This is a genomic window from Hyphomicrobium nitrativorans NL23, assembly GCF_000503895.1.
GTDB lineage: Bacteria > Pseudomonadota > Alphaproteobacteria > Rhizobiales > Hyphomicrobiaceae > Hyphomicrobium_C > Hyphomicrobium_C nitrativorans.
In genome coordinates this window covers 870,795-928,465 of the sequence record NC_022997.1, presented here as the reverse complement: position 1 = coordinate 928,465, position 57,671 = coordinate 870,795, and the positions used below count along the sequence as shown (strand labels likewise).

Sequence of the window (57,671 nt, the reverse complement as noted above, 5' to 3'; positions counted from 1 at the left end):
CGGAGAAACCGGAGAGGAGAAACGTATCTCGGTATTTCCGTAGCGCAGGGTGGCGAGCACCGGCGTTCTCGGGCTCACTGAGCATTGGCCCGCCGCTCACGATCGACCGACGCCAACACCACCGCGCCAGGACGCGTCACGTCGATGACGTTCATCCCTGCCGCGGTGGCTGAGTGAACTCCTGCCTCGGTATCCTCGAACACGAGGCAGCGCGCGGCAGGCACATGTAAAGCCGTGGCCGCTTGCAGATAGGGATCGGGCGCCGGCTTTCCCTGTTCCGTGTCATCGCCGCTCACGACAACATCAAAAAGCTCGGTCCATTCCATTCTGCGAAGGATCGCATCGACACCTTCGCGATTTCCCGAGGACACAACTGCCATGCGCTTTCCGCGCCCCTGATCGCCAAGCAATTTCGACGCCGTCAGAGCTTCCGGTTTCTGCTCGGCAAGGATCCGACTGAAGAACCTCTTCTTCTCCCTATGGATCGTACGGATCATAGCCTCGTCGACTTGCCCCATCCCCGCCGCCGACGCAAAGGCCGCAATGGCGATCCTGGCAGGCGGACCGACGTGAGCGAGAAAATCCTCCTCCCGCAAGTGGTAGCCGAGCGTCTCAAAAGCCATGCTGTACGCGCGCCCGTGAAGAGGCATCGTGTTCACTAATGTCCCGTCGAGATCGAAAAGAAGCGCGTCGAACGGCTTGAGATCGATACCCAAAGGCCAAGGGCAATCTTCACGGTTTGACAGGTTTCTATGCATACGCTTTTTATCGATATCGCGGAACGAAGCTAGCTGACCGATTTATTTTAACCACCGAGCGCCGGTAAAAAAACGCTACGATAAGCCGAAGCGCGCCTCGGTTTTTGATCGTGCGCAGCACTTTACCGTAACGATACCGGAATAAGCCCTCTCGATCGTAAATTTGGTCAACGTGATGAGCGCGACGTACAACGAATCCCAATCGGGCTCGCCCCATGATCCCGTCCGCGTTGCCCTGGATTTCGAGGAAAGAGGGGAAACAGCGGAAGCTTTGGCTGTTCTAGAGCCCAGTCTCCTCGGTCCGCGACAACAGGACGATGCCTTTCAGGCAGCGTCCCGGGCCGCTTTCGCGGCGTGCTTGAACCCGTCCCTTTTGGCCGAATGGCCGGAACCGCGACGCATCGCGCTCTATAGGAACCTCGTTCTTCAGCATGCCACACCCGATGCCGCGCCGGCACTGCATGCGCGTATCGCCAGCAGCCACTCCGCCAAAACCGAAGGTGCACTTGCAAAGTCGGCTGCGGCATTGCAATCGACCCTCTCTTCCCTTTGGGAAGAAGGAGATCGCTCGCCCAGCTTTCTTCTTATGGTTCTTCTCTTGCGCCAGCATCTGAAAGGGTGGCCTTATCGAGACCAGATCTCTCTATGGCACGCGCAACTCCTACCCCATCTCACACGTCCACATTTTTCGCTACCCTACAATTGGGCATTCGATGGCGAAAACTTTCAAGACAACATCGACGATATCGACCAACTCTTGAAGTCAAGCTCAGCTCAGGAAATCGCGCGCCGATACGCGCCCTGGCAGATCATCCTGTTCCATTGGATCACGAAAGGCAGCTCGCTCGATCCCCTTCTCCCCGCAGTCATCGACGCTCTGGACGCGCGCGGCAGCGGTGAAGGCAGATCCGACGATGATATCGCTGCTATTCGCTCGCTCTCGCTGCGCGCCATCGCGCTTGGGTTTGAGACCCGCACACCGATGTTACAGGACAATGCCAAAGCGCGAGGAAGACAATGGGCGGCCTTACACACACATGAGAGCAACGGCGCGGAAGCAGAACGCGCCGCGCGCCGTCTGGCTTCGAAACATTGGCAAGCGATCAATGTTGTCCGCGCACTTAGCGGGCAAAAAATGCCCTTTCTGAAACTTGGCCATCGCCGGCCTCGCATAGCAGTGTGCGTATCCGGACAGTTGCGTGGCTACAGGCGTGCCTTTCCTTCGTGGAGTCGAACGATCCTGCAGGGAGCCGATTGCCACTTCTTCGTACACACATGGAAAATCGTCGGCCGCTCCGGCGCGGAGCCCCATCGCGCCTTTCTGCCGTTTTCCGGGCAAGAGTTCTGCGCCGCGTATCGCGAGCAGGTTCAGCGCATAGGGCTGAGCGAGGCTATGTCGCGCTACCCAAATCTATTCTTTCGACTTGGGCAAAGTGGCGAAGTCTCCAAATCCGACCTTTGTGCCTTCTACGGTACGGACGACGTCGTGATCGAGGACGATACCGCCGACTGCTTCGCCAATTGGCCCAACAGCAGAAAACTGCACTACAAGATTGCGGCGGCCCATGAGTTAGTCGGCAAACGGCAAGCCGAATTTGATCTGGTGCTCCGCATTCGTCCGGACAAGGAGCTTGGTCTCGCCGCATTCGCATGGACGGACCTCATCAGGGCGGCAACCGCCCCCGTGATCTATGCCGACATCGGATTTGGACATCAGTACACCCATCCCATAATCGGCGATCAGCTCGCTATCGGCACGCCTGAGGTGATGCGCACCTATGCGGAAACCTATCGGCTTGTGCCTGAGCTTGCCGCACTTGGCATGTTCGATTGCACGCCCGATTACCACGGACATGCCAGCCTGGCTCGAACGTGCTGGCATGCCGGTATCGATGTGAGGCGTCTTCCGGTGCGCATGGGCCGCCTGCTCGAAGCCGAGGCCATGCCAGCCGGAGAAATCGCCGGCTGCCTTGCTGAGGATGCGCGTGGGCGAATGAACACGATGGACCAGATCTTGATTGCAGCGAACCGCCGTGACCTTCAGCTCTGACGCTCCGGATGAGCCTGCCGAAGTAACTCGATATTTTGCGCCTGGCCGATCGAGCGGCAACAACTCAGATCGTGTTTCGCTGGAGAAATGACGAATGAAGATCGGTTACTTGATGAACTCCTACCCCATGACCAGCACGACCTTCATTCGCGATGAAATCCAGGCGTTAGAGGCACAGGGCGTCGAGATCGAGCGTTACGCAATTCGCCAATGGCATCAACCTCTTGTCGACGAAAATGACAAGAGCGAGCAGGGTCGCACACGCTACATTCTTACGGGACGAACGTCGGCGCTCATCTTCGACTTCATCGCCGAAGCGCTATTTAACCCGATAGGCTTGATGCGCGCGCTTGGGACTTGGCAGCGTCTGGTCCGCAACGCCGGGGGCGGCTTCGTCCGCCACTGTGCGTATCTGTTGGAGGCGGCATCTCTAAAGAGACAGACCACGCAGGACAACATCCAGCACCTCCACACGCATTTTGCCGCCAACTCCGCAGCCGTCGCATTGTTATCCGAAAGGTTCGGCGGCCCCAGCTTCAGCTTCACCGTCCACGGCCCGGACGACTTTGAGAACACCGTAAGCTTATCGCTTCGCGAAAAAATCGTTCGGGCACGCTTTGTCGCTGCCATCTCCAACTATTGCCGGGCGCAGCTGGCGAGCGCTGCCGGCATCGATGTCTGGAGCAAGCTAAAGATCGTGCGTTGCGGCGTCGACGCGGACACGTTCACACCGAGCGAGACACCGTTCGATGACAATTCCACTTTCGTGTGCGTCGGCCGCTTTTCTCGACATAAGGCTCAGGTCCTGATTGTCGAGGCGACGGCCCGGGTCGCCAGGAGGTATCCGCAGGTTCGCGTTCTTCTGATTGGCGATGGTGAAAACCGTGAAGCGATCGAAGAGGCGATCCATCGCCTCGGCATGGACAATCACGTCGTCCTTATGGGCTGGCGCAGCAACGGCGAAGTCCGCCAGACGCTCGGCCAAGCCCGTGCATTTCTATTGCCGAGCTTCGCCGAGGGGCTGCCCGTGGCGATCATGGAAGCATTTGCCATGGCCCGTCCCGTCATCTCGACGTACATCGCCGGCATACCCGAGCTGGTGGACCACACTTGTGGTTGGCTCGTTCCCGCGGGCTCAATCGAAGACATCGAACGCGCCATGATCGCCGCGCTTGAGACGCCCTCCGCCAAACTGGTCGAAATGGGACAGGAAGGGCGCCGGCGCGTCCTCGAAACGCATGACGTGCATCGCAATGCGGCCGGCTTGCGCAAGCTGTTTGCTGACGTTGCTCGCGCTTGAGAACGATGCCGCGGTCGTGACCTGAGGCCAAAAAGAAAGGCACTCGATCGTACCGACGGTTCGTCTGACGGCGATTGATCGCTATCCGAACCCCGGCTTAGTAGGCGCCTCTGCCGACGACGAGCACCGTGCGCGCGATGATCTCCAGATCCAGCCAAATCGACCAGTTCTGGATGTAGTAGAGGTCATACTCCATCCGCTGACGCACGGACTCCGTCGTTGGCGTTTCGCCCCGGAACCCGTTCACCTGCGACCAACCTGTGATCCCCGGGCGAACGCGGCGGCGCCGCGAGAAGAGATCGAGTTCGCGCTCGAAAGCGTCGTCGTGCGCAATCGCGTGCGGGCGAGGGCCAACGATCGACATGTCTCCCAACAGCACGTTTAAAAGTTGCGGCAGTTCGTCGATGCTCGTACGGCGAAGAAACCGGCCAACCCGCGTAACCCTCGGGTCGTTACGCTGAGCTTGGCGTATTGCCGGCCCGTCATCGGCGACGTGCATCGTACGGAACTTGAATATCCCGAAGATCTTGTTGTTCTGTCCGTAGCGACGTTGAACGAAAAGCACCGGACCTGGACTGTCGAGCTTGATCGCGATCGCAACCACCGCCAATAAAGGCAGGAGGACGACGATGCCCACAGTGGCTAGAACGCGGTCGAGCAACACTTTCACGAGATGAGAGCGCTCCGACGGCGGCACGACATTCACCACATCCATGCGAACGCTGCCGATCGCCCGCGATCCAGTCACCGCAACCGGGTACTCGCTCATATCCGTGCAAAGAAGCAATTCTGCGGAGAAAGAAGCCAAACTCCGAGTGGTCGCGCACAAAAGAGCATGCTCGCTGGATGGCACACAGATGATGACGCGATCGTAGGCTCCGCCCATCATCTCACGGTGCAGAGCATCTAGATTTCCGTCGAACGCCGAATAATCGTTGGCCGTTCCGACGAGGTACTTACCGCCAACCTCGCTCAGCGGGCACGAGGACGCGAGATGCGCCTCTATTTTCAGCAAGTGCTCGGCCGTGCCGACCAATGCCACGCGGTAACGGATTTGCCCGCTCCACGCTTTGCTCCTGAGCCACGCCAAACACCGAGACCGCGCATAAACGACGGTTGCGGCCGAAACCGCGAACCACGCGAAAATCCAAACGCGCGAAAAGTCTTCTGCGACTTTAAGCGTGTAGAGCAGACCGAGCGTCACGAGGAAGGAGAGCGCGAGTCCGCCCCAGACTTTTCCGAAACCGATCAGCGGTGAAACGATGACTTCGTCTCGGTAGAGATCCATCTGCTCATAGAACGGAACAAGGATCGCAGCGAGCGCGAGCCCTACCACAACGTACGGCAGCAACGGCTGGCCCGTCCCAAGGATCAGGTCGAGATAGAGAAGCTTGGTGACGAGCGCGGAGAACAGCACAGAGCATGCGTCTGAGACGACCAACGTAGCCCTGACCCGTCCCAAGGACGTGGTCACGCGTGGACGCGCAGCGACAGGCTTGGCGTTGAAGGATCCCGCAAGAACGGGGTTCAAGCCAGCCTTGGAAGTTCTTATACGCGTTACGGAAAGCATGGGGACGCACAAAACTGGAACGTTAAGAGTCGTTTAGGGGACTATGGGACAGTTTTCAACGTTTAATTTACTAATTTGAGCATTAGCCATAACTATTCGGCTTCCCGCCCCGCCCGGAACGCGCGCCCGAGGGCGCCTTCCCCAGAGAGCGGCGCCACGCATCTGCGGACCCCGGTCTCATTGACCTCACCCGCGATGAGCTGCGGAAAACGCGCCTGAAACCGGATCTTGGCGGTCATCCCGTTCGGCTGATCGGATGGTTTTACGCTCATCTGACGGCGCCAGGCGTCTGGGAATGCTGCGAGGTGCCGACATCCTGCGAACGAAAGACTTTCACGACGTCGCCGGGCTGAAGTGCCGTCGTTTCCTTGGCGTTGAACTCTGAGACAGCTCCGCCCTGACGGCGGACGATGACGAAAGTCGGCGTCGGCTCGATCTCGCCGGACTCCTGCTGCGTTGCCAGCGAAATGCCGGACCCCGCAATCAGCCGCGTCGCAGTTTCGACCCGCTCGTCAAGCTCCTCCCGTTCCACTTTGAGAACCTGCAGCTCCGACACAGCCGTGCTGCGACGCTCTTCCGTCAAAGTGTCTCGTTGTATCTTGGTCGCATTGATCTGCTGGCGGGCACGCATGATCGCCGTATGGATTTCTTTCTGCTCTCGCTCGATTTGAGCGAGCGTCCGTTCGATCGGCAAGATGCGCGGCAACGGCGCAAGTTTCCGCGCGACGAGGTCTCGCGTGTCGGTGAGTTCCTTGGCGATAGATTCGCGTTGCTTGCCCGCAGCCACCAACTGCCCCTCAAGGCTATCGATCTCACCCTCGATCAAGATGACCGTTTCACCGAGCGCATCGTATTGCTTGCGGTATTGTTGGAGACGAGCGTCGAAGAGAAGGCGCTCCTCATCGACGAACCTCATCGCTGCACGCGACAAACTTTCGGGCACCGCTGGAAACATCTCCAGGCCCTCAGCCTCTGCCTTGAGCCGCAACTCTTTTGCGCTCAGTTCATCGCGCTTGACGGCCGCAAGCCGCAAGTCGCCCCGCCCCGTAATGGCGTCCCTTTCAAATCCCCAATCGGAAGTTCGCACCGGGCGATAGATACCGCCGGCAATCGCAACCGCATTCACGATCATCATTCCCGGCCTGTAGGCATACTCCCCGGGCCGCTCGACACCGCCCAGGATGTAAAATGGGCGATATTGAGAGATATCGACGGTCGTATCCGGCGCGGCGCTAAGCTCGGCCTTGGCCTGCAGTCGATTTCCGATCTCGGCGGCCAACTCAGAAGGTAAGAGCCCTTCGGCCGGGATGTTGCCGAGCATCGGAAGGACGAGCGCGCCGTTTGCGCCGACGGGAAACTCACCCGTTAAAACCGGCCACTCGTGGACATGGATACGCACCCGGTCCAGCACGCCGAGACGATAGCTTGCGCCATCCTGCGCCCCCACGACCGGAGCGGTCCATAGGATGAGGGTCAAAACCGCGAGATGGACGCCACGCTTCATTTGCACTCGCTCCGAGCGGGGTCGTCTATGCGACTCCCCGATGCAAATGCCGGGGATGCAAATGCCAGACCAAACAGAGTCGCACGCCTAAAGAGCAAGCTAAACCGCGATCACAACAAGATAATTTTCGTGCGCGGGCCCGATTGAAAAGAAACGCGTCGTGCAGCCGAAGCGTCCCAATTCACGACATGCCGTAAGAACCGCGCGAGCGGGGCGTTGTGGACGCAGCCCATGACTCGGCGCGCCGCGCCACACGCCGGCCCGTACGCATGGCCTAACTTTTGCTGATCTATGCGGAGGTGCCGTCGCGCCGAAACGTTGCGTCCCAAATCGGGACATAGCCCGTGCAGGATCGTCCGTCTCTTGCTCCGGCACTCGACGAGCCCGGTCAATGGCTGCGGGCGGGATATGTGACCCGAAGTGCCGTCCGTACGCGGCATGCCCATGCTTGAAACGGTTCGGCCGAAGACGGGATCGGAGCGTTAAAGTGGATCGGGCTGCTAGACCATGATCGCTTCGGACCCTATCAGTCCGAAGCGTGAATCATCGGTCTAACTCAAGGGACCATGATCGCTTCAGGCCCTATCAGCCTGAAGCGTCCATCATCGGTCTCGTCAAAGATAGAGAGCGTCCGATCCGATTCCATCGGATCGGAAAACGCACTAGGAGACATCGCCGCGATGCAGGACGAGCAGGGGTGAACACTTGACTGCAACCCGCAAAGTCGCCCGTGGCGTCGCATGGACCGTAGGTACCTACACGGTTTCCATCGTTACCCGTTTCGGATCCAACATCATTTTGTCCCGGCTCTTGACGCCCGAGACATTCGGCATGGTCATGATCGTGAACACGGTCAGGCAGGGCATCGACCTGAGCGCTGACGTCGGACTCGCCCAAAATGTTATCCAGAACAAGGCCGGCGACCGACCGGAATTTTTCAATACAGCCTGGATCATGCAGATCGTGCGCGGCGCATTTCTTTGCGTTGTGCTGCTCATCTGCGCCGCACCGATCGGACGATTGTACTCCGTCCCCGAAAGCGCATTCGTCTTGAGCGGAGCGATCCTCCTCGTCGCAGGATTAGCCTCGACCTCGCTGCTTCTCCTGCATCGCCGGCTGCAACTCGCCAAACTCACCATGTTCGACCTCGCTCAGGATGTCGTGAGTGCAGCGATCATCATTATGGCCGCCCTTGTGAGCCCCACAATCAACTCCCTGATGATCGCGGTGTTGATCGCTGCGCTCATTCGGACGGGGACGAGCTATTTCCTCACAAACGACCGTAACAGGTTCGCCTTCAATAAGGCCCACGCGTGGGAGATCCTGACCTTTGGGCGTTGGATATTCCTCTCGTCCATCTTGATGTTCCTCTGCATGAGCTTCGACCGCCTCTACATCGGTCACGTTGCCCCCCTGGCCGTTGTCGGTGTGTACGCCATCGCGCGGACATTGGCCGACATGCCAATCCTTCTAGCCTCACGGATCGGATACTCCGTGGTGTTCCCGGTGGTTTCCGAAGCGCAGGGCCATGCCCGCGCAGATACCCGTGCCCGCCTTTCGGCTATCCGCTTCAAGCTGCTTGTAGTGGCGGCTGTCGGCATTGCCTTTGGCATCTCTGTCGCCGATCTCGCCGTTCATCTCGTCTACGACGCGCGCTATCACGAGGCGGGCTGGATGCTACCCATACTCCTTTTTGGCGTGTGGCTCGCCATCCTATGCTCCATCAATGAGTACGCAATATTGGGCTTCGGCAAACCGTCATATGCCGTGATCGCCAACGCAATCAAACTTGTCTACTATTTGATAGCTCTTCCCCTCGCCTATCTATATCTGGGCATACTGGGAGCCACCATGGTCGTCGCTCTGAGCGATCTAGGACGCTACGCCATCCTCGGAGTCGCCCAGAAGCGCGAGCAATTCTCCTTTCTGACTCAGGACGCAGGCGCGACCCTCCTTTTCCTATCGATCATTCTCGTCATGTCGGGAATTCGGTCGCTGGCGGGCTTTGGCAGCGCGTTCGACACCATACCTCTGAACGAGATCGCGGGTCTCTTTGGGAGGCTCGATGGCGGAAATTGACATCCTACTGCCCGTGCGAAACGGTGCAGAGTACCTTTCGCAGGCCATCACGAGCATCCGCAACCAAACTCATCGGGATTGGCGCTTGTGGGTTCTCGACCATTGCTCCGACGATGCAAGCGCCGAAATCGCTTTAAGTCATGGCGAGCAAGACCCGCGCGTGCAGATCCGATCCCTTGAAGCCGATGGGCTTTCGGATTTGCTGAACAAGGGACTGGATTTGTGCGACTCTCGCTTTGTCGCGCGCCAGGATGCCGACGACATTTCGCTTCCGCACCGTCTCGAATCTCTCGTTTCCGCGATGAATACCGATCCGGCCCTCGATCTCGTGGGATCGAACGCCACCACACTCGATGCCAGCGGCAAATTTCTCGGTCACATCGAATACCCGACGAGTGCGCACGGCGTCACCGCAAACGCATTGTTCTTCACGCCTCTGCTCCATCCGACAGTTCTCTACCGGCACGACACCCTGCGACAGCTTGAAGTACGCTACGGCATCGATTTCATGCGCTGGCTTCCGAGCGAACGGCGAACCACGATTCCGGCCCTCGCTGAGGACTATTTCCTTTTCGCCCAGCTTGCATTTCTCGGACGGTGCGCAAACCTCCCCGAGCGTCTCCTTCTTTACCGCCTGCACGGCAATAATGTCGGCTATACGAAGTTTGTCGCCCAGTCTCAGGTTGCACTCGACATCTCTCGCTACATGGTCGCATCGCTGTCTCAACGGGAGGGTCTGGAACCTTTCGATCCCGCACCGTTCTGCAACCACGCAATGCAACTCATCGACATTCCAGGGCGCACCGATTTTTCGGACGAGCACCGCCAACTGACCGCACTGATGACGCGTGTGATGCAGCCGTCTCACGATCTATCGCGCGTATTGTCGTTCAGTTCCTGTTTACGGAACCGTCGCAAACCGATCATGATGCAACGCTATCTGAAGCACCGCAGCAGGTTCGGACACAACGACAGGGAGTACCTGACGGTAAGATCGTGGCTGATACCGCGCGCGCTCCGCAAGTTGAGAAAGCGCCCGCACCTGACGCTCAGCCCCTCGGGGCTCACATCGACACCGTAACGAGAGAAGCCTGCCCACTCGGCGCCAAGATACATCCGATGACAATGACATTCGATAGGTTTGCGAACATGGCGGAGGTCACCTCTGCGCTTGCGGCCTATCTGGCCACGACACATGACGACGCGGCCGATGCGTCAGCATCGGTCGGCTTACGGAGCTAGGTGTCATGGAAAAGACCGGCTGTGCCGCACCGTCACAAAGCCCTTTGAGCGTTGCCGTGTGTATCTGTACATACCGACGGCCTCAAATGATCGCTGCACTCCTGGACCGGATCCGGGAAGAGGCTGAGCGCGTCTCCGGCTATGCGCGCGTCGGCGTGGTCTTAGTGGACGACGATCCTGAGAAATCCGCCGAGGCCGCCGCGAAGCGGGATGCCTCTGGTTTCGATCTGGGCGTACGATACATTCCGGCAGGATCGCGCAACATCGCCATCGCCCGGAACCTGGCCATAAGCGGCGGCATCGAGATGGCAAGGCTGATCGCTCTCATCGACGACGACTGCCTTCCGGGCGAAGGCTGGCTTTCCGAACTCTTGAAGGTGCATGAGATCGGAGACGCGGAAATGGTGACCGGCGTATGCATCGACCGATTCCCGGAAGAAGCTCCGTCGTGGGTGCACCAAGGCCCCTACTTCGATCCGCCGCTGGAAGGAGAGGACGGAGAATTCGTAACCGAAGGTTACATGAAAAATATGCTGCTCGTCGCCGACGCCATTCGCAGCACCGGCATTCAATTCGACCCTGATTTTGGACGGACGGGCGGAGAGGACGCGATGTTCATGATCCAGGCTCGAAAGCTGGGTTTCAGAAACCGTCGGGCGTCGCGAGCCGTGGTCTATGAGCAGGTGCCCGCCCAGCGCCTCACACTCAAGTATCAACTCCGGCGCCGGTTCTGGTACGGCAACACGGAATCGCTAACGACGGTGGCATCCGGTGGCGCCACACGGCTGCGCGCGCTGCTCCGCGGAGGGCGGATGATCGCGGCGGCGTCAACGCTGGTTCCGATGCGGCTAGCCCGTGGACAGCCTCCGGAGGCCCACTCGGCCGCGGCTGTCTTTCTCCAGGGCCTCGGACGGATGCTCGGCGCTTTAGGCATCTCCGTTAACCATCGATAGCGGCCCACGGTGGAAGAACCTCACGCGACGTACTTTATCTCGATGATCGGACATCGCGGGCCCGCAAGGCTGAACTGGGTCTGCGAATGAGCAACATGCACCCCGCCACGGACCGTGGCACGCGCCTTGCAGATTTTTTCACGGCGTTCGATCATACGCGCGATGCGAGAAGCGATTTCCAATGTTGTACAAGAATAGCGATAGGCCGAAGTCGGTCGCATATGATGCTGATGATCCAGTATCCACAAGCGACGCGTTCGACCTACGATGGTTAATTGTTGCGGTCCTGCAGCGCCGTTGGCTCATCATCGTCTGTCCGCTCATTCTGATAACGCTTGCTGCTCTGTTCGTCGTTTTCCGTTCGCCGATCTACACCGCCTCCACACAGCTGCAACTGACCAATCTCCGGCTGACGTTCAGTCGAGAGGATACATTTTTCGCCGAAACGCATCCCGATCCCGCCTTCCTCGAAACGCAGCTTCAGATCATCCGGTCCGATCGGGTCGCGCTCAGCGTATTGAATACGCTTGAACTGCTCGACGCCGACGCTTCGGTTGAACGCAAGGCAGCGGCCCTGGAGAAGCTGCGTCGCGGCTTCGTGGTCGACCGTGCAGGCCTAAGCAACGTTGTCCAGATATCCTACACATCGCAGCAGCCGGATGTGGCAGCTCGTGTCGCCAATGAATTTGCGAAATCCTACATTGCCGAGCTGAATGCGGCCCGGCTCGATGCCGCCCAGTCGGGCAGCAGTTGGCTGCGGGATCGCCTCCGGGAGGTTGGGCCCAAAGCACGCGTCATTGCGGAAGCTTTGCCTCCCCCGCACAAGGGTAACCTCCGCGGCATCTTCATAATCGCAGCAGCCGCGATTATCGGCGGCGGCTTGGCCGTCGCAGCCGCAATTGCCTGGAAGCTCATCGACCGCCGTGTCGTAACGCCGGAAGAGGCGGCGGCGGCGACCGGGACAGCGTGCCTCGGCACCGTTCCCCTGCTACCCGATCTAATGCTGCCCGTCACCGAGATCGTCGAAGACGCTCCCAGCGAGACGTATGAGACGGATGCCGATGCAGGTCCGCATCCCGACGCGAATGCGGCTGCGGCTACGGACAACGCGGAGAGAACCTTCAGCGTCCACCCCTGGCTTCTGGAGAACGTGCTCCGCGATCCCCCGTCACCCACATGGCACACGCTTCGAAACGTGGAAGCCGCATGCCAAGATTGCTTCAGCGGCCGGGGGCTTCGTTGCCTAGGCGTCAGCTCTACGTTTGCGGGAGAGGGACGATCCACGATCGCGACCGCTCTTGCGCTTTCGATCGCAGCCACGAACAAGCGCGTTCTTCTCGTTGATGGCGACGTCTACGATCCCGAACTGTCACGCACCCTCGCGGGAGAAGGCAGCCCGGGCCTCATCGACTATTTACGTGATGAGGAAAGTTACCTGGACGCTTACGTCCTGGTCGAACCTCACACCAAGTTGAATTTTATGCCCATCGGCAGGTCGGAAAGCACCGCCACCAACATCTGGACGGACGCCTTCCGGCGTTTCCTCGAAGAGGCCAGCTTAACGTACGACCTCATTATATTCGATATGCCGACACTCGGCATGGGCGGCGACATCCGGGCATCAGCCCACTTTGTCGACGGATTCCTTCTGGTCGTGGGATGGAAGCAGGCATCGAAGAACAATATCGAGGTGGGCATCAACGCCGCATCCTCCTTCCAGGATCGGCTCGTTGGATCGGTGCTGAACAAAGTAAATACGAAGCAGATGCGTTGGACCCTGTCGCCGCAAAACACCTTCTGGTCGCGCCAGAACAACTCCGTCCACGGCACTCGCCTGTCCTATCGAACCCGTTTTAGCGATCGTGTGAGAGGAGGTATTCAACTCATCGGCGCCCGTGGGGAGACGGAATGAGATGGCGCACCGTGAGGGAAACGCCAATCACGGACGCCTGAAGGTTCGCACCCGGAAACGAACGATCTGTCAGATAGCGATCACGGGCATTGGCGCTGCGTTGTTGCTCGGAATCGCCAGCGTTTCGTCGGCAAAATCCGGAGATCGCCGTATGCCAGCGCCGCAAAGCATATTCGTATCGGGCCACAGCCTCACGAATGAGCCGATCCCTAGCAATGTGGCTAAAATCGCAGCCGGCTTCGGTTTTCAGCTCTCTTGGAACCGGCAGCATCTGGATGGATCGTCCATCAAAGAGCGATCTCACGGCGGCGTATCGGGTGAAGGACAGTGGACCGGATACTCACAAGGCATCGATCGCTCGAACGCACCGATCGACGTGCTGGACGAATTCCATCGCCGGAGAGCCGCACCTTACGACGTACTCCTCATGACCGAGCAGCACCATCTGCTTGGATCTCTCATATGGAACGACACCATTCGTTACTTGAGAGATTATCAGCGCCGTTTCGCGACCCACAACCCTATGGGAACTATCCACTTCTATGAGCCGTGGCTATCGCTCGACGATAAAAGCGATCCGAGGCGTTGGATCGCGTATGAAAGGGCCGCGGCACCCGTCTGGCAGTGCGTCATCGCCGAAATGAACCGGACACTTGTCGCCGATGGAGGCCACGACCGCATCGTGTCATTGCCTGCAGCAAGCGCGCTTGCCTACCTGCTTGAGCAAGCCACGCAGAAGCCGGGCATCGAAGGCATAACGCGCCCGAGCATCCGATCCACGGTTGATAGCCTCGTCTCCGACGACGTCCATCTCACGCCGCTCGGCAACTATTATATGGCGCTCGTGACGTTCGCTTCCATCTTCTCCCACTCCGTCGAGGACGCGTGGCACCCGGCTGGTGTCACGGCCGAGCAAGCACGCGCTTTGCAAACGACGGCCAACGCATTCCTTCAAATGCCACGATCTCAGCCGATGCCGCTCGACGAGTGTCGTTCCTACGTCCGACGCGAATTCCTTTGGACCTACCTCGGCTATACGGACCGAACGAACTGGCGCAGGGAGCGCGGCTATTTTGGCTCTATGTACCTCCGGCTCAAGCTTGCGGCGCAGTGGACTCTATTGTTCGCAAGCCGCAAGGCCTCGAACCCCTTCGCCGAGGCCGCCTATATCGATCCCTGAATAAAACCCGGCGCCGAAATAACCCGTCCCTGCTCAATCGCCTTTGTCCGCAGCCAGATCGAACTCGGCAAGCAACTGATCGAGCACAGGCCGGATTCCCTTAAGCTCGCGAAGGTGAGCCGCGGCAAGCCCATCCATGATCCGCTCCGTCTTGGCCGTGGTCCGAACCTGAACCCGCCGCGCATCGACTTTGCTTTTTACCCGCACGACGAAGCCGTTGTTCTCAAGCCGGTTCACGAGTTCGACCGCGCTGTGATGACGGATCATCAGCCGCGCGGCGATTTCCTGGATGCCAAGCTCGGAACCGTCGGGTGCGCCTTTGATCGCCAGCAGAGCCTGATACTGCTGAGGGCTTAGGCCAGCCTCGTCCGCCGCTTGCTCGCTGAACGCAAAAAACTGCCTCAACGCAAACCTGAATTCCGCAAGCGCGACATAGCTCTGCTTCGGAAATTTCGCGCGCGCAGCCTTGGCCATGAGGTCATACCTTGAATATATCGTATCACGATGCAATATTGGAGAAGTCGGCATGACGGACGAACCGCACCGACGTGCGCGGGCCGTCCCCATCCGGCAGCCCGTTCTGTCCTTACGCCGGAGGAACGCATCGGCACTAGAGCCTTTGTGCGGGAAGGAACGATTTTACTTCGATGTCGCCACAGCTTGTCTGGAGCCACCCGCGCGCTCCGGCCCTTGAAAGGGAGGTAACGTCATGCTTATCGCGACCGTAGCCCTACTCCTGGCGATCCTTCTCTTCTGGTTCGGCTTTGCACAATCTCATTGGATCGCACCCGCCGCCCTGTTCACCGCCAGCGGCCCGTTGGTGGCCGCGCTGTCATGGAGCTACGACACGGAGCGCGTTCTGGCGCACCTTTTCCTCAACTTCGCGCTCTTCTACATCGCCTTTGCCCTCGGGCGCTGGATGGGCGACCGCACCCTGGCACCCAGCCGAACGCGCTCACATCGCCGTCCCGAATCGCACTGGAGGCCCTCATGAGCACCGAGCCCAAAGACGACCAGGAGCACGAACGCGACGACCCTGTGCAAACCGCAATCTTTCTCGCCATACTCATATCCGGGTTCCTGTTGATCCACCTTTTCGCATTCAGGATCTGGTAGGCTCGGCGAGCCGTCGCCTGAGAAAATCGAGCAACACCGTCGCGTTGTTATGCTCGATGTCCGCCGCGGCAAACAACAGGGTGATCCGGCCGTGCCGCGCCAGATCTTCCAGAACGGCGAGGCTTCGTTCATTTGCGGTAAGCTCTCGACGGTAACGCCGTTCGAATTCCGGCCACCGCGCGATGTCATGGTGAAACCAACGCCTCAACTCCGTAGTAGGCGCGATATCCTTCAGCCACGTATCGATCTGAGCGGCTTCTTTGCGCATTCCGCGGGGCCAGATCCGATCGACGAGAACACGCGTCCCGTCACCGCGAGACGGCTCAGCATAAACGTGCTTGAGAGAGATCTCGCTACCGGGCGAAGACGTTCTTTTCCGCGGCGTCATTCCATTTTCATCCACTGAAGTTTCGACGTCGTCCGCGTCGCGGTCTAAACGTACGGCAGTGCCCCCGAGATCCCTCTCACGACTATTTGATGCAGACCCGCACCTCTTATCTGGACGTGCAACGCTTAAAGATATATTATATTTATATCTTATTGCAAAATCCAAAGCGAGCGATTCAAGGAAGAGGTTTATGTCCCTTGCGCTTAAGAAGCCGGTTCCCGCCGACGTGTCTCCTCATGCGGTCCCAAATCCGGAAGAGAGCGCAAGGGACACCACCGATGCGGAAGAGATCGACCATGAAGACGGATTGCTCGCCATTCGCTGGGGCACGCCGTGAGCCGAAACCAATGCACCTAGACGCAACACTTTCGCATTCCCCAAAAAACCGAAAAGGACGCCCTCTATGTCGAAAGCAGCATGGTTCCTGGCGCTGACCCTGATCGCGAGCGCAGCCGTTGCCGGCGACGAACGCATTGCATTCCCATCGGACTACAAAAGCACCTTCACGAACTATCTCAATCTTGACCGCATCCAGAATGAGGATCAGATCATCCATCTGTTCGCGAACGACACCGCAATCGAAGCGGCTCAAGCCGGAAGGGAGCTGCCGAACGGTTCGGTGCTCGTCGGCGAGATCTATGCGGCCAGGAAAGACGAAAACGGCAAGGTGCAAAAAAGCAGCTTAGGCCTGCGCATACGCGACAAGCTGGCCGCCGTTGCCGTGATGCAAAAAGGCGAGAACTGGGGCGCCGCCATGCCTGAGGATCTGCGCAACGGAGATTGGGACTTCGCGATTTTCAGCCCCGAAGGCAAGCGCTTGGAAAAGGATCTTAACGCTTGCAGGCAATGCCACGCACCGCTCGCCGGCACTCAGCACCTGTTCTCGCTGGAGCATCTGGCACGATGACGTCCCACGCCGGAAAAGAACCGTCGCCACGCCAGCATGGGATGATAAGATAGAGGCACAATGACTTTCGTCGTCACAGAAAACTGCATCAAGTGCAAATTCACCGACTGCGTGGAAGTCTGCCCCGTGGACTGCTTCTACGAAGGCGAGAACATGCTCGTCATTCACCCGGACGAGTGCATCGACTGCGGTGTGTGCGTCCCGGAATGTCCGGCCGATGCGATTTTCTCCGACGCGGAGCCTCAGGCAACCGCTCACTGGCTTGAGGTCAATCGCAAATACGCGGACCTGTGGCCCAACCTCACGGGCAAAAAGCCGCCGCTGCCGAATGCCGATGCGGAAAACGGCCGCCAGGGAAAGGCAAACGAGCTCTCTCCGCTCCCCGCCTCGGAGGATGTCGCCTGACCGTCAGGCCGCACGATAAGACAGCCGTCATGAAACCGTAGCAAAGGCGAGAACATTCTGCCCTTCAGAGAGCGCTTCACTGCATCGGAGGCCGAATGTCGGACGTCGACACTAAAAAATCCATTCTATCTCAAAGGCTTGAGGACGAAGCCATCGACTCGTTCGATGAAGAGCTCGAAATGGAGCTCGACGACGGGCGCCTGGATCAGTTGTTGTCCGGCGACGATCAGCCGGAAACCGAGGGCCAACTCGACCGGAAAACGTATTTTCGTGAGCTGTTTCGCCTTCAGGGGGAACTCGTCAAACTTCAGGACTGGGTCGCTCATAACAAGCTCAAAGTCGTCGTCCTGTTCGAGGGACGCGACGCAGCCGGCAAGGGCGGCGTGATCAAGCGCATCACGCAGCGCCTCAATCCTCGTGTCTGCCGCATCGCCGCTCTGCCCGCCCCCAACGACCGCGAGCGGACACAATGGTACTTCCAGCGCTACATCTCTCATCTGCCGGCAGGCGGCGAGATCGTGCTGTTCGACCGCTCCTGGTACAACCGCGCGGGCGTTGAGCGTGTCATGGGGTTCTGCGGCGAGGACGAAGTCGAAGAGTTTTTCCGCTCCGTACCCGAATTCGAACGGATGCTTGTCCGTTCCGGCACGATCCTGATCAAGTATTGGTTCTCGATCACGGACCGCGAACAGCATCTGCGCTTTCACATGCGCAACATAGACCCATTGAAGCAATGGAAGCTTTCGCCCATGGATCTCGAATCCCGCCAGCGGTGGGAGGACTACACCAAAGCGAAAGAGGAAATGTTGGAGCGAACCCACATCCCGGAAGCACCCTGGTGGATCGTGGACGCCGTCGACAAGAAGCGCGCGCGCCTCAATTGCATCGCGCACTTTCTGACGCAAATTCCCTACGACGAGATCGGGCGATCGCAGGTTCACCTGCCGGAGCGGATCTATAAACCGGATTATCAGCGCAAGCCCGTGCCGGACGAACTTTACGTCCCGGGCAAGTACTGACGGCCGCCCAACGTGCGAAAGCTCTGATGCCTGGCGCCACGCCCCTCGGGAATGGCGCCGGCGTCGAGCGCGGGTACTTACGAATTCGTTTCGTCTACCGGAGCTATCGGGCCCGTCTTGTCAGATAGTCGGCGGGTCTGGGTCAGCGGCTCGGGCACCGGCTTGGTATGCAGCCTGTCGCGCCCCGACATGAAGTCGCCCTGAACCTGCATCGTGAGCCGCTCCGCGTCGCGCTCGCGAATATCGGCGACGGCTTCCGCGACACTGTCCTCGTCGCAACCGAGTGCGCGCAGGCTTTCCGCTCCCATCAGGAATGCCGATTCGAGCGTCTCGCGGATCTGATAATCCACGCCTGAGCGGATCAAGTCGATCGCGTGCTCGCGGTCGAACGCCCGCACCAGAAGCCGCGCCATCGGGAATTCGTGCTTCACCAGTTCCACGATCTGGTTGGCCGCCTTCGGATCGTCCACGCAGACCATGATAACTTCGGCATCTTCCGCGCCCGAATGACGCAGGATGTCGAGCCGCGTTCCGTCACCGAAAAAAATCTTGAAGCCAAAGCGCTCCGCCGCGCGGATCATGTCCGGATCGTTCTCGATGATCGAAACGTCCACGCCCTTCGCGAGCAGGATTTGCGACGTGAGCTGTCCGAAACGTCCAAACCCGATGATCAGCACCTGCCCTTTGAGATCGCGCGGCGCTTCCATGCCCGCGAGCGATGGCTTTTCACGCAAGAAACGATCGGTCGCGATCAGGATCAGCGGCGTCAACGCCATCGACAGGATCACGACAGTCGAGAAGATCGCGTTCTGATGATCGGTGAAAAGGCCTCCGCTCGTCGCGGCAAGATAAAGAACGAATGCGAACTCGCCACCCTGCACGAAGACGGACGTTCGGTGCAGCGCCGTGACATTGGACGATCCGAACATCCGCGCGACGGCGTAGACGCCAACCGCCTTCACCGCCATGAACGTGGCCAGCAGCGCCAGCACAAGCGGCCAGTCCGCCGCCACCACGCCAAGATCGAGCGACATGCCGACCGCGAGAAAGAAAAGACCCATCAAAAGGCCGCGGAACGGCTCGATGTCGCTTTCGATCTGATGCCGATAGCTCGACCCCGAGAGCATGACGCCCGCTATGAAGGCGCCCATGGCCATCGAGAGTCCCGAGACCTCCATCAACAGCGCCGATCCGAGCACGACGAGCAGCGTACCCGCGGTCAGCACTTCCCGCGCACCGGAGCGGGCGAGAAGCGCAAAGAAGGGATCGAGCAGATAGCGTCCGGCAACGACGAGCAACGCCAGCGCTCCGAGCGCGATGGCAATGCCCTCCGGCCCGGCTTCGCCCTGCGCGGCGGGAGACAGAAACGCCACCACCGCAAGCAACGGCACGATCATCAGGTCTTCGAACAGGAGGATCGCGACCGACTTCTGGCCGTTCGCGCTGGCGATCTCGCCCCGCTCGGCTAGGATCGACATGATGACGGCGGTGGACGACATCACGAAACCGGCCCCAGCAACGAAGGCGACAGCCGGAGAAAGATTGAAAAGATAAACCGCCGCGGCGGTCAGCAGGCCGATACAGCCGCCGACCTGCACGAGACCGAGACCGAAAATCTGGCCGCGCATGGCCCACAGTTTCTGCGGACGCAATTCGAGGCCGATCACGAACAGAAACATCACGACGCCGAGCTCGGCGAAATGCAGGATGGAGCCGGGATTGGTGAAGAGCCCGAGAAACGAGGGTCCCACCAACATGCCGGCGATGAAGTAGCCCAGCACCGAGCCGAGCCCCAATCGGCGGAACAGCGGAACCGCCGCCACCGCTGCGCTCATCAGCACGACCACAGGCCCGATCGTTTGCGCCAAACCTTCAGCAGCCATGGTCCCCGTTTCCCTTTGTGGAGTTCCGGGGAATGTCAGGGAAAACCGGAAGGCTGGCAAGCGCGCCGTTCTTCCTGAGGGCTGCGCAACTAAGCAATTCCGCGCCAACTACCCAGCGCGCATTAGGCCTCGCTGGCCTCGTCCTTCTTTTTGTCCTTCGCGAAGGTGGAACCCGCATCCTTGAACTTCATGAGATGCGCATCCTCGGCCGATCCGCGGGTCTCCGCCACGATGCCGAACGACAGCGGCTCGTCCTGCGCATAGCGCTTGCCGAGCCGCCAGGCGATCTCCGCGCGCGCCGTTTCGACGCCGAGATAGAAGGCATGCCCCGCATCCTGCCGCGTGTCGAGATGCGGATAGAGCTGAAACGGATCTCCGGAAACGTGATGGCCGTTACGGTTGTAGATATGGACGCCGTCCTCGGCCACTTCGATGCGGTAGTTCTGGTCTTTGATCTCGCCCGCAAGCTTCGTGATCTCATCGGACGTCGTAGCGAACGACCGCCTGTCACGGAGTGCCATCAGGCCGCCCCCGAACCCCTGCGGCAGCGCGTCGGCCTCCTTGGCGGCGAAGTACTCGCGCCGCGCGCGGTCGAACTCGCGGATCGCCGTCCGGCAATGGGGGCTCACCTGCACGGCAAGAACGGCCGTGATGTTGAGTTCCGAACACAGCCCCATCAGCACCGCGTTGATACCCGTCGTATCCGCGTCCGTAAGTTCGGTGAGATTGCCGATGCCCATGAGGATCGGAATATCCGGCCGCCGCGCCCTGAGATCCACGTAACGCGCCACCGACGCCGCGAAGCCGTAATGGATCGGGTCGAGAATGGGATCGGCGTAGAACGGCTTGCCCTTGGCGATCATGATGTCGATCGCGCGGTCGAGGCTCGCGGCGTCTGCAGCGCCCGCGGAAATGAGAACCGGAACCGCGGGCCCCTCGTCCGCGATGCCGATGTTCTTCTCGGAAAGACTGAGCAGATAGTCGGCGCCCGCCTTCGTCGCCCGCAAGAGTTCCTCGGAGTTGAAGGAATCGACACTCACCTTCGCGCCATCCGCATGCAACGCGGCAATGGCGTCTTCCAAATGCGGAAACGGACTGTCGGGAAGACACCCGAGATCGATCACGTCCGCGCCGTCCGCGCGAAGCTTGCGCGAGCGCGCCACGATCTCGTCGGGCGTCATGAGCGTGGCGTCAACGATCTCGGCAAAGATCGTGCAGTTGTGCCGCGAGAGATCGACCTTGCCCCTCGCATGGCCGAGATATTCGGGAAGATCCGCAACCTCGTCGGGACCGCGCTCGAAGCGGGTCCCGAAAAAGTCCGAGAGGCGCTCCAGGTCGCCGCGGAAGCGGCCCGGCATGACAACGCGGTCGGCCGCCTCCGGCAGCTTGAGCCGCCGTTCGACGATCTCCGTCGTCATCAGCGCCGCCACCTTGACGCCGACGTTGGCGACGATCGGTTCCAGCTTATCGCCCGCCACCTGATCGGCGACGCGCTGGACGCGCGACTCGGCCAGCGACCCTGTAACGAGCACGACACGTTCCGCCATATCGCAGTGCTTTCTCAGTCCGTTCTCGGCCGAAGCGGCCCGATGCCGAATGTGCTATCGCCCTGCCGCTCGCGCAAGCCGCATCGCGGCATTTGCCGAAATCGGCGGGATCGTCGTAAACCTTCCCCTTCGGAGCTCCTCGTTAACGTTTGGCCGCCCCAGACCGCAACCGATAGGCGTCCTACGCCATGCCCAACCATCGACACGCAACGCATACAGATGACATCCAGCCTCGCTCAAGTTTCGCCTTCGATAAATACTCATGGCCGGAATTGCGCAGCTACGCCGCATGGCACGCACGCTCTCATAAACTACCGGCAATCCGTCCTCGTTGCCGCGGAGCCACCTGAATGAAGGTCGTGATTCTCGCAGGCGGTCTCGGATCGCGTCTCGCCGAAGAAACCAGCGTTCGCCCGAAGCCGTTGGTCGAGATCGGCGAAAAACCGATCCTGTGGCACATCATGAACATCTATGCTCATCATGGGTTGACGGACTTCATCATATGCGCCGGCTACAAGGGGTATATGATCAAGGAGTACTTCGTAAACCTGTGCTTGCATCATAATGACATCACGGTCGACCTCGCCAACAAGGCTATCACCTATCACGGCGCCCAGCGCATCAACTGGCGCGTCACGGTCGTCGACACGGGCGCTCACTCCATGACGGGCGGCCGCATTCGCCGCGTGCGCGAATATCTCGATCCGGAAGGACCGTTCTGCCTTACCTACGGCGATGGCGTCGGCGACATCGACATCTCGGCAGAGATCGCGTTTCACAAGAGCCACGGCCTCAAGGCCACAATGTGCGCCGTCGCACCTCCCGGCCGCTTCGGCACGGTGGACATTGAGGACGGCCGCGTCAGCGCCTTCGTCGAGAAACCGAGAGCCGCCGGCCAGCGCATCAACGGCGGCTTCTTCGTCCTCGATCGCTCCGTCGTGGATCTGATCGGATCCGACGACACCGCCTGGGAAGGCGAACCGCTCCAGAAGCTGGCGGCGAAAGGCCAACTCGCCGCGTTCAAGCATGACGGCTTCTGGCAACCCATGGATACGCTGCGCGAGCGCGTGCAGCTCGAAGAGCTCTGGAACTCTGGAAAAGCGCCGTGGAAGGTATGGACCTAACGGCGTTCTGGCGCGGCCGGCGTGTTCTCGTGACCGGACACACGGGCTTCAAGGGCGCATGGCTCTGCCTCTGGCTGGAAAAACTCGGCGCCGAAGTCTCGGCCGTCGCCCTTGCCCCGGATACGAGCCCCTCTCTCTATCACCTGCTGGCGCCCTGGAAGAACCGGCAACACCGCATCCAGGACATCCGCAGCCTCGCACAACTGCGCGAGACGTTCGCGGCCACCGACCCCGAAATCGTCATTCACATGGCGGCCCAAGCGCTCGTGCGACCGTCCTACGACGATCCGGTCGAGACCTTCGCAACGAACGTCATGGGCACCGTCAACGTCCTCGAAGCGGCGAAGCCATGTCCGGCGGTCCGTGTGATCCTGGTCGTCACATCGGACAAGATCTACGCGAACGACGGACGGGGCCGCCCGTTTGGCGAGGCCGATCCTCTTGGCGGCAACGATCCCTACAGCGCATCGAAAGCGTGCGCGGAGCTGGTTTGCCACAGCTACAGGGCAAGTTTCTTCAGAGGCAGTCACGTTCGCCTTGCCACCGCGCGCGCCGGCAATGTGATCGGTGGCGGCGACTGGTCGAAAGACCGCCTGGTGCCGGATTTCATGCGCGCCTGCGAAGCGGGAGAGCCCATCGCGCTCCGTTATCCGAACGCCGTGCGCCCCTGGCAACACGTTCTCGAACCGCTCGGCGGCTACCTGATGTTTGCAGAAGCGCTTGCGAAGACCTCGGATGACAGCCTGCCGCCCGCGCTCAATTTCGGGCCCGGAGATCAGAGCAGCGCAACCGTGTCCGACATCGCCAATGCGCTCGGCAAAGCGGACGGCGACGGTGAACACTGGCGGCAAGCGCCCGGCGCGCACGCGGGGGAAGCCGCGGTCCTGAAACTCGACTCGGCGCTGGCCACGCGCACCCTCGGTTGGCGCCCTCGTCTCAGCCTGAAAGACGCACTTGCCTGGACGACAGACTGGTATCGCGCCCATCGCACCGGCGCCGATATGCGGGCTTTTTCGCTCGGCCAGATAGAGGCGTACGAAGAACGCAGGATTGCAGAGCACACCGCCCCTCCGGTGAGCGCATGAAATTCATTCCAACCGCCATCGCGGACGCATTCGAGATCGAGATCGACCCGCGCACCGATGCACGTGGCCTGTTCGCTCGCACGTTCTGCGCCGAAACGTTCGCAGCACGCGGCCTCGCCAGCGTCTATCCTCACTGCAACATCTCTCACACAGCCAAGCGCGGCACGTTGCGCGGCCTGCATTATCAGGACGCGCCGAAGCGGGACGCGAAGCTCGTTCGTGCGACGCGCGGAACCGCGTTCGACGTCGCCGTCGATCTTCGCCCGCACTCGCCGACCTACCTTCGCTGGGCCGCGGTCGAGCTATCCGCAGAAAAGCGGAACGCGTTTTACATCCCGGCCGGATGCGCTCACGGATGTCTGTCTCTCACCGACGAGTGCGAACTGTTTTATCAAATTTCGGAAGTGTACGATCCCGCCCTCGATTGCGGCGTCGCCTACGACGACCCTGCATTCTCGATCGAATGGCCGTTCGCGCCGGCCTTCATCAGCGAGCGCGACGCAACGCATGCGCGCTATATCCCCGCGCCACGCGGCACTCAGCCATAGCGGCCGATCAAACCTTGATCGCGATGATTTCCATCACGCTCGGCGCATCCTCGCCGACAGCATACTCGGCGACCTTGAAGCCTTGCGCTTCGAGCATCGAGACGATACGGGTCCGGGTAAAGTTGTGGTGATTTTCGAGCGCTCCCCAATACGGGTTCGTCCCGAGCGCATCGAGGATACGCCATTCGATGGTATCCATATTCGGCGCAGAAATGAAAAGCACGCCGCCCTTCCGCATCATCCCATGAACTGCCGCGAGAGCTCGTTTTGGAAACGGTGCGCGCGTCAACCCGCCCGCGATGCTGACGACGCTGAAGCGATCGACGGCATCCACATCCTCGATCGACTCGATGTCGTTCCAGAATGCCTTGAAGCCGAGTTTGAGAAGCCGCTCCACGGTGTCGATCCGGCGATCGACACCGAGAAGATCGTAACCCCATTCGGCCGCCGTAAAGAGCAACGAGCCGTTCCCCGTCCCGACATCCAGCCATTCGCCGTCCGAAACGTGCCGCGCCACGCGCTCTACGATCCGCCCCGAAATCTTGCGTCGCCGCCCAGCGTCGTTTCCGACCTCCTGCTCGGGGAGGATCGACGAAACGACGATCTCGCGTGCTTCGGGCGTGAAATAGCCTTCCGTGAAGAAATGCCCGCACGCTTCGCACGCGCGCCACTTCACCGTCGGCGGAAGCTCGGCTTTGTACAACGGATGATCGGAGATCTTTGCCTCGATCTGATACGGAATGTCCACTCCGTCGCAGACAGGACAGGCATCGTAGGCGACATGCGCTTCGAGCGTCGGTGGCGCTACGCGCGTGAATGAGGAAATCGTCGGCACATCCTCGGCCACCGTGAACGGCCGCGGCGCTTCTCCGTTTCGCATGATGTCCACCATCGTCTCGTAAGACCGTTCCAGGTTTTTCGTATAGCGCGTCGAATCGAACAGCGGGCTCGTGTCGCGAACCGCAGCGATCTTGCGCCGGATCGTATCGAGGCGGCCCCTGTCGCCCGCGAGCTGAAGCGCAATCCGCTCGTAGTCGTGAACGTCCCGCGCGATCAGCTCATCGAGTTCCATGGCCGACAGCAGGCTCGCGGCGACGCGGCCCGCAAACGTCTCTCCGAGCGACGTCAGCACAGGCAATCCCGCCCAAAGCGCGTCGCTCGCCGTCGTATGCGCGTTGCACGGCGCCGTATCGAGAAAGAGATCGGCAAACCGGTGGCGCGCCAGATGCTCCGCGTTTGGGAGCGGATCGGCAAACACGATGCGGGCAGGATCGATACCGCGCACAACGGCCTCGCGCCGAAGGTTTTCCCGGCACACCGGATTTTTGATCAGCGTCCAAAGCACGGACCCGGGAACGCGATCGAGAAGCCGCATCCACACACCGAAGATTTCGGGGGTGATTTTGTAGTTGTTGTTGAACGAGCAGAACACGAACGCATCCTGCGGAAGTCCATGATCCGCGCGCGTGCACGACGTTTCTGCGATCTGCCGCTGCCGGTCGTTAGGCTGATAGCAGTGCGGAAGCTGCACGATCCGCTCCGAATAATCCGCCTGATGCGCCATCGGCGTAACGACAGGATCGCCGAGAATATAGTCGATGAAATCGCATCCCATCGATCCGGGATAGCCGAGATAATTCACCTGAATGGGCGCAGGCTTATACGCGAGAATGGCCGAGCGCCCATCCTGCGTGTAGCCCTTGAGATCGACAAGGATGTCGATCCCGTCCTCGTGGATCAGCTTTGCGGCATCCTCGTCGCTCATGGTGCGAATTTCGACGAAGCGGTCGAACGCTGCCTTGACGCGGTCGCGCATCGCGCTCTTGTCGTCCCGACTGAAGCAGTAGCCGACAAGCTCGAAGCGGTTGCGATCCGCCTTTTCCAGAACTTCCGCGAGCAGGATCGTCGTGGCGTGACTACAGAAATCCGCCGAAAGATAACCGATGCGAATGCGCGCCCCCGGCTTCGAACAATTCGGATAGGTCGTAAACCTGCGCGTCTCGGGAATACCGAGAATATCTGTAAAGGCCTTGCCGGCCGAGAGCTGATCCGCCCTTGAGGTATCCAGCGGCAGCAACAGGAAGGGCGCCACGGGAGCCTGCCGCTTCCGCCGCATCGCGATGCAATGCTCTTCCTCGTCCTCTATCCCAGCCCAGTCGCACGCAACGCGCTTGAGATGGATGCGTTCGAACCGGATCACCAGCGACTGCGGCGCACATTCGACGGCGTGATCGAACGCCGCCGTCGCCTCCTCGGCCCGGTTGGCGATCTTGAGCGTCACCGCGAGGTTGTAATGCGCATCCACCAGTTTCGGATCGAGCCGCACCGCCTCCCGAAACGCCGTGATCGCCCCATCGTTCAAATGCATCCTGCGCAACAGGATGCCCACTTTCACATAACCGTCGGCACGTTCCGGCTCGATAGCCAGCGCGCTCTGATAAGCGGCAATCGCATCGCGCTGTTGCCCCGCGCCCTCAAGCGCCGCGGCGAGATTGAAATAAAGCTCCGCACGGTTCGGATCGCACGCGATCGCACGCTGCTGAAACGCCACGGCCTCACCGAACCGCCTTTGCTTGAGCAATCCGTTGCCGAAACCGTCGTAGAGACGCGCGCGCTCCACCGGATCTTGAGTTTGCGCTGCGACCATCGCCTCGGCATCGCCAAGATTGCCCGTCTCCGTCAGGATCTGACGCTCGAAGTCACGCACATCCGCCAACTCAGGCGCGAGGCTGCGCGCACGCGCGTAAAGCGCCATGGCTTCCGCAGTCCGGCCGGACCGCAACAAAACCTTGCCCATCTTCACCAGGACGGACGGCTGATCGGGCTTGAGACTAAGCGCGGCCTCGAACGCCGCAACGGCATCGGTCGTGTTTTTCGCCGCGTTGAGGAGGCTGCCCAGCACCACGTGCGCTTTCGCGTCGTCTGGCCCCAACGCCAGCGATTGACGGCAGGCCGCAATCGCCTCGTCGAGCTGCCGTTGCTCACCCAGCACGATGGCGAGATTCAGCCACCCCTCGCGGGAGTCGGGATCGATTTCGAGGCTGCGCCGGATGCAATCGAGGGCGTCGCTCGTTGCGTTGGTTTTGAATGCGATGAGCCCCAGATTGAGAAGGCTCGGCGCATGTGCAGGAAAGCGCGCCAAAATGCGTTTATGCGCTTCCGCAGATTGCTCGAACTTGCCGTCCCGCAACAATTGCACGGCCTCGCGAAAATCGCGCACAAGCGGATCGGAACTCACCACGTTTGGCGTCCGGGACGTCGCCTGCGTATGCCGCCGTTGTTTCCGGCCCATCTGATCTCGATCGGGATGACGTCGTAACGATAGCTGAGAGTTGCGTTATAGGGCGCCAATCCTGCGTGAAGCTTGTGCAAGGCTGAACAAGCCGGCGGCACGCTCGAAGCCTGAGCGGCAGTTCCCCCATTGAAAAGAAAACAGAATATTTGGGAGGATCAGGGCGCGCCCTGCGCTCAATGATCAGCGAGCTGATCCGGATCACGGCCAGGCGCGAGTTCGCGAAGCACCGCAAGCGGATGCGTCCTGAGCACCGCCACCGCATCCCGGCGGTAATCGTCCGGAGCCCCGGCGAGGGCGCGCTCGATCCAGGTCCGCCCCTCCTCGGCCTGTCCGGCCTCGGCGAGCGAGCGCCCGTGATGAAATTGGCCCCGAAAGCACCCACCTTCCGCCGCCCACCGATACCAAAGCCCGGCGGAGCGTGCGGCCCTCGCTCCTTCGCGCGTCTGCTCACGGTAACGCCCGATCATATTCATGGCGCTGGCGTTGCCCCGCCGCGCGGCCCGCACGAGTTGAGTGAGCGCCGCGGCCGGGTCCACCGGCACACCGCGACCCTGAGCCAGAAGACATCCAAGGTTGAACGCACCCCATGCGTGGCCCTTGTCGGAAGCCTTGCGATACCATTCGGCCGCCTCGCGAGCGTCCGGCTCGACGCTCCAGCCAAGCTCGTAGCAGCGTCCCATCATGTTGAACGCATCCGCATGGCCGGCCCCCGCCGCCAGCCGGAACCAGCGATAGGCCGCCGCGAGATCTCGCGGCACATCGGCGCCGTCGAGCAACTTGTGCCCCCAACCGATCTGCGCCTCGACATCCCCCTGCACGGCGCGAACCCGCAGCTCCTCTGCCGTCAGCTCCCGCTCGCCGGCCTGGCCCGGATCCCAGAACCTCACGTAGAGAACGTCGTACTGCGGCTCCTCCGCCACCGTCCGTGCAATATCCCGATGGATAATGATCCGTGTCCGCGCCGCGCGATCCGACCGCATATTCATCCCTTCGCAGCGCGCCTTACGCGCGCCCTGGATCTGCTGCTAACCGTTGCCGGCGACTCAGCAATACATGACGGGGTTGTTCAAGATAGAAAATGCGGGCCGCTCGGAAAGCCGTCGCGTTGCAGCTACGCACGGCGGGGAATGGGGACGCCACGATTGCTTGGCGGCAGCCCGCCGATCGGGCATGGGACGAGACCGCAAGTCCAATGCCCGCGTAGCTTTGTCGCTCCATGGCACAGCCTCCACAGCTCTCCTTGCCGAGAGCATTTCTTGAGGATAGAAGTAGGGAATAAACAGGATGCAAGAAGGCGATCGGCAGGAAGACGAGGCGTGTCGGCCTACAATCCGCTCACCGCAAAGGGGTGAGTTCGCCCGTCAAATTGGGATACGGTTCGCCTCGGCGGCCATCGGCTCTCCAATGCGAGCGGCCGACAGCGCGGTCGCTATGACATCGATGCATGAGAGGGCTGAAAACATGCAGGACGAGTTGGCAGCACGCGGCGCATGGGCCTGCGTCCCCTCCATTCGCATCGCCATGCTGCTCGGAGCAGTGGTGTGGAGCCTGGGCGCCATCGGCCAGCCCGCATTCGCTCAAGACGCCGCGCCGGACTTGAGCCGCACCGCCCCCGTCAACGAGCCCGCTCCCCCCATCGACGCGGAAACGCCGCCCGCAACGACACCGGCCTCACCCTCTGCCACGGACGCAGAACCTGCGGCCGCGCCCTCCACGGACACAGGCTCCGCAAGCGAAGCGCCGCCCTCGACATTCACCGCACCCACATCCTCTGAGACGGGTGCCGACGGCACCGGCGCAATGACGCCGCCACCCGCCGACGAAATCCTGGCCATCGACGCCGGTGACGAGACAGATCTCGCCGAAGCGTCGGCAGACGAAGCACCCCAATCGAGCGTCATGCCCCACGATCTCTCGGTCTGGGGCATGTACGAGGCCGCCGACATCGTCGTGAAGGCGGTGATGATCGGCCTCGTATTCGCCTGCTTCATCACCTGGACAGTCTGGCTCGCGAAGACCATCGAGCTTGGCATCGCCAAGGCAAAACTTCGCGCGGCCATCCAGCGCATATCGAGTGCGGAAAGCCTCACTCACGCCGTGCAGGCCTTTTCCGGCGTGCGCGGACCGGGCAGCCGCCTCGTCCACGAAGCCGCCGAAGAAGTGACGCGCTCGGCGCGCCTCCTCGATCATGCCGGCGATCAGGGCGTGAAGGAGCGCGTGACGTCGCGTCTATCCCGCATCGAAGCCGGCGCGCAGCGGCGTATGACGCTCGGCACCGGCGTACTTGCCACCATCGGTTCGACGGCACCGTTCGTCGGCCTTTTCGGCACCGTCTGGGGCATCATGAACAGCTTCATCGGCATCGCCCAGTCACAAACGACAAACCTCGCCGTCGTGGCGCCCGGTATCGCGGAAGCGCTTCTCGCAACCGGCATCGGCCTTATCGCTGCCATTCCCGCGGTCATCATTTATAACGCCTTTGCTCGGTCCATCGCCGGTTACAAGCTGCTCCTGGCTGACGCGGCCGCAGGCGTAGAGCGACTGGTCAGCCACGAACTCGATCTGCGCAAGCTCTGGCAGGCCTCGAAGCCTGCCGGCAAGCCAGCCGCCGCAGCCGAATGACGAGGGGCACGACATGGCCGGCAGCCTGAACTCACGCACCGACAGCGACGATCTGGAAGAGAGCCACGAGATCAACGTCACGCCGTTCATCGACGTGATGCTGGTGCTTCTCATTATCTTCATGGTGGCAGCGCCGCTCTCCACCGTCGACGTGGCCGTCGACCTTCCGGCTTCGAACGCACCGTCGCAACCTCGCCCGGAGGAACCGATCTTCCTCAGCGTCAAAGAGGACCTGACGCTCGCCTTCGGGAACGACATGGTCGGCCGTGACGAGTTGAAAGCCCGCCTCGACGAGAAGACCGGCGGCAAACTCGACGAGCGGATCTTCGTGCGCGCCGATAAGGCAGTCGACTACGGCGACCTGATGGAGGTGCTGAACCTCCTGCGCGACACGGGCTACCTGAAGATCGGCCTCGTCGGCCTCGAAACGCTTCCCACGCCGTCAGGCGCGCCCGCCGCAGAGCTGGCACCGGCTCCGGGAGGCCCCTGATAGTGGTTTCTCTTGCCTGGCAATACGAACGCGACGGCGAGTCGCTCGTCACTTCCGCCACGCGCTGGCTCGGAGCCGCCGTGACGGTGGCCGCCATGCAGGCCGGGATCGCTTACGCGGTGCTCAACTGGCCGCGCGCCGCCGAGAGCGCGGGCGAGCCCGCAGGCGCCATCATGATCGACATCGCGCCTGTCGTTTCCGCACCCGACGTCCCTCCGCAGGAACTGGCAGTCGGGCCGGAGCAGGCTGCGTCCGAAGAGAGCATCGCCAACATCTCCGACGATGTCGTCGAAGAGCTCCTTGAAATGGAGGACATGCCTGTCGCGCGGCCCAAGCCGATCGAGGACATCCCCAAGCTTGCCGAGCTTCAGCATGCGGAAGCCGTTCTCCCGCAACCGATCGAGGACAAGCCCCTTCCCAAGGAGGAGGAGCCGGAAGTCGAGAAACTCGTCGAGCAGAAGAAAGCCAAGAAGCCGCCGCGCAAGCAGTCCGTCGCGTCTCAGGCCATGGCGCCGCGTGCCGTCAAAAACGCCAAGAAATCCAGAACCAACGCAGCTCCGCGCGCCGGCACGTCGTCGTCGATGTCGGCCGCCACCTGGCGCGGACGGCTCGTCGCGCATCTCAACCGCCATAAACGCCATCCCGGCGGCGGCGCCCGCGGCACCGCCTCGATCTCCTTCACCATCAACCGTTCGGGAAGCGTAACCGGCGTGCGGCTGACGCGATCCTCTGGTAATGCCGCGCTCGATCAAGCCGCCGTGGCTCTCGCCCGCCGGGCAAGCCCGGTACCGGCCCCGCCGTCCAACGTCGGAGGCGGCAGCGTGACCGTCAACGTGCCGATCCGCTTTACGCGCTGAGACCGAGACGGCCGGAACTTTCTCTGTTCAGCCGATTGACCCGGGCGGCTCCCAGAGCACGCTCCGCGTGATGTCGCCCACGCGCGCACATCCCGTGAGCGCCATCGCCGCCTCGAACTCCGCGCGCAGGATGGTGAGGAGGTGGATCACCCCCACGGGTCCTGCCACGGCAAGAGCGTGCAGGATCGGCTGCCCGATCATCACCGCCTGGGCACCGAGCGCCAGCGCCTTGAGTACATCCGTTCCGCGACGAATGCCGCCATCGAGAATGAGCGGGACGCGCCCGGCAACGCGCCACGCCACAGCCTCCAGCGCGTCGAGGCTGGCCGGCAGCGTATCCAGCGTGCGGCCGCCATGGTTCGACACCACGATGCCGTCAACGCCGCTCGCAATCGCACGCTCCGCGTCGTCGGGATGGACGATACCTTTGAGCAGGATCGGCAGCTTCGTCTCGCTGCGCAGCCACTCCACATCCGCCCACGTCGGCGCATGGTCGAGCAGCCCCTTGAAGACGGGGCTTTCGCCGGGCCCAGCCCTTGAAACTGGCCCCGGGACGCCATCGATATTGACCGGCCGCACGTGCGGCGGCAGCCGGAACCCCGCACGCTGCTCGATGTTGCGCACGCCGTTCACGGGTGCATCCACCGTCACCACGATGGCCGCGTACCCCGCCGCCTCCGCGCGCCGCACGAGGGAAAGCGTCGCCTCGCGCGTCGCCTGCATATAGAGCTGGAACCAAAGCGTCGTCTGCGCCGCCTCCGCGACCTCCTCAAGACGAACGCTGGCAAGCGTGCTCACCGTCATCCACACGGACACGGCCGAAGCCCCGAGCACAGCCGCAAGCTCGCCGTCGGGATGCACGAGCTTTTGATGTGCGACGGGCGCAACGAGGATCGGGACGGTCAGCGCTTTTCCAAAAAGCACCCTCTCCGTCGAAGCGACCTTCATGTCGGTCAGCACACGCCCCGCAAGGCGCATGTTGTCGAACGCCTCGCGGTTCCAGCGTTGCGTGAAACCGTCGGCGCCGGCACCCGCGATATAGGCCCAGACATCGGCGGGAAGACGCGCCTGCGCATACCGCTCGTAATCGGCGGCGGACACGCAATCCGGCGGCACCGCGTGTTGAGGTCCGTCCGTCACGACGCATTCCTCTCGCTCGTCATGTCCACCGTCGTCCGTCTCAGGTCTCGGACCAGGCGCGGATCAGGTTATGATAATGCGCCGTAAGCCCCACAACGGCCGGATCGTCGTCCGCCAGCCTCTCGCGCACGCTCATGATCGACATGTCGAGATCGTAGAGCATGTGGCGGCGCCAATCGTCCTTCACCATCGACTGCGACCAGAAGAACGACCCCCAGCGGCTGCCGCGCGTGACGGGCGTCACGCTGTGCATGCTCGTTGCGGGATAGACGACGAGATGTCCCGCTGGCAGCTTCACGGTGTGCTTGCCGTAGGTATCGTGCACGACCAGCTCGCCGCCGTCGTAATCCTCGGGCGGCGTCAGGAACAGCGTGGACGAAACGTCCGTACGAAGCCGCTGGCCGCCCGGCAACGTCCGGATCGAGCCATCGACATGCGCACCGAACGTCATGCCTTCGTCGTAGCGGTTGAACATCGGCGGCAGCACGCGCAGCGGCAGCGCGGCCGTCATGAACTTCGCGTTGCGCCCGAGCGCTCCAAGGACGATCTGCCCCAGCTCTTGGGCCGCAGGAGAATCGATCGGCACTTGCAGATTGTTTTTGACCTTCACGGCCTGATCTCCGGCCGTCACGCGCCCATCCACCCACTGCGTACCTTCGAGCACGCGGCGGATATGCGCGAGTTCCTCTGCCGATAGCACGTCCGGGATGGTTACGAGCATGGGATCGTCTCCTTAAAACGCAAGAATGCCGGGCAAGCCCGGCATTCTCTTCTTACCCGTTTCTGCAGAGGCTGACCTTGATTCCGCTCAGCCTCTGCGTGTGTTCGTTAACCGGCGGCTCAGTACTTGAAGTTCGCCGAGAGCCAGTAGGTGCGCGGCGCACCGAGATAGCCCCAGTTGCCGTTCCAGTTGAGCGTCTGGACATATTCCTCGTCGAACACGTTGTCGACGTTGAGCGACAGCTCGATGTTGTCCGTGATGTCGTACGACGCATAGAGGTTAACCAGGAAGTAATCCGGCACCTTGCCGAACTTGCCGTTCGGGATCACGCGCAGCGCGTCGTCCGGACGTCCAACCCACGAGTCGCCGACATACTGGATGCCGCCGCCGAAGGTGAACTTGTCGGTCAGATCGTAGGTCATCCACAGCGTGGCGGAGAAGTTCGGCGTGTAAGCCAGCTCGTCGCCGTTCGTGGTCGTGACAGCCGGAATCAAGCCTGCGCCATAGTCGCCATTGAGCGCCGCATCGACAGCCGGACCGTGCTTACGCTCGCTGTCCATCCAGAGAAGACCGCCGTACACCTTCCAGCGCTCGGTGATCTCGCCCGCAATGCCGAGCTCAAGACCTTGAACCTGCTGCTTGCCGTACACGACCCCCGCGGGAAGCACGCCGGTCGTCGTCGGATAGCCGACGTTCTTCTTCTCGGTGTGGAACAGAGCGGCGGTGGTCGACAGCTTGCCGCCGAACCAATCCCACTTCACGCCGATTTCGTAGTTGTGCAACTCGACCGGATCGGCACCCGGAACGAAGCCAGGGAAGCCGTTCTGCCCGTTGCGGGCAATATCCGGGTTCGAAAGCAACGCGCCGTGCGGCAGATGCGACAGACCGTAGGACGCATAGAACGTTCCATTGTCCACCGGCTTATAGGCAAGGCCGATCTTGCCGCCGACCGTGGTCTCGGAATCGCTCCACTGAACAGGACCGGCGCCTGCGGGGATGTTGACAAGCTGGTGACCAGCGAAATCGAGGTCGTAATGCTCGACGCGAACACCGCCGGTAAGCTGCCAGTGCCGGGTCAACTCGATCGTATCGAATGCGTAGAATGCAACGGTGTCGATCTCGATGTTTGCGGTCTGGTTGCTCGCTCGGCGAGCCGAAGACTCTTCACGAGAGAGGTCCACACCCGTTGACAGCGTGTGCTTGAACGGACCGGTGTTGAACTTCGCCCGGATGTTCGTCTGGTTGCTCAGCGTCTCGTTGTTGCGATCGTAGTTGAATGGCTGGGCGGGGATCGCAGCACCGTTGACATAATATGTTCTGGCTTCCCGGTCCACGTTGGCCCAGCGCGTCTGGTTGCTGATCGTCACGCCCGGAACGATGTCGTACTCGAAGCGTGCGAGGAAAGCGTCCTGCACTGTATCGTCGAACCCTAGCCGCGTTTGCGGGTAGGCATAATCGCGCGAGACGGTTCCATCGTCATTCGGACGCGCACCTGCGCCGGGAATCCGAACGGAGCCGAAGTTCGGAGCAGTCTGCCGCCCGTTGATACGAACACCCATGTCAGGAACGTCGTTCCGCTCATAGTGCTCATAAGCGAAAGTCGCGCGGAAACCGGTCCCGAGACCGAAGGCGAGCGACGGCGCCACGCCCCAGGCATCGTTCTCGGCAATGTCGCGGCCTGCGACGCCGCCGTCCTGAATCATGCCATTGAGGCGAACACCGACGGTCCCGAAGCTCTGGTTGACGTCAAGCGTCGCGCGGCGGCGCATCTCGGAATCGTATTCGTCAAACCCAATACCCGCCGTCCCGGCAACGAAGTTGCCGATCTGCGGTGTCTTGGTGACGGTATTGACGTAACCGCCAGCCGTACCGCGTCCGTTGTCGGATGCCGCGCCCTTTACGATCTCGATTCCTTCGATATTGAAGGTATCGCGCGTGAAACTGCCGTTATCGCGTGTATCGTCAATGAAAAGGCTGCCCACGGAATTGAAACCGCGGATGTTGAACTGGTTCGGACCCGACGAAAATCCGTTCTCGCCCGCGTCGAACGTGATGCCCGGCGTGTTGCGCAGCGCTTCCACCATCGTGGTCGCCTGGCGCTGCTGGATCAGCGTGCCGGGAATGACCGTCACGGTCTGCGGCGTGTTCAACAGAGAAGCCGTTGCCTTTGCGGACGAGGAAACACCCGGGTTCAGAACACCCGCGCCACCGTCGCGAAGGCTGAGATCGGTAGGAGCAGCCGGAGCCGCCTCCAACTCGTAATCCTCGGCCGGGGCCGCGGCCGGAGCAGGCGTTCCGCCGCCGCCGACCGTAATCTCATCCACCGAAACCGAGCTTTGCGCGAAAGCCGATCCCGACATCGCGACGGCCAGGATCGGAAGAAGCCCGAGCGTCGTACCAGCAACCGCCGACGAGCCGTCACCGCGGCAGGGCGCGACCCCATCGTGATCGCGCGAGTTCTTTATGCAGTCCATTTCACTTCCCCCAAATCCAGGCGAATTCTTCTTCGCCAGACGACGCAGGCCCCACGCAGATAGAACGCGGTGGCCCGTTCCCCTCCCGCCGAGCGGTCGAACGGCAAAATGATCCTGCTGAATCTATACTACTCATGTCAACTATTGACGCCTACGGAAGGAACGCCTGTTCCGCAGGTGAAGCTTTTTTGCAACCCAGCGACAGAATGACATAGCCGCCGCCGATCGGTCATCGGATCGCCCCGAAGCAAGGCGTCGTCGCAAAAAAGTTGACTTTCTTGACGTAGTTTTCCGCGGTGCACTATGGAGTGATGGCATCCTGCCGGCCGGAACAGGGGGGCATAGGCACGCGCCGATGCCCTCCGACGGCCAGCCGATAGCGGGACCTTGACCCCCGATTATTGGAGAACTGACCTATGAAAAAGCTACGGACCGCCCTTCTCGCGAAGGCGACACGGTCACGCGCACTTCTGGCCGTCGCCGCGATAAGCGCACTCGGCGCCCAGGCCCAGGCGGACGAAGTCGTCAACATCTACTCCTACCGCGAGCCGGGCCTTATTCAGGAAATTCTCGACGCCTTCACCGCCGAAACGGGCATCAAGACCAATGTCGTGTTCGGCCGGAACGGCATCATCGAGCGCATGACGGCCGAAGGCCGCAACAGCCCCGCCGACCTCCTGATCGTCAACGACTCAGGGTTGCTCATCCAGGCCAAAGACGCCGGGGTGACGCAGCCGCTCGAATCGAAGGTCGTCGACGAAACCGTCGATGCTCGCTTCCGTGATCCCGAGCACCATTGGGTCGGCTTCACGCAGCGCGCGCGCATCGTCTACGCTTCCAAGGAACGCGTGGCTCAGGACGCAATCACGTACGAAGAGCTGGCCGAACCCAAATGGAAAGGCAAGGTCTGCTCCCGCTCCGGCCAGCACACCTACAACATCGCTCTTATCGCTTCCATGATTGCACACCACGGCGAGGAAAAGGCCGAGGCGTGGCTCTCCGGCGTCCGCGATAATCTGGCCACCAAGCCCGCAGGCGGCGACCGCGAAGGCGCTCGCAACGTGCACGCCGGCCTCTGCGATGTGGCCATCGGCAACACCTACTATATGGCCGGCATGATGCGGAACGAGGAATACAAGCCGGTCGCCGAATCGATCAAAATCCTCTTCCCGAATGCGGCCGACCGCGGCACGCACGTCAACATTTCCGGCGGCGCGCTCGCGGCTCATGCCCCGAACCGCGACAATGCGGTCAAGCTGATCGAGTTCTTCCTCTCGAAGACATCGCAGGAAAGCTACGTCGGCAAGAGCGGCGAGTACCCGATTGTGGTCGGTGCCGAAAGCTCGGATCTGGTGAAAAGCTGGGGCGAACTGAAGGCGGACACGCTTCCCATCGCCGAGATCGCCGCGCTGCGCCGCAAGGCGTCCGAACTGGTCGACAAAGTCCGCTTCGACGCCGGCCCTCAATAAGCCCGAGCGGCTAGGCATAACGACACGTGAACCGGCGGGCCGCTCGCGAGCCCGCCGGTTTCTTTTTGCGGGACCGCGCCCGCTGAAACCGAAACTATCGGCGGCAGGTTCCATGACCTGACCATGAACTGAGGGTAGCGTTCGACGGATATTCGCAGATCGCGCCGTTCTCAACGCGACCGTCGCCGCACGAAACGCGCCACAAGATAAAGCGCTCTCCCGGAGAGATCGCGTCTCGGAAAGAAGGGGGGATCAATGATATCGAGTTCCGCACACGCACGGCGATGGCCGTTTTTCTCAGCCATCGCGGGCGCAGCCGCGGCCCTTATAGCGAGCGCATTTCCGACACCCGCCGACGCCCAGCGGGAACGCCGCATGATCGACGGCGATCCCGTCGTCTCCACCTATGAGGTGCGCACCGCCCCCGCCATAGAGCGTGTGGCGGCGGTCGGTTCCGGTCGGGCGCGCCAGCAGGTGACGCTGACGACGCGTGTCGCAGGCGTCATCGAAGACGTGCTATTCCAAGGCGGCGACAAGGTTGAGGCCGGCCAACCCCTCATCCGCTTGAGTTCAGAGCAGGAAGCGATCGCGGTCGAATCGGCCGAGGCCCAGCGCCAGCAGGCCTTCGACGCCGTTGAGCGCTACAAACAACTCACCGAAGGCGCCGTGTCGCGCGTCACGCGAGCGGATGCAGACACGGCGTTGAAGGTTGCCGATGCCGCCCTGCGGCGCGCCCGCGACGATGTCGAGCGCATGACGATTCGGGCCCCCTTCTCGGGCATCGTCGGCCTGACCGATCTCGACACCGGCGACTATCTCGCCATCGGCACGCCGGTCGCCACGCTCGACGACCGCTCCACGATTGTCATCGAGTTCACGGTTCCCGAGGCCGCAGCGCCGGCGATCAAGATCGGCATGCCGGTGAGAGCAACGCTCGCCGCACGCCCTGGCGAGATCCACAACGGAAGTGTCCGGGCCGTCGGCACGCGCATCGATCCCGTGACACGCACACTCACCGTACGCGGCGAAGTCCCGAACCCCGACATGAGCCTTATTCCCGGCTCCACGTTTTCCGTCAGTGTCCAGCTCACCGGCGACGAATCTCCCGTCGTTCCGGGGCTCGCGATCCAATGGGACCGCGCAGGAGCCTACGTCTGGCGTGTCACCGCCGAGAACACGGTCGAGCGGATCAACGCCGCCATCCTCGCGCGGGACGGCGACCGCGTCTTCATCGACGCAGCCCTCAAGGCAGGCGACAAAATCGTCCACGAGGGCGGCGGCTTCCTCCGCCCGGGACAGCAGGTGCGAGAAGCGGGCTCGTGACGGGAGCCCCTCACACCTCCTCGCCACGTCTTTAAGCCTACCGGAGTCCCCTGATGACGACCTCCCCGAATGAGACTGACCCAATGCGCCGCCCGGCAGGCGATGGCGGATGGGTCGGCGTGTTCGTTCGCCGGCCGATCCTGGCCATGGTCGTCAACCTGCTCGTGATCATCGCCGGCATCGCAGCGGTTCAGAACATCGAGATCCGCGAGCTTCCCGACGTCGACCGGCCCGTGGTGACGGTGAGCTCAAGCTTCCCCGGTGCCTCCCCCGAGAGCATGGACGCGCAGGTGACGGCCATCGTCGAAAGCGCGGTGGCACGCGTCCAGGGCGTCACGGGGATCACCTCCAACTCGTCTTACGGATCGAGCCGGGTCTCCATCGAGTTCTCGACCGCCACCGACATGCAGGTTGCAGCGATGGACGTCCGCGACGCGGTCGCCAGCGTCGCCCGCCAGTTGCCGAACGACATGGATCAGGAGCCGCGCGTCATGAAGGCCGACGCGGATGCCTCCCCCATCATCCGCATGGCCGTCGCGTCCGATACCCTCTCGGAAAGCGAGCTGACGGATCTGGTCGAGAACGTCATCGAGGATCGGCTCGCAGCCGTCGACGGCGTCGCGGCCGCAAACTCCTACGGCCTGCGCGCACGCACCATTGAGGTCCGCGTCTCCCAGGTGGCCCTCGCCGCACGCGGCATCGGCCTCAGCGACCTGATCTCGACGATCGGGGCGGCCTCCATCACGACGCCATCCGGCGCGCTGGAAAACGCCACCCAGCAGCTCATCGTGCGCGCGGAAGCCCCCATCGATACCCCCGCCGATGTCGCGGCCCTCGAAATCGACGCCCGAACGAAGGTCGGCGATGTGGCCTTCGTACGATGGGCCTTCCAGGACGCGACCGCCATCACGCGCCTCGACGGAAGCACCGCCATCGGCGTCGAGATCGTACGTCAGGCCAAGGCCAACACCATCGCCATCTCGGACGGCGTACGCCAGGCCGTGGCCGATCTCCAGCGCTCGCTGCCCGAAGGCGTCAGCATCGCCATCACGTCCGACGACGCGATCTTCATCCGCGCGTCCATCACCGAGGTGGTCATCACCCTTCTGCTTGCCACCGTGATCGTCATCCTCGTCATCTTCGCGTTTCTCGGCTCGGCCCGCGAAACGATCCCGCCCGCGTTCGCGATCCCTGTCTCGCTCATCGGCACGCTGGCCGCGATCTGGATTGCGGGTTTCTCCATCAACATGCTGACGCTGCTCGCTCTCGTCATCGCGACCGGCCTCGTCGTGGACGACGCCATCATCGTGGTCGAGAACATTTCGCGCTATCGCGCCATGGGCAACGGCCCGCGCGCAGCAGCCGTGCTCGGCACCTACGAGATTGTGTTCGCCGTTCTCTCTACCACCGCGGTCCTCATCGCAGTGTTCGTGCCGATCTCGTTCATGCCGGGCCTCGTCGGAAACTTGTTCTCCGAGTTCGGTTTCGTGCTCGCCTTCGCTGTCACCATCTCCTCCTTCGTCGCGCTCACCGTCGTCCCGATGATGGCCTCCAAACTTGGCGCGCCGAGCGCACGCCCGCGCGCCAACGACGACGAGCCTGCGCGCGAAAGCTGGTTTACCCGCCTCTCGAACCGCTTGGCGGAAGCATACGCCCGCACGCTCGATCTCTGCCTGCGCGCCCGTTACCTGCTCGTCGCCGCCTCGTTTGGCTTCGCCGCTCTGGGCTGGATCGCCTACACGATGCTGCCTCAGGAAATCACGCCCGCCGAAGACCGCGGCATCGTCATGGTGAGCCTCAACACCCAGCAAGGCGCCAACCTGGAGTACATGGCGAAGCTCACCGAGCGGGTCGAAAACATACTGGCGGAGCTGAAGGAGAAAGGCGAGATAACAGGCGTGCTCGCAACCATCGGCATGGGCGGCAACGCCAATCGCGCCATGATCGTGGCTCCCCTCGCAGCGTGGAACGAGCGCAGCCGGTCACAGCACGAAATCCAAGCCGAGTTGCAGCAACGGCTGTCCGGCATCCCGGGTCTCACCGTGGCCATGCGCCAGCCCAACAGCCTCGGCATCCGCGGCGGCGGGCAGGGCTTCCGCTTTGCCGTCGCCGGGCCCGACTATGACCGGCTCGCCGAAAAGGCGGTGGAACTCGCAAGCCGCCTCTCGGAAACGCCGGGCTTCCGCAACGCGCGCACGGATTACGACACGACACAGCCTCAACTCTCTGTCCGCATCAACCGCGAGGCGGCCACCAAGCTCGGCGTGCCCATCGCCAGCATAACCAGCCTCATCAACACCATGGTGGACTATCAGAAGGCGGCAGACCTGTTCATCGGCGATGAAATCGTCGAGGTTCAGGTGAAGGCCGGCGGCCGACCCATCGATGACCCGACCGACCTCGGCAACGTCTTCGTAAAAACCAACAACGGCAGCTTCGTCTCTCTGTCCTCGCTGGTGACGATCCAGGAAAGCGCCATCGCACCGAGCCTCGGCCGCGAGGACCGCCAGCGTGCGGTCCCCATCACCGCCGGCCTCGACGAAGGCATGGTGCTGAGCGACGCCGTGGACGCGATGCGCACCATCGCCGCCGAGGTCCTCGACCCCACGATGTCCACCATCCTTCTGGGCGAAGCCCGCACACTGGCCGAGACGTCGCAGAACACCGCGTTCGTGTTCGCGATTGCGCTGCTCGTCGTGTTCCTGGTGCTCGCCGCCCAGTTCGAAAGCATCGTGAGCGCACTGGTGATCCTGTTCACGGTGCCGTTCGGATTGGCGGCAGCGGCCATCGCCATCCTCCTGTCCGGCGGCACGCTCAACGTCTACAGCCAGATCGGCCTCGTGCTCCTGGTCGGCATCATGGCCAAGAACGGCATCCTCATCGTCGAGTTCGCAAACCAGCGGCGCGACGAAGGGATGGACGTGGACACCGCCATCCGCAATGCCTCCACCGTCCGCTTGCGCCCGGTGATGATGACGATGGCCGCATCCGTCATCGGCGCGGTCCCGCTCGTGCTCGCCTTCGGAGCGGGTGCGGAAGCGCGCCTCGCCCTCGGCTGGGTGATCATCGGCGGGCTCGGCTTCGCGACGCTGCTGACGCTGTTCCTGACGCCGGTCGCCTACCGCATCCTTGCCCCGCTCTCGAAGCCGCGCTCTCACGAAACTCAGGTGCTGGAGAAAGAGCTGGAGGCCGCGCGCTTCGGATGATCAGCGAACGCGCGACCGACCGCTGCTCTGCTTGATCGCAACGGTCCCGTTGGCGGCCTGCCGATCGCGCAGCGCGACCCAGCGACGACAGCTTGCGAGCGCCATCGAGCATGGAATAGGCTGCTTCGCAGCCGTCTCTTCAGGCGGCAGATCGCCCTTCGTCGCGGCCCGCGCCGCGGCCATCACGCTGCCGTAGGTTTCGAGGTCCGCCTCGCACAACGCCACCTCCTCGCCAACACTGCCGGGTTTGCCCTCTGCAATACGATAGCGGTGCCCACACACCGTCACGTGCGGCGTGCGCCGCGTACGCTCGAACGCATCGTAACCGAGCTTCAGATCGGCCCAGAAGTCCTTCCACGCGCCGTTGCCGTGAGCGGCCACGTTCGCATCCGTCATCCGGAACGGAAACACGTGAACAGGCACATGCTCCTGCCCGCGCCTGAGCGAAGCCGAGACGAGATCGTAAAGCTCGGCATTGACCGCATCCGTCATCGCGAAGCATCCCACGGAATCGCACCCGCCGTGCACGAGAATGAGCGACCCCGTCCGCCCGTTCACGCGGTCGAACACATTCGGATAGCCGATGTCGAGCGAACGCCGCCAGCGTCCGCCATGATGAAGCTGTCCTGCGGTAATCGTATAAAAACCCTCGGGCGCCTGCCGGTCGCCTTCCCGAAGCTTCGGCCCGATCTTCCCCGACCAGTAGCAGATCGGATAGACGGCGAACGGCACAAACGCGCCGTCCTTTTCCACCCAAACCTCAAGCTCGGATTCGGCCTTGAACACGCGCAACATCACGGGCGCGCCCGATTGCAAGCCCGCCACGGCGAGCCGCGTCAGCACACGCGCTGTGTCGGGCGTATTGGGAAGCGGAACCTGCAACCTGCCGGCCTTCACCGCACGTCGGCGCTCGATACGCTCGGCCGTGGCGCGGTGGACAGAGATCGCCGCCACGCCCTGAAGCTCCGCAGCGAACAGCGGACGCGGCATCGCGATCATCGCCGCAGACGCGAGCGCGACCAAGCTCAGAAAGGAACAGCTACGTCTCGCCGGGTTCGATCTCACCGCCGCCATGAACACCCTCTGCTCGCCACCCTATGGACGGCTCGGAAGGCTCACCATAGACCGAAAAACGAACGATCGCGTGGCGGACCGCGCCGCTCGTCGTAATAGCGGTCGTAGCGACCGTACCGCCGGTCGTTGCGGCGGTCGTAGCGACGCCGATCGTACCGCCGACCATACTCGTCATAGTAATAGTACGCGTCGTAATCGACAAAATACTCAGGCAACTGCGGCTGGCGCTCGCGGCGCGGGCGAATGACGATGCCGCCCTGCGGCTCGCCGCTGATCAGCACGACAAAATCGGTCGACTCGCCGGTTTCCTTGCTCTGCTCCTCGTCGGACACGATGATCGACGACCCCGGCCACAGCGACGCCGAAACACGCTCGCTCACCTCTGCTGGCATCGCGATACGGTCGAGCGCCCTGCCCGCGTGTTCGGCATCCGCAGGCGTCGGCTCCTTCTTCTTGCCATACCCCTCCTGGCCCGGCACGTGCGGGCCGATGGACACCGCCGTCCAGCGCACGTCGTCGCCGTCGGGCGTGAAATCGACAGCCGTATAGACGTGCGTACCGATGGGCGTTTCTGGCTCCGAGATCGTAACCGGCGCATCCGTCACCGCCTCGTGGCCTTGACGGATGTAGACACGCTGTTCCTTGAGACTGACGAACACGGAAATCGGTAGCGTCTTGCGCCGGGCCTCCTTCGCAGCCGCATCCGCTTCGGCATAAACGGCCTGGGCAGCGCCGAGCTCCTGCTCCGCCGCGGCATGGGCTTTTTCGGCAGCTTCCACCGCGGTGTCGGCTTCGGCGAGCTTGGCCGCCGCCTCGTCAAATCCAGCCTGCGCCTTGGCAAGCGCATCTTCACGCGATTTGATCGTCGCAGGCTGTTTGGCAGCAGCGAGACGGCGTTCAGCCTGTTTCACGCGGCCCTCGGCGCGTCCCTTTGCCCGTTCGGCCGTACGCTTCGCCCCAGCCGCCTTCTTGACGGCATCGGCGCGAGCTTTTACGGCAGCCTTCAGCTCCTCGACCGGGGCCGAGGCCGCCTTCGCCGTTGCGGCCTTTTCGTCTGCAACAGCGCGCAGAGACTCGAGCACCGCCTGCCGCTCCGGCCAGTTGGTTAGATCCGGCTCGAACACGCTGCCCTTGCCCTGTTCGTCGGCCAAAGGATCGAACGTTGTGCGGGTCAACACGGCTTCCGCAGCCGCAAGCTGAGGCTTCGGCAGCGCCGAGTGAGAAAACGGCACAGGCGCCACGTCCCGGCGCGCCACGATGATCCGGGTCCCGAGCTTGGTCTGCTCGAAGATCTCGCTTGCAAACTGGTGAGGCATCCGCACACACCCCGCCGACGCAGGATGGCCCGGCAGCGCACCAGCGTGCAGCGCGACGCCCGACCACGTCATACGCTGCATAAACGGCATCCGGGCGTCTTCGTAGAGATTGGAAACGTGATCGCGATTCTTCTGCAGCACGCTGTAGATGCCGACCGGGGTCTCATACTCCGTCCGGCCGCTCGAAACACGCGCCCGGACCACCCCGCCATGCGCGTCATAGACTGCAATCCTCTGGTCGACGAGCGAGACGATAGCCATCACGGCCGGGCCCGAAAGACCCTGCACCTCCGCGTTGTCGCTGTCGGTCGCTTGCGCGGAGGCCGTATGGCTGCCGCCAAACGCGGTCAACAGAACCAGCGCGGCAACGGACGCTTTCACGACAATACCGCTTATGAATTCACGCATCTTTTCGAACCTCGCACGCCGAGGACGAGGCGACGCCATTGAAGTCCCTCACCCACCTGCAAAAATAACGTCCTGCTCTTCCCAGCGTTCCATGCCACGATAGCATGGCTACACCGAGGCTCTGCCGTGGCGCCAAAGGAACCGAGATCCTCACCCGGCGTTGGCCTGTAAAGCCGCCCACGCCGTTTCCAACGAGACAGGCGAGGTGCGAAAATCGGGAGCAAACCATGACATCCGAACGCTCGAAAAAGGCGGCAGACAAGGCGATCCGGAAGAAAGACGCCACAACTCCAGAGAGCGCCACAAGCCTCGAACTGGAGCGGTTGGACGACGACGCGGTCGAAAAAGCGGTAACGGTCGACCACGGCACCGGACCGACGACGATTCTACCCTGCCCGCCGATCTCTCCCAAGATGGAGCGCCGCCTTCGGGGTGATATGGTTACGGAAGACTCTAAACCGCGCCTGAAAAAGCAACGGAAGAAAACCTCGCCCGGATAACCCTTGCGGCATCAAAGGCGCCCGAAACCTCAGCCTTATTTGGCCGGCGGGCTGAGCGGCGCGGCGCCATCCGGCTCTGCGTCACGGGGCGCACCATCCGCGTCGCGAGGCGGTGGGATGACGGGCGTCTTGCTCTCGAATTCTTCGGGAACGGGCTGGGTCATGCCCGGGTCGATGCTGCGAGGCGGTTCGAGCACGCCCTCCCCCCGCTTGAGCTTTTCGGACAGCGGTTCGCCGGGCGTCTCGCTTTGAAGACCAGGATCGGCCGGAGGGACCGGACTTTCTGAGGGCGGCTCCATCGCGGGAGGTGGTGCACCAGGTTGAGCGGGCGGCGGAATTTGCGCGGCCGCGTCCACAGGCGCCAAGGCGACACCGGCCGCAATCACGAAGAGCGCGGAAACGGAACGGGTCCCTGGATGATGCCGCTGCATGGTTCTCCTCCTGACGCTTCTTTTCCTTGCAAAGGTAACGGCCCCTGGGACGCCTCCGTTCCGAACAAAGCGCCCGCTGAACCTCCACGGCGAGGAGAGCGTTGTGCGTTCAACAAGATAGAGAGGCGCCCAAACATGACCCGCCCAAAAACGCTCGAACGCGCAAAACAGGCTTCAGAGGAAAGTCGCAAGATCCAGTCGCACATCAACGAACTGGACAAGAAGGAGGGCACATCGCGCGGCGGTCGCAAAAAACACGGAGCCGTCCAAGCCGGCCAGCGCCGCTATCCGGACGAACTCGATGAAACGCAATTGGACAAACCGGGGCACGAAAAAGATCTCGCAACCGCGCCCATGTACGAAGCGCCCGCCTATAAGGGCTCCGAGAAGCTCGCTGGCATGGCGGCCCTGATCACCGGGGGAGATTCGGGTATCGGACGCGCCGTCGCCGTTCTCTACGCGCGCGAAGGCGCCGACATCGCGATTTCGTATCTCGACGAGCACGACGATGCGCGCGAGACCAAGGAAGCGGTGGAAAAAGAAGGCGTGCGCTGCATCCTTCTTCCAGGCGACGTCACAGACCGCGCGACATGCGAAGACGCGGTGACGAAAACTCTCGACGCGTTTGGAGCGATCGACATCGTCGTGGCCAACGCCGCCTTTCAGGAGCACGCGTTCGAAATCTCGGACATCAGCGACGATCACTTCGACCGCACGATGAAGACCAACCTCTACGGCCTGTTTTATCTCACCCGCGCAGCAATCCCCCATATGCGTCCTGGAAGCTCAATCATCATGACCGGATCGATAACCGGCATCGACGGCAGCAAGGACTTGCTCGATTACTCCCTCACCAAAGGCGGCATTCACGCCTTCGCACGGGCGCTTTCGGCGCATGTGCTGCCACGCGGAATCCGCGTCAACGCCATTGCGCCAGGTCCCGTTTGGACACCGCTCAATCCCGCAGATCGCCCGGCGGACGAAGTCCGCGAATTTGGACAAAGCACGCCGATGAAGCGCGCGGCTCAACCTGAGGAGATCGCGCCCGCCTATGTCTTTCTCGCTGCGCCGTCTTGCTCAAGCTACATCACCGGCGAAATCCTGCCGATCGTCGGCGGCTACGATTAACGCCAATTCCCTCAGCAGCAGGAGCTGTTGAATGCCCACGCGTCCACGGCAAAAAATCAAAAGGAGAAACACGCCATGGGATTCTTCACGTACGACATCAAATCGATGGATGACCTCTTCGTGCACACACTGCGCGACATCTACTACGCGGAACATCAGATCGCGAAGGCGCTTCCCAACATGATTGATCAGGCATCCGACCCGCAGCTTAAGAACGGGCTCGAAAACCACCTCGGCGAAACACACCGGCAGATCGAGCGTCTGGAAAAAGTGTTCCAGATGCACGGCGTCGAGATCGGTGGCGTCTCATGCCCGGCAATCGATGGCATCATCCAGGAAGCCAAAGAAGTGACGGGCGAAGTCGCCGATAAATCCGTTCGCGACGCAGCCCTGATCGCCGCAGCCCAGGCCGTCGAGCACTACGAGATCACCCGTTACGGAACCCTTGCCGCATGGGCGAAGGAACTCGGTCGCGACGACTGCGCAAGCGTCCTTCTCGAAAACCTCAAGGAGGAGAAAGCGGCCGACGCTCATCTCAGCGCCATGGCCGAGAGCCGCCTCAATCGACGCGCCGCTTAGTCCCCGCAACGGAGGACAAACCACCCTCAGCAGCATCCGGTCCCGCCGCCGGGTGCTGCTTCGCCGCCCAAGGCGGTAGAAATAGGCCCATGTGAAACCTCGCGACAAAATCGTGAGTGAAGCAAACGGAACCACGCGCCACGATCGGCGATTGAAAGCGAACGTGCTCTGCGCAAATTCTCAGGAGGCCGCCGTGTTTGAACTGGTGTTGACCGTCTGTTCGATTGTCGCCGGCGCATCCTGCCGCGAAGAGCATCCGATCCAGCTTAACGAGAACGTCGACCTGCGAGGATGCATGATCGCCTCCCAGATTGAAGGCGCAAAGTGGGCGGAATCGCACCCGAACCACTACATCGCGAAATATACCTGTCAGCCTGCGCGGGCATTCACGCGCGCCTGACGTCCACGCCCTGACGGACTACGCTCTTTCCGTTTCGAGAACTTCGCAGATTTTCGCCGACAGCTCTTCGAGCGAGAACGGCTTGGCGAGGAAGTTCACGCCGGGGTCGAGCACGCCATTGTGCACCACCGCGTTTTTCGTAAACCCGGTCATGAAGATCACTTTGAGTCCGGGTCTCAGCTTTTCCGCCGCATCGGCAAGTTTCCGGCCGTTCATCTCCGGCATCACGATATCTGTCAGCAGGAGGTCGATCTCGACATCGCTATCGAGCTGTGCGAGCGCATCTTTAGCGCCACCCGCCACGAGAACCGTGTATCCCAATTCTCGCAAACTCGCCGTCGTGAGTTCGAGCACGCGAACGTCGTCCTCGACCAAAAGAACCGTCTCTGCACCCTTCGCCCGGATGACCTCGTGCACCACAACGTCGTGGCGCTCCGCCTCCACCGCATAATGGCGCGGCAGATAGATTTTGACCGTCGAGCCCTGTCCGATCTCCGAGTAGATCTTCACATGTCCGCCGGACTGCTTGACGAAACCGTAGACTTGCGAGAGGCCGAGCCCCGTCCCCTTGGTCGCATCCTTCGTCGTGAAGAATGGATCGAATGCTTTATGTAGGATGTCGGTCGACATCCCCGTGCCGGTATCCGTCACGGCGATCAGGACATACTGACCCGCAGGAATTCCGGGATGCAGGCGGGCGTATCGGTCGTCGAGATGGCAGTTCGCCGTCTCCACCGTAAGACAACCTCCGTCCGGCATCGCGTCGCGCGCGTTGACGCACAAGTTCAGGATCGAGTTCTCAAGCTGAACCGGATCGACGTGCGTAAGCCACAATCCGCCACCCAGGATCGTCTCCATCTGGATCATCTCGCCGAGCGCGCGCGAAATCAGTTCCGAAATACCGGCCACGAACTTGTTCGCGTCGATGGCCTTGGGTGCAAGCGGCTGCTGGCGCGAGAACGCGAGCAGACGCTTGACCAGCGTCGCCGCGCGGTTTGCGCCGTCGAGCGCTCCGTTGAGGAACTCCTCGGCGCCGTCCTGGCCGCGCTGAAGCCGCTTTTGCGCAAGCCCGATACCGCTCATGATGACGGCGAGCATATTGTTGAAGTCGTGCGCAATCCCGCCTGTGAGCTGCCCCACGGCCTCGACCTTCTGCATCTGGCGGATTTGCATCTCCGCCACATCCCGATCCGCGATCGTTTCCTGCAGAAGCTTGTTCGCTGTTGCGATGTCCGCCGTGTCGCGACGCGTACGGAATATCCAGGCCGATAGGGCGAGCAATGTCATGAGAAACGCCATCATGACTGCGACGGCAAGAACGTTCACGGTGCGAAGCATATCGGCCTCGCGTTTTTCGAGCAGCCCATGCTCCACCGTCCGCAAAGCCTGGAAGCGGTCGCGCAACTCCTCGGTCACCTTCAAGCCATAGCGCTGCAGCACGCGCGCCTGCGCCGCATCGAACCCCTGCTGGCGCCGCACGGAGATCGTCTCTTCCGCATAAGCAAGGCGCCGCTCGATGATCGGCACCGCCTCTTTGAACGCCTCGAACTGCTCTTCGTTGTCGGAAAGCAGAGCCTTGAGTTCGGAAATTTCGTCGGGAAGCTCGGTCTTTGCCCGCAGGAACGGCTGCAGGAAATCGGCCTCGCCAGTCAGAATGTAACTCCGCTGGCCGAGTTCGGCGTCCTTCAAAAGGGCGTAGATGCCCGAGAGCTTCATTTCTACTTGAAGAGAGTGGCGCACCCACTCCGCTTGCTCCGCGTATCGGGTGCCCAGCCAAAATGTCAGGCCGAAGATGAAGATGAGCGCCGCGCCCGCCACCTCCGGCACGCGGGCCCCGAACACGTTGGCCAATCTGTCCAGCATTGGTTGTTGAACCCACTCCCCTGTTGGCGGGGGCATCATACACAAGCTTCTGCTAGGTGCCAGATTATCCCTGAAAAGGCTCGGACTTCCTCACACAGCCGAAGCTTGGCGGCCGAAACCGTCCGCCCGCGCCAGAAAAGTATCCCGGGAACTCTTCCCCAAAAAGGGCGTTAATTTCCGCATACCGCTGAAAAAGCAACAAGGAGAGGCATCAATGCGGACGGCATCCCTGGCGCTCATTCTGAGTGCGGCCTGCCTGAACGTGGGATCGGCACCACCGGCAGCAGCAGGAGCAGGCCCGGCCCCCGGTGGCGACGCGAGCAAAGGCCAGATCGAATTCAACAACCATTGCCGCACGTGCCACACTGTAAACGAAGGCGACAATCGTCTCGGCCCCAGCCTTCACAACATCTTCGGAGCGCCGGCAGGGCAGGTCGAAGGCTTCGGCAACTACTCGGGCGGCCTTACGTCAAGCATCACCTGGGACGAGGCAACGCTCGATAAGTTCATCGCCAATCCGCAGTCTATCGCGTCGAACACGACCATGACGCCCTTTGCGGGTGTGGAAGACGCCGAAACGCGCAAACAGATCATCCAGTATCTCAAAGATCAGAAGGAAGGGTCCTGACCCGCGTTGCCTTCCGCTGCAATCATGATCGCCTGCCACACGCGCGCCGATGAGGAACCCCATCTTGTTCGGGGCGTTGACTTAAGCCTTGCGTGATGGGGTAATCGACATCACGTGTCACCGTTCGAGACTGACCGATGAGAGGGCGTCATGGCGAGATGGGCTGCAGCGCTGAGGGGCGTGCTGCCGAGCCTGTCCGGGACCGCCAAGCCATGGCCCGGCGCCGGCTCCAGCCACACGGACGGACGACCGCGAGCCGCAGAGGCCGCGGAGGGGCGCTCTCAGCAGACTGAGCTACAAGCGCCTGTCGTCTGGTTGCTTGGCAAGGTCCAAAGCGGCAAGACGTCGATCATCCGCGCCATCACCCAGGCGAGCGACGCCGACATCGGCGACGGCTTTCGCCCCTGCACCCGCACAGCCCGCCTCTACGCCTTCCCGGACGACACGCCCGTGCTCCGCTTCCTCGACACGCGGGGGCTCGGCGAGGTGGCGTACGATCCCGCCGACGATCTCGCGATCAGCGAAGCGGCGGCCCACCTCATCGTCGCCACCATGCGCGCAACCGACCCCGACCAGGGGGCCGTGCGCGACGCGCTCCATCGGGTCCGCTCACGCCATCCGGACTGGCCCATTGTCGTCGCGCAAACGACGCTTCACGACGCGTATCCGCTGGGCCAAGGCCACACGCAGCCCTACCCGTTCGATCCGCACGCTCCGCCCGAAGCCATAGACCGCATCCCCGTCGACCTGATGCGCGCCCTCGCCTATCAGCGCACCCTGCTCGATAACCTGCCGGGAAAAGGCCCGCTCCTTTTCATTCCGATAGATCTCACCAAGCCCGAAGATGCGCTCGCCCCGCACGATTACGGGCTCGACGCACTGACGGAAGCGCTCTCCACAGTCGCGCCGCACGGAATGCTCGCCGCACTCCAAGCCATGCCGGGCTTCGCCGCAGACCCCAAGGCACGCTCCGCAGACCCCATCGTCATGGGACATGCCATGGCCGCAGCGGGAGGTGATCTCGTCCCCTTCCCCGTAGCCGGAACCATCGCGGCAACCACCGTCCAGGCACGAATGCTCGCACGCCTCGGCACGCTCTACGGCGTTGCCTGGGACCGGCGCGCATATGCGGAGCTGAGCGCTGCCCTTGGCGCGGGCACGCTCACGAAGGTCGCGGCCAGCGTCGGCCTGCGTCAGCTTGCCAAGTTCATTCCGGTCTATGGCCAAACGGCAGGCGCCGCGGCATCGGCCGCCGCAAGCTTCGCGGTCACGTATGCGCTCGGCCGTGCCGCGATCCGCTATCTTCATGGACGCCGGCTTGGTCTCACGGACAGCCGCGACATCGCCGAAACCTACCGCCAGTCTCTCCGCGAAGCCTTTCGCATCGCCAAAGAACAAAGGCTGTCACGCAACGACGGCGGGGAGCGCCGATGACAGGAAACAAAAGCACACGCAAAGGCTCTGCGAGGCGCACAGCCTCTCTGATCCTGCTGAGCATCGGCCTTGTCGTGCCTGCTCTGTCGCTCATCCCGCTCGGCAGCATCTGGCTCTGGCAGAACGGTTATCTCCTTCACTGGACCGGCTTCGCCCTTGCTGCCGTCGCGCTTGTCTACTTCACCCAGCGCTGGCTCCTTCCCCCCGCAAAGCCGATTGAAAGTTCAACGGCGGAGGCCCCCGCCACGGATCCCGCAGAGACGCCGAGCCTTCACTGGTCGCCCGCCGAAGAGCTGGCCTGGACAGACGTGACACGCCTCGCGCAGAAAACCGATCCTGCGGCCATCACCAGCCCAGAGCTTCTTCTGAAGCTCGGACAGGATACGATCGAGGTCGTCGCCCACCGCATCCATCCCGACCGCAAAGACCCTCTCTGGCAGTTCACCATGCCGGAAGCTCTTGCGATCATCGAGCGCGTAAGCCGCCGCCTCCGGATGCTCACGCTCGAACGCGTCCCCTTCGGAGATCGCCTCACGGTTGCGCAGGCTCTCGCCCTGTATCGCTGGCGCGGCGCGCTCGACGTCGCCGGGCAAGCCTACGACGTCTGGCGCGTCATCCGCATGATCAATCCCGCAACAGCGGTCGCCAACGAAGCTCGCGAACAGCTTTCAAAGGCCATGATGCAGTGGGGCCGCGATGCCATCGCGCGCCGTCTGACCGAAGCCTACATCACCGAAATCGGCCGCGCCGCCATCGACCTTTACGGCGGACGCCTCCGCGTCACCTCAGGGGCGCTCACGAGCTACGTATCGGACGAAACGGCCGCCGACGAAACCGCTCTCGGTCAGGTTCGGGCAGAACCGCTCCGCATCCTCGTGGCAGGCCAAACGGGTGCCGGCAAATCGAGCCTCGTCAATGCGCTTGCCCGCGAAGCCCAAGCGGCAACCGACACCCTACCCGCTACCGCCAAGTTTACGCCCTATCGGCTTGAGCGGGAGGGATTTCCCGCGGCCATGATCATCGACAGCCCCGGCATCGTCGCCGATCCTCGCGCCATCGAAGCGCTCATCGAGAAGGCCGCAGACTGCGATCTCGTGTTGTGGGTCGCGGCCGCCAACCGCGCCGACCGTGAAGTTGACAGGACTGCACTCGATGCGCTGCGCCGGCACTTCGCCGCCCGCCTCAACCGCCGCCGTCCGCCCATCGTCCTCGTCGCAACCCATATCGACCGTCTGCGCCCCTTCACCGAATGGGACCCACCGTACGAAGCGGACGATCAGCGCGAAAAAGCCCGCAGCATCAGGGCAGCCATATCCTCTGCCGCGAGCGACCTCGGCTTCGGCCCCGACGAGGCCGTGCCGGTGAGCCTGCGCGATGCCGAACCCTACAACGTGGAGCGCCTCTGGCAGGTCATCGCGAACGCACTCCCCGAAGCGACGCGCGCCCAACTATTGCGCGTGCTGCACGAACTTAAGGACAAATGGACGTGGGGCTCCCTCTGGTCGCAGGCCAGCGGCGCGGGACGCGCTCTTGCCGGCGCACTGAAAAGGGAACCTCCATCCAAGTCTCCCCCAAAATGAGAAAGGGCGCGATCGGTCAAGGCAAGCCACCAAGCTTCCGCAGTTTACCTACCAAAGAACCGGCACGAAGCGCCCGGGAGCAAGGCGACCCGCGGCAAGTGCCGCGGCATTCCAAAAAGCGCAACGCTCTTTGAGCGAAACCTCCATCAGCTTGTGTACGAAGCAAAAAAACCGGAGTGACACGCCATGGCAATCCAGGAGGCGTTACCGGAAACCACACCGAGAAACGCTGAAACGCCCGCACCCACGCCATCCACCGCAGAAACCTGGGCGCTCGTGGCGCATGTATCGGTCACCGGCCTCTTCGCACTCGCCGTTCTCGCCGCGCTCTATCTCATGCGCGATGTGGCGGTGCCCGTGATCCTGGCCTGGGTCGTGGCCAACATCCTGCTCCCTCTCGTCGCATGGTTCGAGCGCCACGGGCTGCCCCGCGTTCCGGCTGTCATCTTCGTGACGCTCGCCTTCGTCGCCATCCTGCTCGCAATTGCGACCCTGCTCTCACTGCCGATCACCTATTGGCTCGGCCGCGCCAACGAATTGGGCGATCTCATCCGCCAGAGGCTCGCGGCCATGTCGGGGCCGCTCGACTTCCTTGAGGAAGTGTTCGGCGCCTTAAACCAGGCCACCGGCGGGCAGGGCGGCACGAGCCTCCGGGTCGAGGAAAACACGAACATCGTCCACAGCATCGTCTCGGTGCTTACACCTGCCGTGACGCAAGGCATTCTCTTCCTCGGTGCGCTCATTTTCTACATGATCTACCAGAAGGAGATCAAAACGCGTTCTGTGCTCGTTTTTCCCAGCAGAGAAGCCCGGCTGACGGCGCTCAAGATCCTCTCCGACATCGAACACAAAACGACCGTTTACTTCGGCACGTTCACACTCATCAACACCGTGCTTGGCTGTGTCACCGCCCTCATCGCCTACGCCGTCGGCCTTCCCAACCCGCTGCTCTGGGGCGTGTTGGCCGCAGTTCTCAACTATATCCCCTACATCGGGCCGGCCATCACCACCGGAGTGCTGTTCCTGATCGGCCTCTTCACGTTTCCGACCGTCGGCGAAGCGCTCATCGCCCCTGCCGCCTATCTCACCATCACCGCACTCGAAGGCCAGTTCTTCACGCCGTTGCTGCTAGGGCGCCGCATGACGCTAAACCCCTTCGCTGTCTTCCTTGCCATCGGCTTCTGGGCCTGGATGTGGGGGCCCATCGGCGCCTTTGTGGCCGTGCCCATTCTGATGACGACCATCGTCACCTTCCGTCACCTGTTTCCGGACGAAGGTCCTGAGCTTCCCGAGTGAAACCAAGTTCAGTCGTCCGCGTTTACAGAAGCGGGGCGGACGGCCCCTCGGTACAGGAACAGGAGCTGCGTTTCCCATGAACACCACCTCATCGACCACCACGCGCGGCGGCAAGACTGCGGACGACCTTGCGGACAAGGCCACCGACTTCGCCGAGCGCACCGGCGAGGAAATCCAGCGCGTCGCGCGCAACGTGGCCGACCAGGGCCGCGAAGCGTCCGAGCAGGTTCAGGAAGTCGCCCAGAACTTCAAGAGCGCCGTCGACAAGTCGGTCAAAGACCAGCCGTTGACCACCCTCGCCGTTGCGGCGGGACTCGGCTTCGTGATCGGCGCGCTTTGGAAGTCGTAACGCACCCATCCTCGCCGCTTCGTCTGAGATCGGGAGGGGAGAACTGACCGCCGATGCTGTTCCAGGGACTTTTCAAGCGGGCCGAGCGTTCGATCGACTCAGCCATCTCAAAATTCGTGGGACGCGCGACGGTGGCAGTGCCCCTTCTCGTGGCCGGAGGGTTCGCAACGGCCGCCCTCTCCATTAAACTCGTCGAGCTTTATGGACACGTGTCCGCGTACGCGATCATGGCCGTTCTGTTTTCTGTCATCGCGCTGATCACGATGGCCGTGAACAACAAGGAGAGCGAGCCCGTAGGGGAACCAGCCGCAGCAGCCGACGCGACGGACGCTTCGCAAGAAGCCGATGAGGAAAGCGACGCCCCCCAGCTCCCGCCCGAGGTGATGGCATTGCTCACATCCGTTGCCCCGGCCGCAGCACCCGGCATCGCTCGCGGCGTGGCAAGAAACCTGCCGCTCATTTTCCTGCTCGCAATCGCCGCGTTCGTGATCTCACGCTTTGCGGAAGCGTCCGGGGAACCTTCGCCCTCGGACGTGGCGGAGGCCGATGCACCGGGCACGCCGTGACCCCATTCTCACATTACCAACAGCCTGATCTCGGACTTTACCGCAATTGTAAGGTCCCGGACATGAGGGGGTAACCTTGGCTCCCTAATCTCAGGACTGGGCAGTCTCTGAGATGTGCGCCTCCGCTTGCGGGGCTCACAGCCAGCTCCTGAACAATGGTCCCCCTCGGTTCTGCCCATAGGGCCCCGTCCCTTGCTGGGTGCCCCGGAGCCCGAATGCTTCCAAGCGTTCGGGCTCCTCCTGCCCTGCGGGCAAGCTTGGGTGGCTCGCAATTGGTGATATAGACACCAAGCAGCCGGTCCCTTTGATCCCCGGAAGGCCGCAAGGGAGCATGGAATCATGCGGGTGCTCATTGTCGAAGACGACAAAGACACAGCGCTATACGTCGCGAAAGGTCTGGTCCAGGCCGGTCACACCATCGACGTGGTATCGGATGGCAAGGACGGATTGACGCTCGCCATCCGCGAAAACTACGACATCGTCATACTGGACCGTATGCTGCCGGGCCTCGACGGGCTCTCTCTCGCGCGCACGCTGCGCAGCGCCGGAAGCCGCGTCTCGATCCTGTTTCTGACCTCGCTCGGCGGCGTCAACGATCGCGTCCAGGGGCTCGACGTCGGCGGAGACGACTACCTCGTGAAGCCGTTTGCTTTTGCCGAGCTGCTCGCGCGTGTCAACGCGCTCGGCCGGCGGCCGCCGATGCGGGCCGAAGGCGACATCCTGCGCGCGGGAGATCTCGAACTCGACGTCGCCCGGCGCGCGGTGCGCCGCGGCAAGGATCGCATCGACTTGAAGCCCAAGGAGCTGGTCCTCCTGGAAGTTCTTCTGCGCAATAAAGGCCGCGTCGTCACCCGCACCATGCTGCTGGAACGCGTGTGGGGCTTTCACTTCGATCCCCGCACAAGCGTCGTCGAAACGCACATTTCGCGCTTGCGCGCCAAAATCGACCGTCCCTTTGCAAGGCCGCTGATTCATACGGTGCGCGGCAGCGGCTATTCCATCAATGACAATCCGTAATCTTTTCCGCCGCACCGAGGTGCGCTCTGCCGCAGCCTTCACGCTGATCATCACGGCGTGTGTGACGGCACTGTTCGTCGGCCTGATCGTCAACCTCATAGACGGCCTGGAAGATGGCGTGCGCGCGCGTGTTCTCAACGCACGCGATGCGCTTCTCGCCATCGACCGCCGCTATGGCTTCAAGGAGCTGGTGACCGTGGTCCACGACGAAATGGATTCGGTCCGCGACATCGACAGCATTTTTTCCGTTCTCGATGCGGAAGGCAAAGTCGTCGCCGGCAACGTCCGCTCTCAGGCTCCCTTCGAAGGCTGGCACGACCTCGAACGCAAAAATCTGCCCGAACTCGCCAGCAAAGGCCGCTCGCAAGGCCACTTCTACGCCATCTGGGCACCCGTTTCCGAAGGCCAACTCCTCGTCGGAATGAGCAACCGCGAGGTCGAGCACGCCTGGAGCATCCTGATGCGAAGCCTCGGATGGGGCCTCCTCGCGACCGCGGCGGTCGGCGTCGGATCTGGCATCTATCTCGCACGCGGCACGCAACGGCGCATCGACGATATCGCGGGCACGCTCTCGGCCGTGTCGGGCGGCGACCTGGACCGGCGCGTGCCGGTAAAGAACGTCCATCACGATCTCGACGAGATCGCCCAGCGCATCAACGCCATGCTGACCCAGCTCCAGCGTCTCGTCGAAAGCGCCAATCAATCCTCCACAGACATCGCCCACGACCTCAAGCGGCCGATGACCCGCCTGCGCCAGCAGCTCGAAGCGGCCGCAGAGGCCGAGACCGCGAATTCCGAAACCCGCAACGTTCTCGAAAACGCCATCGGCGAAGTCGACAGCATCGTCGCCACCTTCGAAGCACTCCTCAACATCGGCCAGCTCGAAGCCGGCGACCGGCGCACGCGCTTCGTCGATCTCGATCTCAAGGCGACGT

Annotated in this window: 51 protein-coding genes (2 of these 51 cut by a window edge); 34 read left to right on the top strand and 17 right to left on the bottom strand. The window is 62.1% G+C overall.

Annotated features, from left to right (window positions below):
* A protein-coding gene (locus W911_RS04335) for a phosphotransferase (RefSeq protein WP_023786298.1) crosses the window boundary here: on the bottom strand, positions 1 to 85 show its 5' portion. Its footprint begins 842 nt before the window's first position; 85 of the gene's 927 nt are visible here — the first part of the coding sequence; its start codon is at positions 83 to 85; its stop codon lies beyond the left edge, outside the window.
* The gene (locus W911_RS17180; protein WP_023786297.1) at positions 75 to 716 is read right to left on the bottom strand and encodes an HAD family hydrolase; all 642 of its coding nucleotides are present in this window, start codon (positions 714 to 716) and stop codon (positions 75 to 77) included. Before W911_RS17180 ends, W911_RS04335 begins: the two co-directional genes overlap by 11 nt.
* A gap of 205 nt (positions 717 to 921) precedes the next feature.
* On the opposite strand from W911_RS17180, the gene W911_RS04325 reads away from it, so the two are divergent.
* Positions 922 to 2,808 (top strand): hypothetical protein, encoded by a 1,887-nt coding sequence (locus tag W911_RS04325; protein WP_023786296.1) that lies wholly within the window; start codon positions 922 to 924, stop codon positions 2,806 to 2,808.
* A 94-nt stretch (positions 2,809 to 2,902) separates the two neighbouring features.
* Complete coding sequence (locus W911_RS04320) at positions 2,903 to 4,108, top strand: glycosyltransferase (RefSeq protein WP_023786295.1); 1,206 nt, start codon at positions 2,903 to 2,905, stop codon at positions 4,106 to 4,108.
* A gap of 97 nt (positions 4,109 to 4,205) precedes the next feature.
* Here W911_RS04320 and W911_RS04315 read toward each other — a convergent pair whose 3' ends face one another.
* Positions 4,206 to 5,582, bottom strand: coding sequence for an exopolysaccharide biosynthesis polyprenyl glycosylphosphotransferase (locus tag W911_RS04315; protein WP_051388677.1), 1,377 nt, complete (start codon positions 5,580 to 5,582; stop codon positions 4,206 to 4,208).
* A 364-nt stretch (positions 5,583 to 5,946) separates the two neighbouring features.
* Positions 5,947 to 7,182, bottom strand: a complete 1,236-nt coding sequence (locus W911_RS04310; protein ID WP_023786292.1) for a polysaccharide biosynthesis/export family protein — start codon at positions 7,180 to 7,182, stop codon at positions 5,947 to 5,949.
* A 705-nt stretch (positions 7,183 to 7,887) separates the two neighbouring features.
* Between W911_RS04310 and W911_RS04305 the strand changes: the two genes are divergently transcribed.
* The 5 genes from W911_RS04305 (at position 7,888) to W911_RS04285 (ending at position 14,548) form a co-directional block, all read left to right on the top strand.
* Positions 7,888 to 9,261, top strand: coding sequence for an oligosaccharide flippase family protein (locus W911_RS04305; RefSeq protein ID WP_081717628.1), 1,374 nt, complete (start codon positions 7,888 to 7,890; stop codon positions 9,259 to 9,261).
* Complete coding sequence (locus W911_RS04300; protein WP_023786290.1) at positions 9,248 to 10,342, top strand: glycosyltransferase family 2 protein; 1,095 nt, start codon at positions 9,248 to 9,250, stop codon at positions 10,340 to 10,342. Before W911_RS04305 ends, W911_RS04300 begins: the two co-directional genes overlap by 14 nt.
* Before the next feature lie 166 nt (positions 10,343 to 10,508).
* Entirely contained in the window at positions 10,509 to 11,456 is a 948-nt protein-coding gene (locus tag W911_RS04295) for a glycosyltransferase family 2 protein (protein WP_081717627.1), read from the top strand.
* A 181-nt stretch (positions 11,457 to 11,637) separates the two neighbouring features.
* Entirely contained in the window at positions 11,638 to 13,368 is a 1,731-nt protein-coding gene (locus W911_RS04290; RefSeq protein WP_023786286.1) for an exopolysaccharide transport family protein, read from the top strand.
* Between the two features lie 217 nt (positions 13,369 to 13,585).
* Entirely contained in the window at positions 13,586 to 14,548 is a 963-nt protein-coding gene (locus W911_RS04285) for a hypothetical protein (protein ID WP_144083504.1), read from the top strand.
* A 33-nt stretch (positions 14,549 to 14,581) separates the two neighbouring features.
* Here the strand turns inward: W911_RS04285 and W911_RS04280 are convergent, their stop codons facing one another.
* A complete protein-coding gene (locus W911_RS04280; protein WP_023786284.1) occupies positions 14,582 to 15,022 on the bottom strand; it encodes a MarR family winged helix-turn-helix transcriptional regulator in 441 nt (146 codons plus the stop codon).
* Between the two features lie 235 nt (positions 15,023 to 15,257).
* Here W911_RS04280 and W911_RS04275 point away from each other — a divergent pair, with 235 nt between their 5' ends.
* The gene (locus W911_RS04275) at positions 15,258 to 15,542 is read left to right on the top strand and encodes a hypothetical protein (RefSeq protein ID WP_023786283.1); all 285 of its coding nucleotides are present in this window, start codon (positions 15,258 to 15,260) and stop codon (positions 15,540 to 15,542) included.
* The gene (locus W911_RS18865; protein WP_023786282.1) at positions 15,539 to 15,664 is read left to right on the top strand and encodes a hypothetical protein; all 126 of its coding nucleotides are present in this window, start codon (positions 15,539 to 15,541) and stop codon (positions 15,662 to 15,664) included. Before W911_RS04275 ends, W911_RS18865 begins: the two co-directional genes overlap by 4 nt.
* On the opposite strand, the gene W911_RS04270 is transcribed toward W911_RS18865, so the two are convergent.
* Positions 15,651 to 16,052: a DUF488 domain-containing protein gene (locus tag W911_RS04270; RefSeq protein WP_023786281.1), complete on the bottom strand. Its 402-nt coding sequence runs from the start codon at positions 16,050 to 16,052 to the stop codon at positions 15,651 to 15,653. The genes W911_RS18865 and W911_RS04270 overlap by 14 nt on opposite strands.
* Before the next feature lie 190 nt (positions 16,053 to 16,242).
* Between W911_RS04270 and W911_RS18290 the strand changes: the two genes are divergently transcribed.
* The 4 genes from W911_RS18290 to ppk2 all read left to right on the top strand — a co-directional run bounded on the left by W911_RS18290 (position 16,243) and on the right by ppk2 (position 18,383).
* Entirely contained in the window at positions 16,243 to 16,389 is a 147-nt protein-coding gene (locus tag W911_RS18290; RefSeq protein WP_023786280.1) for a hypothetical protein, read from the top strand.
* 66 nt (positions 16,390 to 16,455) lie between these two features.
* Positions 16,456 to 16,959, top strand: coding sequence for a cytochrome P460 family protein (locus W911_RS04265; protein WP_023786279.1), 504 nt, complete (start codon positions 16,456 to 16,458; stop codon positions 16,957 to 16,959).
* 60 nt (positions 16,960 to 17,019) lie between these two features.
* The gene (gene fdxA, locus W911_RS04260) at positions 17,020 to 17,364 is read left to right on the top strand and encodes a ferredoxin FdxA (RefSeq protein WP_023786278.1); all 345 of its coding nucleotides are present in this window, start codon (positions 17,020 to 17,022) and stop codon (positions 17,362 to 17,364) included.
* Between the two features lie 95 nt (positions 17,365 to 17,459).
* Positions 17,460 to 18,383: a polyphosphate kinase 2 gene (gene ppk2 / locus W911_RS04255; RefSeq protein WP_023786277.1), complete on the top strand. Its 924-nt coding sequence runs from the start codon at positions 17,460 to 17,462 to the stop codon at positions 18,381 to 18,383.
* A 77-nt stretch (positions 18,384 to 18,460) separates the two neighbouring features.
* Here the strand turns inward: ppk2 and W911_RS04250 are convergent, their stop codons facing one another.
* A complete protein-coding gene (locus W911_RS04250; RefSeq protein ID WP_023786276.1) occupies positions 18,461 to 20,266 on the bottom strand; it encodes a monovalent cation:proton antiporter-2 (CPA2) family protein in 1,806 nt (601 codons plus the stop codon).
* Between the two features lie 122 nt (positions 20,267 to 20,388).
* A complete protein-coding gene (locus W911_RS04245; RefSeq protein ID WP_023786275.1) occupies positions 20,389 to 21,813 on the bottom strand; it encodes a DUF6513 domain-containing protein in 1,425 nt (474 codons plus the stop codon).
* 350 nt (positions 21,814 to 22,163) lie between these two features.
* On the opposite strand from W911_RS04245, the gene rfbF reads away from it, so the two are divergent.
* The 3 genes from rfbF to W911_RS04230 are packed head-to-tail and all read left to right on the top strand — an operon-like array spanning position 22,164 to position 24,570.
* Positions 22,164 to 22,937, top strand: a complete 774-nt coding sequence (gene rfbF / locus W911_RS04240; protein WP_023786274.1) for a glucose-1-phosphate cytidylyltransferase — start codon at positions 22,164 to 22,166, stop codon at positions 22,935 to 22,937.
* Positions 22,928 to 24,022, top strand: coding sequence for a CDP-glucose 4,6-dehydratase (gene rfbG, locus W911_RS04235; RefSeq protein WP_023786273.1), 1,095 nt, complete (start codon positions 22,928 to 22,930; stop codon positions 24,020 to 24,022). The genes rfbF and rfbG overlap by 10 nt, the downstream gene beginning before the upstream one ends.
* A complete protein-coding gene (locus tag W911_RS04230; protein ID WP_023786272.1) occupies positions 24,019 to 24,570 on the top strand; it encodes a dTDP-4-dehydrorhamnose 3,5-epimerase family protein in 552 nt (183 codons plus the stop codon). Before rfbG ends, W911_RS04230 begins: the two co-directional genes overlap by 4 nt.
* A gap of 7 nt (positions 24,571 to 24,577) precedes the next feature.
* On the opposite strand, the gene W911_RS04225 is transcribed toward W911_RS04230, so the two are convergent.
* Together W911_RS04225 and W911_RS04220 are read right to left on the bottom strand one after the other, a co-directional pair.
* Positions 24,578 to 27,862 (bottom strand): O-linked N-acetylglucosamine transferase family protein, encoded by a 3,285-nt coding sequence (locus tag W911_RS04225; protein WP_023786271.1) that lies wholly within the window; start codon positions 27,860 to 27,862, stop codon positions 24,578 to 24,580.
* Between the two features lie 176 nt (positions 27,863 to 28,038).
* Entirely contained in the window at positions 28,039 to 28,845 is an 807-nt protein-coding gene (locus W911_RS04220) for a tetratricopeptide repeat protein (RefSeq protein ID WP_051388509.1), read from the bottom strand.
* Positions 28,846 to 29,326: 481 nt separating this feature from the next.
* On the opposite strand from W911_RS04220, the gene exbB reads away from it, so the two are divergent.
* The 3 genes from exbB to tolA are packed head-to-tail and all read left to right on the top strand — an operon-like array spanning position 29,327 to position 31,834.
* Positions 29,327 to 30,487, top strand: coding sequence for a tonB-system energizer ExbB (gene exbB, locus W911_RS04215; RefSeq protein ID WP_023786269.1), 1,161 nt, complete (start codon positions 29,327 to 29,329; stop codon positions 30,485 to 30,487).
* Positions 30,488 to 30,500: 13 nt separating this feature from the next.
* On the top strand, positions 30,501 to 30,977 hold the full coding sequence (exbD, locus tag W911_RS04210) for a TonB system transport protein ExbD (RefSeq protein ID WP_023786268.1): 477 nt from the start codon (positions 30,501 to 30,503) through the stop codon (positions 30,975 to 30,977).
* A gap of 2 nt (positions 30,978 to 30,979) precedes the next feature.
* Positions 30,980 to 31,834 carry a cell envelope integrity protein TolA gene (tolA, locus tag W911_RS04205; protein WP_023786267.1) on the top strand — a complete coding sequence of 285 codons (855 nt, stop codon included), beginning with the start codon at positions 30,980 to 30,982 and terminating at the stop codon, positions 31,832 to 31,834.
* A 27-nt stretch (positions 31,835 to 31,861) separates the two neighbouring features.
* Here the strand turns inward: tolA and W911_RS04200 are convergent, their stop codons facing one another.
* The 3 genes from W911_RS04200 to W911_RS04190 all read right to left on the bottom strand — a co-directional run bounded on the left by W911_RS04200 (position 31,862) and on the right by W911_RS04190 (position 36,169).
* Positions 31,862 to 32,974 carry an alpha-hydroxy acid oxidase gene (locus W911_RS04200; protein ID WP_244438587.1) on the bottom strand — a complete coding sequence of 371 codons (1,113 nt, stop codon included), beginning with the start codon at positions 32,972 to 32,974 and terminating at the stop codon, positions 31,862 to 31,864.
* A 40-nt stretch (positions 32,975 to 33,014) separates the two neighbouring features.
* A complete protein-coding gene (locus W911_RS04195; RefSeq protein ID WP_023786265.1) occupies positions 33,015 to 33,695 on the bottom strand; it encodes a Fe2+-dependent dioxygenase in 681 nt (226 codons plus the stop codon).
* A gap of 119 nt (positions 33,696 to 33,814) precedes the next feature.
* Entirely contained in the window at positions 33,815 to 36,169 is a 2,355-nt protein-coding gene (locus tag W911_RS04190) for a TonB-dependent receptor (RefSeq protein WP_023786264.1), read from the bottom strand.
* Between the two features lie 416 nt (positions 36,170 to 36,585).
* Between W911_RS04190 and W911_RS04185 the strand changes: the two genes are divergently transcribed.
* The 3 genes from W911_RS04185 to W911_RS04175 all read left to right on the top strand — a co-directional run bounded on the left by W911_RS04185 (position 36,586) and on the right by W911_RS04175 (position 42,167).
* Positions 36,586 to 37,638, top strand: coding sequence for an extracellular solute-binding protein (locus W911_RS04185; protein ID WP_023786263.1), 1,053 nt, complete (start codon positions 36,586 to 36,588; stop codon positions 37,636 to 37,638).
* 255 nt (positions 37,639 to 37,893) lie between these two features.
* A complete protein-coding gene (locus tag W911_RS04180; RefSeq protein WP_081717626.1) occupies positions 37,894 to 38,961 on the top strand; it encodes an efflux RND transporter periplasmic adaptor subunit in 1,068 nt (355 codons plus the stop codon).
* Between the two features lie 83 nt (positions 38,962 to 39,044).
* Complete coding sequence (locus W911_RS04175) at positions 39,045 to 42,167, top strand: efflux RND transporter permease subunit (RefSeq protein WP_023786261.1); 3,123 nt, start codon at positions 39,045 to 39,047, stop codon at positions 42,165 to 42,167.
* Here the strand turns inward: W911_RS04175 and W911_RS04170 are convergent, their stop codons facing one another.
* Together W911_RS04170 and W911_RS04165 are read right to left on the bottom strand one after the other, a co-directional pair.
* Entirely contained in the window at positions 42,168 to 43,241 is a 1,074-nt protein-coding gene (locus tag W911_RS04170; protein ID WP_144083503.1) for a L,D-transpeptidase family protein, read from the bottom strand.
* Positions 43,242 to 43,282: 41 nt separating this feature from the next.
* A complete protein-coding gene (locus W911_RS04165) occupies positions 43,283 to 44,965 on the bottom strand; it encodes a L,D-transpeptidase family protein (RefSeq protein ID WP_023786259.1) in 1,683 nt (560 codons plus the stop codon).
* 227 nt (positions 44,966 to 45,192) lie between these two features.
* Between W911_RS04165 and W911_RS04160 the strand changes: the two genes are divergently transcribed.
* On the top strand, positions 45,193 to 45,465 hold the full coding sequence (locus tag W911_RS04160) for a hypothetical protein (RefSeq protein ID WP_023786258.1): 273 nt from the start codon (positions 45,193 to 45,195) through the stop codon (positions 45,463 to 45,465).
* Positions 45,466 to 45,500: 35 nt separating this feature from the next.
* Here W911_RS04160 and W911_RS17175 read toward each other — a convergent pair whose 3' ends face one another.
* Positions 45,501 to 45,896, bottom strand: a complete 396-nt coding sequence (locus tag W911_RS17175) for a hypothetical protein (protein WP_023786257.1) — start codon at positions 45,894 to 45,896, stop codon at positions 45,501 to 45,503.
* Positions 45,897 to 46,031: 135 nt separating this feature from the next.
* Between W911_RS17175 and W911_RS04150 the strand changes: the two genes are divergently transcribed.
* The 3 genes from W911_RS04150 (at position 46,032) to W911_RS04140 (ending at position 48,003) form a co-directional block, all read left to right on the top strand.
* Positions 46,032 to 47,024, top strand: coding sequence for an SDR family oxidoreductase (locus tag W911_RS04150; protein ID WP_023786256.1), 993 nt, complete (start codon positions 46,032 to 46,034; stop codon positions 47,022 to 47,024).
* 75 nt (positions 47,025 to 47,099) lie between these two features.
* Positions 47,100 to 47,603: a YciE/YciF ferroxidase family protein gene (locus W911_RS04145; RefSeq protein ID WP_023786255.1), complete on the top strand. Its 504-nt coding sequence runs from the start codon at positions 47,100 to 47,102 to the stop codon at positions 47,601 to 47,603.
* 193 nt (positions 47,604 to 47,796) lie between these two features.
* A complete protein-coding gene (locus tag W911_RS04140) occupies positions 47,797 to 48,003 on the top strand; it encodes a hypothetical protein (protein ID WP_144083502.1) in 207 nt (68 codons plus the stop codon).
* Positions 48,004 to 48,021: 18 nt separating this feature from the next.
* Here W911_RS04140 and W911_RS04135 read toward each other — a convergent pair whose 3' ends face one another.
* Entirely contained in the window at positions 48,022 to 49,866 is a 1,845-nt protein-coding gene (locus W911_RS04135; RefSeq protein ID WP_023786253.1) for a CHASE3 domain-containing protein, read from the bottom strand.
* A 214-nt stretch (positions 49,867 to 50,080) separates the two neighbouring features.
* On the opposite strand from W911_RS04135, the gene W911_RS04130 reads away from it, so the two are divergent.
* From W911_RS04130 to W911_RS04095, 8 genes are all read left to right on the top strand, one after another.
* Positions 50,081 to 50,494 (top strand): c-type cytochrome, encoded by a 414-nt coding sequence (locus tag W911_RS04130; protein WP_023786252.1) that lies wholly within the window; start codon positions 50,081 to 50,083, stop codon positions 50,492 to 50,494.
* A gap of 150 nt (positions 50,495 to 50,644) precedes the next feature.
* Positions 50,645 to 51,928, top strand: a complete 1,284-nt coding sequence (locus tag W911_RS04125; RefSeq protein WP_023786251.1) for a GTPase family protein — start codon at positions 50,645 to 50,647, stop codon at positions 51,926 to 51,928.
* Positions 51,925 to 53,508 carry a GTPase family protein gene (locus W911_RS04120; protein WP_023786250.1) on the top strand — a complete coding sequence of 528 codons (1,584 nt, stop codon included), beginning with the start codon at positions 51,925 to 51,927 and terminating at the stop codon, positions 53,506 to 53,508. Before W911_RS04125 ends, W911_RS04120 begins: the two co-directional genes overlap by 4 nt.
* Positions 53,509 to 53,694: 186 nt before the next feature.
* Complete coding sequence (locus W911_RS04115) at positions 53,695 to 54,804, top strand: AI-2E family transporter (RefSeq protein ID WP_023786249.1); 1,110 nt, start codon at positions 53,695 to 53,697, stop codon at positions 54,802 to 54,804.
* A 76-nt stretch (positions 54,805 to 54,880) separates the two neighbouring features.
* Entirely contained in the window at positions 54,881 to 55,153 is a 273-nt protein-coding gene (locus W911_RS04110; protein WP_023786248.1) for a glycine zipper domain-containing protein, read from the top strand.
* 131 nt (positions 55,154 to 55,284) lie between these two features.
* Positions 55,285 to 55,719, top strand: coding sequence for a hypothetical protein (locus W911_RS04105; protein ID WP_144083501.1), 435 nt, complete (start codon positions 55,285 to 55,287; stop codon positions 55,717 to 55,719).
* A 339-nt stretch (positions 55,720 to 56,058) separates the two neighbouring features.
* Entirely contained in the window at positions 56,059 to 56,736 is a 678-nt protein-coding gene (locus tag W911_RS04100; RefSeq protein WP_023786246.1) for a winged helix-turn-helix domain-containing protein, read from the top strand.
* Positions 56,723 to 57,671, top strand: partial view of a sensor histidine kinase gene (locus W911_RS04095; protein ID WP_023786245.1) — the 5' portion only. 428 nt of this gene lie beyond the right edge of the window; only the first 949 of its 1,377 coding nucleotides appear in the window; the start codon lies at positions 56,723 to 56,725; the stop codon falls past the right edge of the window. The genes W911_RS04100 and W911_RS04095 overlap by 14 nt, the downstream gene beginning before the upstream one ends.

Excerpts from the sequence above, each read along its gene's own strand:
- W911_RS04180 (WP_081717626.1), top strand. The coding sequence starts at position 37,894 with ATGATATCGAGTTCCGCACACGCACGGCGATGGCCGTTTTTCTCAGCC.
- W911_RS04275 (WP_023786283.1), top strand. The coding sequence starts at position 15,258 with ATGCTTATCGCGACCGTAGCCCTACTCCTGGCGATCCTTCTCTTCTGG.
- W911_RS04290 (WP_023786286.1), top strand. The coding sequence starts at position 11,638 with ATGTTGTACAAGAATAGCGATAGGCCGAAGTCGGTCGCATATGATGCT.
- W911_RS04225 (WP_023786271.1), bottom strand. The coding sequence starts at position 27,862 with ATGGGCCGGAAACAACGGCGGCATACGCAGGCGACGTCCCGGACGCCA.
- W911_RS04110 (WP_023786248.1), top strand. The coding sequence starts at position 54,881 with ATGAACACCACCTCATCGACCACCACGCGCGGCGGCAAGACTGCGGAC.
- W911_RS04320 (WP_023786295.1), top strand. The coding sequence starts at position 2,903 with ATGAAGATCGGTTACTTGATGAACTCCTACCCCATGACCAGCACGACC.
- W911_RS18865 (WP_023786282.1), top strand. The coding sequence starts at position 15,539 with ATGAGCACCGAGCCCAAAGACGACCAGGAGCACGAACGCGACGACCCT.
- W911_RS04270 (WP_023786281.1), bottom strand. The coding sequence starts at position 16,052 with ATGACGCCGCGGAAAAGAACGTCTTCGCCCGGTAGCGAGATCTCTCTC.
- W911_RS04175 (WP_023786261.1), top strand. The coding sequence starts at position 39,045 with ATGCGCCGCCCGGCAGGCGATGGCGGATGGGTCGGCGTGTTCGTTCGC.
- W911_RS04160 (WP_023786258.1), top strand. The coding sequence starts at position 45,193 with ATGACATCCGAACGCTCGAAAAAGGCGGCAGACAAGGCGATCCGGAAG.
- W911_RS17175 (WP_023786257.1), bottom strand. The coding sequence starts at position 45,896 with ATGCAGCGGCATCATCCAGGGACCCGTTCCGTTTCCGCGCTCTTCGTG.
- W911_RS04165 (WP_023786259.1), bottom strand. The coding sequence starts at position 44,965 with ATGCGTGAATTCATAAGCGGTATTGTCGTGAAAGCGTCCGTTGCCGCG.
- exbD (WP_023786268.1), top strand. The coding sequence starts at position 30,501 with ATGGCCGGCAGCCTGAACTCACGCACCGACAGCGACGATCTGGAAGAG.
- ppk2 (WP_023786277.1), top strand. The coding sequence starts at position 17,460 with ATGTCGGACGTCGACACTAAAAAATCCATTCTATCTCAAAGGCTTGAG.
- W911_RS04135 (WP_023786253.1), bottom strand. The coding sequence starts at position 49,866 with ATGCTGGACAGATTGGCCAACGTGTTCGGGGCCCGCGTGCCGGAGGTG.
- W911_RS04265 (WP_023786279.1), top strand. The coding sequence starts at position 16,456 with ATGTCGAAAGCAGCATGGTTCCTGGCGCTGACCCTGATCGCGAGCGCA.
- W911_RS04230 (WP_023786272.1), top strand. The coding sequence starts at position 24,019 with ATGAAATTCATTCCAACCGCCATCGCGGACGCATTCGAGATCGAGATC.
- W911_RS04100 (WP_023786246.1), top strand. The coding sequence starts at position 56,059 with ATGCGGGTGCTCATTGTCGAAGACGACAAAGACACAGCGCTATACGTC.
- W911_RS04220 (WP_051388509.1), bottom strand. The coding sequence starts at position 28,845 with ATGCGGTCGGATCGCGCGGCGCGGACACGGATCATTATCCATCGGGAT.
- W911_RS04120 (WP_023786250.1), top strand. The coding sequence starts at position 51,925 with ATGACAGGAAACAAAAGCACACGCAAAGGCTCTGCGAGGCGCACAGCC.
- W911_RS04300 (WP_023786290.1), top strand. The coding sequence starts at position 9,248 with ATGGCGGAAATTGACATCCTACTGCCCGTGCGAAACGGTGCAGAGTAC.
- W911_RS18290 (WP_023786280.1), top strand. The coding sequence starts at position 16,243 with ATGTCCCTTGCGCTTAAGAAGCCGGTTCCCGCCGACGTGTCTCCTCAT.
- rfbG (WP_023786273.1), top strand. The coding sequence starts at position 22,928 with ATGGACCTAACGGCGTTCTGGCGCGGCCGGCGTGTTCTCGTGACCGGA.
- W911_RS04295 (WP_081717627.1), top strand. The coding sequence starts at position 10,509 with ATGGAAAAGACCGGCTGTGCCGCACCGTCACAAAGCCCTTTGAGCGTT.
- W911_RS04250 (WP_023786276.1), bottom strand. The coding sequence starts at position 20,266 with ATGGCTGCTGAAGGTTTGGCGCAAACGATCGGGCCTGTGGTCGTGCTG.
- W911_RS04195 (WP_023786265.1), bottom strand. The coding sequence starts at position 33,695 with ATGCTCGTAACCATCCCGGACGTGCTATCGGCAGAGGAACTCGCGCAT.
- rfbF (WP_023786274.1), top strand. The coding sequence starts at position 22,164 with ATGAAGGTCGTGATTCTCGCAGGCGGTCTCGGATCGCGTCTCGCCGAA.
- W911_RS04245 (WP_023786275.1), bottom strand. The coding sequence starts at position 21,813 with ATGGCGGAACGTGTCGTGCTCGTTACAGGGTCGCTGGCCGAGTCGCGC.
- W911_RS04170 (WP_144083503.1), bottom strand. The coding sequence starts at position 43,241 with ATGGCGGCGGTGAGATCGAACCCGGCGAGACGTAGCTGTTCCTTTCTG.
- W911_RS04185 (WP_023786263.1), top strand. The coding sequence starts at position 36,586 with ATGAAAAAGCTACGGACCGCCCTTCTCGCGAAGGCGACACGGTCACGC.
- W911_RS04190 (WP_023786264.1), bottom strand. The coding sequence starts at position 36,169 with ATGGACTGCATAAAGAACTCGCGCGATCACGATGGGGTCGCGCCCTGC.
- W911_RS04125 (WP_023786251.1), top strand. The coding sequence starts at position 50,645 with ATGGCGAGATGGGCTGCAGCGCTGAGGGGCGTGCTGCCGAGCCTGTCC.
- W911_RS04280 (WP_023786284.1), bottom strand. The coding sequence starts at position 15,022 with ATGGCCAAGGCTGCGCGCGCGAAATTTCCGAAGCAGAGCTATGTCGCG.
- exbB (WP_023786269.1), top strand. The coding sequence starts at position 29,327 with ATGCAGGACGAGTTGGCAGCACGCGGCGCATGGGCCTGCGTCCCCTCC.
- W911_RS04150 (WP_023786256.1), top strand. The coding sequence starts at position 46,032 with ATGACCCGCCCAAAAACGCTCGAACGCGCAAAACAGGCTTCAGAGGAA.
- W911_RS04145 (WP_023786255.1), top strand. The coding sequence starts at position 47,100 with ATGGGATTCTTCACGTACGACATCAAATCGATGGATGACCTCTTCGTG.
- W911_RS04115 (WP_023786249.1), top strand. The coding sequence starts at position 53,695 with ATGGCAATCCAGGAGGCGTTACCGGAAACCACACCGAGAAACGCTGAA.
- fdxA (WP_023786278.1), top strand. The coding sequence starts at position 17,020 with ATGACTTTCGTCGTCACAGAAAACTGCATCAAGTGCAAATTCACCGAC.
- W911_RS04310 (WP_023786292.1), bottom strand. The coding sequence starts at position 7,182 with ATGAAGCGTGGCGTCCATCTCGCGGTTTTGACCCTCATCCTATGGACC.
- W911_RS04130 (WP_023786252.1), top strand. The coding sequence starts at position 50,081 with ATGCGGACGGCATCCCTGGCGCTCATTCTGAGTGCGGCCTGCCTGAAC.